Below are 57,085 nucleotides of genomic sequence, written 5' to 3' on the forward strand. Positions count from 1 at the left end.
CTGTGTTTATCATCAACCGGGCATTGATTTGTTATTGGATGTAATTCCGCACAAAAATGTGTTATTTGCATCTGAAATGATTGGTGCGGTGCGTGATATTGATCCACGCACAGGATTCTATTTTGACGATACCAAACGTTATATTGAAGCAAGCCAATTAAGCACAGAACAAAAACATCAAATTTATGAAGGCAATGCTCGTCGCGTTTTCCCACGTTTAGATGCACAACTCAAAGCAAAAGGATTATAGGTGAAAAAAATGACAGAATTAGCGATTAATCAATTAGGCGTAGTGAAACGCCATATTCAACGAGCCGACAAAAGCGCGGTGGAAAAATTAGCCAAATTTGGTGTGGCTACCATTCATGAAGCGATGGGACGAATTGGCTTAATGAAACCCTATATCCGCCCTATTTATCCCCATGCCAAACTTTGTGGTACAGCGGTTACTGCATTATTGCAACCAGGGGACAACTGGATGTTGCATGTTGCGGCGGAACAAATTCAACAGGGCGACATTGTGGTGGCGGGCTGTACAGCAGATTCTACCGATGGTTTTTTTGGCGAATTACTTGCCACATCATTTAGAGCGAGAGGGGCTAAAGGCTTGATTATTGATGGCGGTGTGCGTGATGTCGCAGAACTGGAAAAAATGGATTTTCCTGTATTTAGTAAAGCTATTCATTCCAAAGGGACGATTAAAGCTACCTTAGGATCGGTGAATGTGCCAGTGATTTGTGCAGGCATGGTAGTTTATCCGGGCGATGTGGTGGTTGCCGATGCGGATGGTGTCGTGGTGGTGCCTGCTGCGAAAGCCTTAGAAGTGGCAGAAGCAGCCCAAAAACGCGAAGATAACGAAGCAGGCAAACGTCAACAATTTGAAGCAGGCGTATTAGGTTTGGATTTATACAAAATGCGTGAAAAATTAGCCAATGCAGGTTTGCAATATATTGATTAAAAGGGAGAAATAACATGAAATTTGAAGTAACACCGGGTTGGCTGCCTTTTTACCCTAATCCATCAAAACCTAAATTAACCTTACCCAAAGGGGCAGTTGATGCTCATTGCCATGTGTTTGGACCGGGTGAACAATTTCCTTATGCACTAGAACGTAAATACACACCCTGTGATGCGTCCAAAGATCAACTCTTTGCTCTGCGTGATTTACTTGGCTTTGAACGCAATGTGATTGTGCAAGCCACTTGCCATGGTGCCGATAATCGTGCTTTGGTAGATGCACTTGAACATTCTCATGGCAAAGCAAGGGGTGTGGCTACGGTGCGTGCGGATGTCAGTCAAGAAGAATTACAACGCCTACACAAAGCTGGGGTGCGTGGGGTACGTTTTAATTTTGTAAAACGTCTAGTGGATACTGCACCAACGGAAACCTTAATGACCATTGCAAATAAAATTACTCCGTTAGGTTGGCATATTGTGATCTATTTTGAAGCGCAGGATCTGGCGGAATATTGGGATTTCTTCACTCAATTACCTACTACCGTGGTAGTAGATCATATGGGTAGACCGGATGTCAGCAAACCAGTAGACGGCGAAGAATTTAACTTGTTTGTTAAATTAATGGCAGAACACCCTAATTTTTGGAGCAAAGTTTCCTGCCCTGAACGGTTAAGTGTGACCGGTCCAAAAGCCTTAAATGGCGAACAACATGCTTACACCGATGTGGTGCCTTTTGCTCAGCGTTTAATTCAGCTGTTCCCTGATAGGGTTTTATTTGGCACCGATTGGCCACACCCCAATTTAAAAGATCATATGCCAGATGATGGGTTATTGGTGGATTATATTGCTCAAATAGCCACCACAGAGCAACAACGGCAACGCCTGCTGGTGGATAACCCAATGCGATTATATTGGGCTGATGAACAGGAATAAGACAAAAGTGCGGTGAAAAATACTAAATAAATTTGATATTTTTTCACCGCACTTTAATAAGGAATATCACATGAGTAAAAAAGCCTTTTATCAAGAACTGTATTTTCAAGTATTACTTGGCATTTTAGCTGGCATTGCGTTAGGTTACTTTATCCCTGATGTAGCCGTCACCCTTAAACCCTTAGGCGATGCATTTATCAAACTGATTGCCATGATTATTGGTCCGATTATTTTCTGTACTATCGTGGTGGGTATTGCGGGCATGAAAGATATGAATGAACTCGGTAAAGTAGGCGGAAAAGCCTTAATTTATTTCTTTGTTATGTCCTTTATTGCTTTAGTGATTGGTTTATTATGGGGTCATCTTATTCAACCAGGAGCGGGTTTTAATATAGATCCTGCCACACTGGATACCAGTAGTTTAAGCAAATATACGGAAAGTGCTAAAAATGTGAATCTCGCTGATTTTGCCATGAATATTATTCCTTCTACCTTTGTAGGCGCATTTTCTTCAGGTAATGTATTGGCTATTTTATTAGTTTCCATTTTATTTGGTTACTCTTTATCCGTTATTGGTGATAAAGGAAAACCTGTTTACACCTTCATTGAAAGTATTTCTAAAGTATTTTTCCATAATGTTCATTTAATTTCAAAACTCTCTTCTATCGGGGCATTTGGGGCAATCACTTATACCGTGGGAGCTTATGGCTTAGAATCCTTATTACCATTAGCCAAATTAGTCTTTGGTTTTTATGCCTTATTAGTTGTGTTTGTTATTGTGGTTTATGGCATTATTGCCAAAATTTGTGGTGTTAATTTATTTGCCTATCTCAGTTTTATTAAAGAAGAATTGCTGATTATTCTTGGTACAGGTTCTTCTTCCGTAGTTTTGCCACATATCATGGAAAAACTGGAAAAACTCGGTTGTCCAAAATCCGTCATTTCTTTAGTAGTGCCATCAGGTTATTCCTTTAATTTAAATGGAACCAATCTCTATATGACCATGGCAATTATTTTTATTGCTCAAGCCACTAATATGGAACTTTCCTTTACTGATCAATTTATTTTATTAATTGTGGCAATGCTAACATCTAAAGGTGCAGCAGGTGTGAGTGGAGCAGCGTTTGTGATGTTAACCAGTACATTGATTGTACTTCCCGTTGTTCCGGTGGCTGGCATGGTTTTAATTTTGGGTATCCACCGTTTTGTAGGTACGGGATTAGCTATAGTTAATCTTATTGGACAAGGTGTTGCAACTATGGTGGTTTCTGTTTGGAATAAACAATTTAATAGAGAAATGATGAAACAAACGCTTACGGCGAAAAATTAATCTAAGGAGATTATAATGAAAAGTAAAATTTGGAAACTTATTTTAATGGCAGCATTCCCCGTTATTTTCTGGTTTACTCCCCCACCAGATGGATTAACAGTGGAAGCATGGCGTTTATTGGGTTTTTATCTGTTAGCGATAGTTGGGTTAATTCTTCGCCCTTTTTCCGAACCTTTAGTGTTACTCAGTGCGGTGGCTTTTGCAGGCATTTTTTTAAATAACACCAAGGACTTATTAGTGGGTTATTCCAACACCACGATTTGGTTGGTTTTTTCTGCCTTTGCAATCAGTACCGCCTTTGTTAAAACCGGATTAGGCAAACGCATTGCTTATGTGATGATTCGTTCTTTTGGTAGCACGACCTTACGTTTGGGTTATGTCACCGCTTTTCTTGATTTTATTATTTCACCCGTCACGCCATCTAATACCGCACGTAGTGGTGGCATTGTTTTTCCCATTATCCATTCCGTGGCAAAAGCCTTAGGATCAGAACCGGGTGAAACCGCCAAAAAAGCGGGGAGTTATTTAATTATCAACACCTACTATACCATGAAAGTCACCAGTTTTATGTTTATTACTGCCATGGCACCTAATTTACTCACCGCCGATTTTATGAATAAAATTTTGGGTACGAATTTAAATTGGGGGAATTGGGCGGCAGGATTGGTTGTGCCGGGGTTGATTTTATTATTAATTTATCCTTTTATTGGTTATTATCTGGATAAACCTGAAATAAAACGGATTAATAACAAAGAAATTGCCCGTCAAGGTTTAGCGGAATTAGGCGTTATGCAACCTACGGAAAAATTGCTGATCGCGATTTTTATCTTAGCACTAGTGGGTTGGGCTGCACCGTCTTTACTGAGCTTAATTGGCATTAAATTTACTTTAAATGCCACCGCCGTTGCATTGGTGGCAATGGTATTAGCCTTTTTATTTGGCGTGATTGGTTGGGGCGATATGTTAGCCAATAAAGCCGCTTGGAATACCTTAATCTGGTTCGGTGGTATTATAGGTATGGCAACCGCACTGGATAAAGCAAAAATTTTTGATTGGTTGGCACACACAATCAGTACCAATGTGAGTTTTACATACAGCCCATTTACTGTGTTATGTATCCTTGGTTTTCTGAGTATTGTTGTTCGTTACTTTTTCGCTTCCGCCAGTTCTTATGTGGTTGCTATGTTGCCCGTATTTTTAACCATAGGTAAAGCCGCTGGAGCTGATCCAATGGCATTAGCCTTACTACTTGCTGGTACAAATTCCTTTGGCGGATTGGTCACGCACTACGGTGCCGGTGTTGCTCCAATTTTATTTGGTGCTGGTTATAACAGTGTCACCAAATGGTGGATAAACGGTGCTATTATGGCATTCATTGGATTTATTGTATTTATTACTTTAGGTTATGCTTGGTGGGATTTAATCGGCTTGTTGCAATCTTAATGTAAAAAAGTGCGGTGTTTTTCACCGCACTTTTCTCATCATATTTAATTTTAAATCATTAAAGCTTGGCAGCTAACATGGCTTCCAATTTCTCAATATCTGCCGCAAATTTGCGGATACCTTCGGCAAGTTTTTCAACTGCCATTGGATCAGCGTTGTGTTGCCAGTAGAAATCCGCTTCTTTCAATGGTTCTGGGCGAGCTTTGACTTCACCTTTATAGTCTAATTTACGCGCTAAAGGTGCGGTGCTTTCTTGTAGCTCTTTTAATAATGGTGGTGCAATGGTTAGTCGGTCGCAACCTGCCAGCTCAGTGATTTCGCCTACATTACGGAAACTCGCACCCATTACCACAGTTTTATAGCCATATTGTTTGTAGTAGTTGTAAATTTCAGTGACAGAAACCACACCTGGATCTTCCGCTGGTGCGTATTCTTTTTTGTCAGAATTAGCTTTGTACCAGTCAAGAATACGACCAACAAACGGTGAAATTAAGTAAACGCCTGCTTCGGCACAAGCACGAGCTTGCGCTTGGGAGAATAATAAGGTGAGGTTACAGTTGATGTTTTCTTTTTCTAAAATTTCCGCCGCACGGATACCTTGCCACGTGGAAGCGATTTTGATCAAAATACGATCATTGGCAATACCTGCTTCGTTGTAAAGACGAATTAATTTGCGTGCTTTTTCAACGGTCGCTTCGGTATCATAAGAAAGACGAGCATCGACTTCAGTAGAAATACGTCCCGGTACCAGTTTTAAAATTTCTAAACCGATATTTACCGCTAATTTGTCTTCGGCATCAATTAATTGTTGTGCTTTGTCATTGCTTTGTTGTTTTGCATAAGCAATGGCTTCATCAATTAATGGCGCATATTGTGGCAGTGCAGAAGCACTTAAAATTAATGATGGATTGGTCGTGGCATCCTGTGGTTTGTAAAGTTTCATAGCTTCGATATCGCCGGTGTCTGCTACTACTACAGTTACATTTTTTAAAGCGTCTAATTGCGTTGTCATAATTTACCTCTGATTGATATTACTTACTCTGTTCAATTATCCATGATAAGTTGATTAAATACCAGTTAAACGATTAAAAACTGTGATCCAGATCACGGTTTTATAATGGAATTTATATGGTGAACTAAACTATAATACATTAAATGTAATATGAAAATATAAAAGCAACGATATAAACAATAGGTAATAGAAAAAAATGATTCCCTTTCTTGGTATAACAGGTTATAGCGGCAGTGGTAAAACCACGTTATTAGAAAAATTATTGCCAAAATTAACCGCACTTGGTTTGAAAGTGGCGGTGATTAAGCATAGTCACCATAATGCTCAAGTGGATAAACCGGGGAAAGATAGTTGGCGAATGAAAGAAGCGGGAGCCAGTCAGGTGATTATAGCTTGTGATCAACGTTGGGCGTTAATGACTGAAACCATTGAACCAGTCTGTTTTGATTATTTAGTACAACAATTTGATCCGCAATTAACAGATTTAGTGTTAATTGAAGGTTTTAAACAAGAAGCTATCCCTAAAATTCTACTGCATAGAAAAGAGATGATTAAGCCTTTAGCAGAACAGGATCAACAGGTTATAGCCGTTGCTACGGATTATCCGATTGAAATCGATAAACCACAGTTAGACATTAATAATATTGATCAAATAGCCGAATTTATTTGGCATTATTTACGGAAAGATTAAAATGGAAAAGGCTGTTTCACCTCGATCACTCGCTTGGATTGCTGCCACCGCTTTTTTTATGCAAGCCTTGGATACCACCATACTCAATACGGCTTTACCCACCATTGCTACAGACTTACATCAATCACCATTACAAATGCAATTAGCGGTAATTAGTTATGCCTTGACGGTGGCATTATTTATTCCTATCAGCGGTTGGTTAGCGGATAAATACGGTACCTTGAATATTTTTCGCTTTGCAGTAACAATGTTTGTATTGGGATCGGTCAGTTGTGCTTTCTCAATGTCCTTAGAAATGCTGATTTTTTCTCGTATTTTACAAGGCTTTGGCGGTGCCATGATGATGCCTGTGGCTCGTCTTGCGATTATTCGTACAGTACCTAAAAATGAGCTATTGCCAATTTGGAATTTAATGGCTATGGCAGGATTAACTGGTCCGATTATAGGTCCTATTTTAGGCGGTTGGTTGGTAACTTACGCTTCTTGGCACTGGATTTTTTTGATTAATATTCCTATTGGTTTAGTGGGAATTTTACTTTCTAGCTTTTTTATGCCTAATGTCAAAAATCAATTAAGTAAATTTGATTGGCAAGGGTTTTTGTTATTTGCAAGCGGTTTAGTTTGTGTTACGTTAGGATTGGATTTAATCAGTGAAACTTTTGTGGAAAAATGGCAAGCGAGTAGTGTTTTAGGTGTGGGGTGCTTATTTTTATTGGCTTATTATTTTTATGCTAAAGGCAAAAGTGAAGTGTTAATTCCATTAAGTTTATTTCAAGTTCGTACCTATAATCTCGGCTCATGGTCAAATTTATTTATTCGTCTATGCGGTTCAGGTATCCCATTTTTGTTACCATTAATGTTGCAAGTCTCTTTTCAATACAGTGCGGATTACGCCGGTTATATGGTGACCCCCATTGCTATTAGCTCATTAATTAGCAAGCCATTTATTCGCCCTTTATTAAAATGGCTAGGCTACCGCAAATTATTAATGATCAATTCTTTATGTATGGCGGTTGCCGTTGGTTTAATGTGCCTTTTAACCATCAATACTCCATTATGGGCTTATATTAGCTTATTATTCATTTATGGCATGATTTTATCTATTATGTTTACATCGGTGAATACGTTAACGGTTTCAGAATTAGATCACCATAATGCTAGTGCAGGTTCAACCATGTTAAGTGTGATTCAACAAGTCGGTATTGGTTTAGGTATTGCAGTTTCTGCTATTGCATTAAATTTTTACCGCAGTTTTGTCGCGCCAGAAATGTTACAACAAGCATTTAGTTATACCTTTTTAACCAGTTCTATTTTTGGTGTTATTTTATTTTTTATAGTGGCAAAATTGGATAAATCCGACGGGGAAAATTTACATTAAGTAGGCTTATATGAATGATGAAAATGAAATCGTTAAATTGGATTTTAGTCCATTAATAAATGCAATTGAACGACTAAAAGAAGGTTTAATTCGTTATCAAACCGACATCAGCGATATTCAAATTCGTGATGGTTTAATCCAACGTTTTGAATTTACTTATGAATTAAGTCACAAAATGCTCAAACGTTATTTAGCCCAAATATCTCCAAATCCTGAGCAATATGACAGTATGTCTTTTCAGGATCTTATTCGCTCAGGTAATGAAAAAGGGTTATTACTTGGTGAGTGGAAAGATTGGAAAACCTATAGAGATGCGTTTAAGAACAAGTCATACTTATGATGAAGATGTCGCATTAAATGTGGTAGAGGGTATTCCACAATTTTTGCAATAAGCGATTTATTTAGTAGAACAATTAACAAAGGAATAAATACGATTTAACGCCGTATTTCTAATATCATCACATTCAAATAAAATTTCATGTTTTGCTCGCTCAATTTTCACTAATTTGCCTTGCGGTAAAAGTGTGATGAATTTAGCGATATTTTTATTGTCCACAATTTTTTCTTTTTCCGCTTGTAGTACTAAAACCGGAATTTCAATACGCGGCAAAATTTTAGGTAAGCGTTTAATCGCTTGTAAACATAAATGTACCCAACGGAAAGTGGGTCCACCGAGATGAATTTGTTTAAATTTCCGGTTAATACGGTTCATCCATTTCATACGAGTTTTACAAAAACTTAATTCATTATTTCTCAAATCAGCAGGTTGATAAACGGTTTTACCAAATACATAACGTTCGCCAAATCCTAGCACCATCATTAGATTTAATAATATTTCATCACGTAACGGGTTTTTTAACGCAATAGCAAAGAAAGGCGAAGAAAAAACCGCACTTTTTATATGGTGATCATAGTTAGCTAAATAATAACTTGAGATTAAGCAGCCTAAAGAATGAGCTACAATATGTTGGCTTTGATAATCATAAAGTGCGGTGCTTTTTTCGATAATTTTTGCCATATCATCGCTGTAAAAACGAAATTCATCTAAATGCCCTTTGTCAGGATCTTTTAATAAACGCTGTGAGTAACCTTGTCCTCGGTGATCAAATAATAGCACATCATAACCTTGATGATAAAAGTCATAAGCGAGTTCTGTCCATTTTAAAATACTTTCAGCCCGTCCATTGACGAGAATAATCAGTTTTCGTTGGGCTGGATTTTGGTGGGTAAAATGACGATAGGCTAGCTGACAATGTCTTTTTCCAGCAATATATTGAATCGGAAATTGTTGAGCAAAAGGATAAAGTTCAGTTAACGCAAATTGACAAAAATGGGGTTCTCTTTGCATAGTTTTTATAAACACGTGGGGGCGAATATCGCCCCAAAAGTAATCATATTAAACCAACTGTTTCAAAATACGGCGTACAGGCTCTGCTGCACCCCATAATAATTGGTCGCCCACGGTGAATGCCGCCAAATATTCAGGGCCCATGGCAAGTTTACGCAAACGCCCTACTGGCACGCTTAATGTACCTGTCACTTTCGCAGGGGTTAATTCACGCAAGGTGGTTTCTTTGTCGTTTGGAATGACTTTCACCCATTCATTATGGCTTGCTAAAATTTGCTCAATTTCGCTTAATGGCAAGTCTTTTTTCAGTTTAATGGTGAACGCTTGGCTGTGGCAACGCAATGCCCCGATACGCACGCATAAACCGTCCACAGGAATTGGGTTGTCGCTTAAGCCTAAAATTTTATTGGTTTCTGCATAACCTTTCCATTCTTCCTTGGTTTGTCCTGTTTCTGGTAACAGTTTGTCAATCCATGGAATTAAGCTACCGCCCAAGGCTGCCCCAAAGTTGTCTGTTGGAAAATCGTCTGCGCGCATTTTCGCGGTCACTTTACGTTCAATGTCTAAAATAGAGGAAGCAGGATCGGCAAGTTCGGCTTTCACGCTGTCTTCTAATTGACCCATTTGTACAAGCAACTCACGCATATTTTTCGCCCCGGCACCAGAAGCGGCTTGATAGGTGGCGACCGAAATCCATTCCACTAAATCTTTTTCAAACAAGCCACCAATCGCCATTAACATTAGGCTTACGGTACAGTTACCGCCCACGAAAGTTTTAATGCCTTTTTTCAAGCCGTCAGTGATGACATGTTGGTTCACAGGGTCTAATACGATAATCGCATCATCTTGCATACGTAATGCAGATGCTGCATCCACCCAGTAACCGTCCCAACCGGTGGCTTTTAATTTTGGATAGACTTCATTGGTGTAATCACCGCCTTGACAGGTGACGATAATATCTAATTTTTTAAGTTCATCAATATCAAAGGCATTTTTCAATTCACCTGCATCTTTACCCGCAAACACAGGGGCTTTTTGCCCTGCTTGGGAAGTGGTGAAGAACACAGGGTTAAGATTGGCAAAATCGTTTTCCTGAACCATACGATCCATTAATACCGAGCCAACCATACCACGCCAACCGATAAAACCGACATTTTTCATATTTGCATTTCCTTTAAGTTATGTTGTGTTTGAAGTTTATAAAATTACAGATAAGCCTGATAAAATCAAGTGTTTTTCTAAAAAAAATCCTAAATTTAGCGTTAAATATTATTTTTTCTGAATTTGAAAGGTTTTCACCGCACAAAATAAACCAAACACGCTGAATAACATCAACAAAATAAAGGCTTGCTGTGAACCGAGCATGGTACCTTGGGTTAAATCTATTTTTTGCTGTTGATTCGCTACAATGCTGGCGACAACTGATGTACCTGTCGCCCCAGCTAACTGTTGTAAAGTGTTAATCACCCCTATTCTATCTAATAATTTCCCGCTAAAGGGTGCAATAAATGCCCCAACTAAACAGCCGGGTAATAATAAAAATCCGGCAATAAAGGCACTGGAATGGGTGGCAATTTGTGCATAATTTGGAATTAAATACCCTAATGCCAACACGTTAAATTGAATAGATAAAATAAACAATAAACTTAATACAAAAGGTTTATACTGGAAAACGGCAAGATGAATTAACGGATTTTTGCCTTGTTTGGCTTTGAGCACAAAACCACTTAACGCAACCAAACTCAACACCAGCAAGCCAAGCACAAGCGGATCGAACCAGCCATAATGAGCGGTTTTTTCGGTGGCAAAAATAAAACTAGCAAAAGAAACCGCAAGCAAAAAATAACCGATAAAATCAAACCGCACTTTTTCAGGCGAATTGGTGGGGCTAATCGCAAAAATGCCTGCCGCTAACGCTAAAAACAGCAATGGTAACAGCAAGAAAAACACCATTCGCCAGCCATAAAAATCAATTACTACACCGCCCAAAACCGGACCAACCGCCGGTGCCATTGCCACAATTAAGGTAGCAATACCCATTAACATGCCTATTTTTTGTTTGGGGGCTTGGGTGATAATAATGTTAAACATCAACGGCAAGGCAATGCCTGTCGCCCCACCTTGAATTAACCGTGCGATTAATAAATAAGCAAATTGTGTACTCAATCCTGCATAAATAGTTGCCCCGATAAACAAGGCAATAGCAAAGAGAAACAGATCTTTGGCACTAAACCGTTTTTTTAAAAAAGACGATAACGGCACGACTAACGCGAGCATTAATAAATACCCAGTGGTGAGCCATTGTACCGTAGAAGTTCCCACATCAAATTCTTTCATTAACGTTGGGAATGTCACATTCATTGCGGTTTCACTCACAATGCCCGAAAATGCCATTATGCCTGTGGCAAAAATGGAGAGTAGTAATTTAGAGCTAATTGTATTGGTTTGTGTCATTTTTTATCCCCTTAACGAGTATAATTATAACCCCGATATTGTTCTAAATGATCACTTTCTGGTCGTTCTAATAAAAATTCACCGTATACACAAAAATCGGCATAAAGGCAAACGCCGTGGAGTGATAGCCGTTGATTGAACCTTGCCAGCCATTTGGACGTAATCCTGCATCGGTCGGTTGATTGGTAATTTCCATATATTCTTTGGTAAAGGTTTCTGTATAAGCCAAGCCCCGTGGTACATTATATCTCTCTGCCATCGCAGATACCGATTTTTTATTGATTGCCCTTTATTACCGCGAATTTACGCAATAATATCTCTTGTTAAAACTAGAATTAGACATTAACGCCAATGAATTTGACGTGATGGATCGGGGACAAAATGTGGTTATCAGAATGGGTAATCTGCCTAATTCTAAGCTTAATTAGCCGATTATTATATAAATCTTCTTGTTATTTTTATACTTCCCCTAAATATCTTGCAAGACAAGGTACTCCGACTGATTTAATGCAACTTTTGCAACATCAATGTTTATGGCTCAAACCCCTTTATCCTTATTGTTGGACGGTTTTTAGCGGTAAAAATGAGCAAAAAGTCCATATTCAAAATCCGATTATCACTAACAGTTCGGGCATGATAGCTCGTCTTGCAGCTGAAGAGGTCGGGATTGCGTTGTTACCTGAATTAATTTGTCGTCACTATGTTAAAAATGGGGAATTAGTACAAATCATACCTGATTGGCACAGCAAACCAATTCCGGTGTATGCGGTGACCACCACAAGGCTATTGACTACCAAAACAAAATGCGTTATTGATTTTTTAATGGGGGAAATTAAGGGGATAACCCTACCGAGTGATTAACACTCTGTAGGGTTATTTTTGGCAATGTTTCTATTTTGTATTGATATTGTAGGGGCGTATTGCATACGCCCTTTAATGTACACCTAAATTTTAAAGCATTTTTGCTTTGGGTTAGGGCGTATGCAATACGCCCCTACAATGACATCTCAAATATCATCAACACAGAAACGGAACATCGGCTTGTTTTTTATTATTTCCCGAGCATTTTTATATGCCGTGTTGCCGCAATCCACGCCGATGCATAACCCACAATCGAGCAAATAATCAACAAGAACGCAAATTCTGCCAAGCCTAAACCGTTTAGCTCAAATTGCACAGCAAAAATATCCGTCACATAACGCACTGCACTGGTGAAATAACCAATCACAAAGCTACTGAAAATACAAGCGACTAATGCGCCTAAAAAGCCGTAGATAATACCTGTATAAAGGAAAGGGCGTAGTACAAATTGATCGGTGGCACCGAGTAGTTTCATGACTTGAATATTCGCTTTGCTACTATATACATCGGAACGAATACTGTTACCGATCACTAAAAATACCGCTAATGTCATCAATACTGCACTAAAAATAGCCACATGAGCAATCAGCCAAGTAATTGCGGTCAGCTTTTCCAGCCAGTCATTATCCATTCTGACTTCTTCTATCCCTTTGATTTTCATCAGATTATTATGCAAATCCTGACGTTTTTCGGAACCTTGAAATTCAGCCGTTGGGTGAATCATCACTACCGCAGGTAATGGATTATCGTCCAAAATATCCAATTCTTCATTAAACCCTGACCACGCTTTAAACTCTTTTAAGCTTTCCTGACGTGACATATAATTAAGGCTTTGCACGCCATTTTGTTCACGGATTTTTTCCACCACCTTATTGGCATCATCAGCATTCAGGTTTTTATGTAAATAGACGGTTAATTCTGTTTCAGGATAGAATTTAGTGGTGGCTAAGTGGGTGTTTTTCCAAAGTAAAAAACTCACCGTAGGAATAGTTAATGACACAGCTATCACCAAAATCGTCAATAATGTGCCGTATTTTCTCAAGCAGAGATCCGCCCACACATTGCGTAAAACATAATTCATTTGCACCCAAAACGGAGCTTTTTGTATTGAACTCATAAAATTTCCTTTTTTACTCTGAGGCATTGCCCCCGTTGCTATGCAACGTTGAAATTGCTACGGAATTTTTCACCGAACTTTAACGCAAATAACCTTGTTCTAATACAAGGCAAGGTTTTGGTTTTTGTTGAATTAAGCCAATATTATGGGTCGCAATTAACACCGTCATACCCATGCGATTAAATTCTTCAAATAAGCTAAAAATATCAAAAGAAAGCGCGTTGTCGAGATTACCTGTTGGCTCATCAGCTAATAATAATTGCGGTTTATGTATCACTGCGCGGGCAATATCCACACGCTGTTGTTCACCACCTGACAAATGTAATGGCTGATGAGCTGCACGATTATAAAGTCCTACTACGTCTAACATGGCTAACGCTCGTTCTCGGGCAGTTTTGGGGTGCATGCCTGCAATAATTAATGGTAAAGCTACATTATCCACAATAGAACGATCGGGCAAAAGACGATAATCTTGATGCACCATACCAATTTGACGGCGTAAAAATGGCAATTCATAGGCAGACAGGCGAGTGATGTCGTGTCCATTAAACCAAATTTGTCCACCGTTAGCTCGTTCCATTCCCATAATAAGTTTTAACAAGGTACTTTTACCAGCCCCTGAATGCCCGGTTAAATAGGTCATACTACCTACAGGTAAATGAAAGTTAAGCCCTTGCAAAGCAGGTTGTTTACTGCCTAAATAGGCTTTGCTGACATTTTGAAAATGTATCATTTTTTATCCTTTCCGATTAATCTTCTTGTACCTATTTGATGGGTAACTATTCTTCATGGCTAAATAACGCATCAATAAATTCATTGGCATTAAACGTCCGTAAATCTTCAATTTTTTCACCGACACCAATATAGCGAATCGGCAAATTAAATTGATCGGCAATAGCAAAAATTACGCCACCTTTGGCAGTACCATCTAATTTGGTTAAGCAAATGCCGGTCAATCCCACAGCTTCATTAAACAATTTTGCCTGACTAATGGCATTCTGACCGGTGCCAGCATCAAGTGTCAGCATAATTTCATGTGGTGCGGTTTCGTCATATTTTTTCATCACTCGCACGATTTTTTTCAACTCGTCCATCAAATTATTTTTATTTTGCAACCGTCCAGCGGTGTCTGCAATCAGAATATCAATATTTTTCGCTGCCGCTGATTGCATGGCATCAAAAATCACTGATGCTGAATCAGACCCCGTGCTTTGAGCCACCACAGGAATATGATTACGTTCGCCCCACACTTGTAACTGTTCGACAGCTGCGGCACGGAATGTATCACCTGCGGCTAACATCACCGATTTGCCTTGTTGTTGGAACTGACGAGCGAGTTTACCAATGGTCGTGGTTTTTCCCACTCCGTTTACCCCCACCATTAAAATCACATAAGGTTTTTTGGCTTCGTCAATGTGCAAAGGTTGCGCCACAGGATTAAGAATCTCCGCCATTTCTTGTTTTAATTGTTGATAGAGTAAATCTGCATTTTTTAACTGTTGACGAGAGGCGTGTAATTCTAAATTTTTAATAATTTTACTGGTAGTCGGTACGCCAATATCAGCGATTAATAGCTGTTCTTCTAGTTCTTCAAACAGTTCATCGTCAATTTTCTTTCCTAAAAAGAAAGCGCGAAAACCTGATCCTATATTTTGTTTGGTTTTGACTAAACCCTTAATTAAACGGCTAAAAAATCCGCCTTCAGTGGGTTTTTCTTGGGTAATAGATAGTTCGGCAATAGCTGGTTCAACAAATTTTTCTTTTGTCGTTTCTTGTTTGAGAATTTCATCATTCACTATTTCAGAAACAGGTTCAATTTCCACCGCAGTTTTTTTGACATCTTCCTTTTGAACAGAAATTTCTGCTACAATCTGCTCGGTTTTCACTGGTTCAAGTACGGTTTCATTTTGTTCAGAAATCAACGTTGTTTCTGATTGAACAAAGTTTTCCACCACATCAAGCATATCTTCGCTTAGGGTGTCACTAACTTGTTCAATGCTTTGATCAATTTTTTCGTTCACGGCTTCAATTTTTTCTTCAATAATATCAACGATATTTTCAGATTTGTTGCCACTTGTTTGCTCAATAATTTCTACAGTTTCTTGTTGTTGTTCATCAGCATTTTCCTGCTGTTTTTTACCTAAACCCAACCATGACCAAAAACCGCCTTTTTTTTTCTCATCTGTCATAAATTCTCTCAATATCTGTTAAAATGCTAGGAAATTCGCATAGTTTATCATTTTTTATCTATATCTGTATGAAAAAATATACAAAACCTACCTCTCAACAAACAAAAGGCGAAGTTCGCATTATTGCCGGTCGTTGGCGAGGGCGAAAATTGCCAGTATTAAATTCACAAGGCTTACGCCCCACAGGGGATCGAGTGAAAGAAACGCTGTTTAATTGGTTAATGCCTTATATTGAGGATAGTTGTTGTTTAGATTGTTTTGCTGGCAGTGGTTCACTTGGTTTTGAAAGTCTATCAAGGGGAGCAAAACAGGTAACATTTGTGGAATTAGATAAAACTGTAATTAATCAATTAAAACAGAATTTAATTAGTTTAAAATGTGATGAAAAACAAGCAGATGTAATTAATCAAAATAGCCTTGAATGGTTAAAAAAAGCGCAAAAAACACCGCGCTTTGATGTGATTTTTCTTGATCCACCGTTTCATTTTGGGTTGGTTGAACAAACCATAGCATTATTAGCACAAAATAATTGGCTAGAACAAGACGCACTAATCTATATAGAAACAGAAAAAGATAAACCGTTAAATATTCCTGAAAATTGGGTTTTATTGAAACAAAAAATCACCGGTCAGGTTTGTTATCGTTTATATCAAAAAATGAATTAAAAATAAAAGGAATACTTATGTTATACCAAGCCGTATTCAGCGATATTGATGGCACATTATTAAATAGCCAACATCAAATTACCCCACGCACCGAACAGGCAATTAAAGCCATTGTCAAACAAGGCATTCCGTTTATTCCGGTTTCTGCCCGACCACCTTATGCGATTACGCCTTACACTGAGCAATTACAAACTCAGCAAGGGATGATTTGTTATAGTGGCGCATTAATTTTAGATAAAAATTTAACCGCACTTTATAGTGTGCTTATTGAGCAAAATGATCTTACTTTGCTTAATCAAATTTTAGCGGATTACGCCGATTTATCTATTAATCATTATGCTGGGTTAAACTGGTTTAGCAACGATTTAAGTAATCTTTGGACGTTACAAGAAAGCCAAATCACCGGCTTACAGGCTCAAATTGTGCCAACAGATTTAACAGACGTGCATAAAATTTTAGTGATGGGTAATGCCACTAATATTCAACAATTAGAACAAAAACTCAAACAAAATCTACCGCACTTGAGTATTCACCGCTCTAAACCTGAATACCTTGAAATTATGAATAAAGCTGCCACCAAAGCCAAAGCTATTCAATTTATGGAAAAATTATTGAACATCAATGCCGAGCAAGTGATTGCTTTTGGCGATAATTTTAATGATTTGGATATGTTGCAATATGCAGGCTTAAGTGTCGCAATGGATAATGCACCTGATGAAATTAAACAAGTGGCAAAACGGGTAACAGCCAGCAACAATGAAGATGGTATTGCGTTGGTGTTGGAAAGGGAGTTTTTACTCATTTAAGTGTTGATTTACATAGGATTTTAATTCAGTAATTTCCAATTTCGTTTTATCGGATAATACGTTGTTATCTCGTTATATTTTAATTTAGCAGAGATTTTTTCCTTAAAACATCAAATTTTGTCGCAAAAATGCTAGTCATTTGCTCGTCTTATTTCAATAATGCTTGGGTTATCAAACAACAGGATAATCTGCATTATGTCCAATCATCATTTTACAGTATTAAGCGTCAAACAAGTTTTACTGGCGATTGTGGGTATTTATACGACACAAACTATTATTACTTCACTTACCACACAAGCCTTGCCAACGTTATGGCGTGATGCAGGGGTATCGTTACAATTTATTGGGTTGACGGCTTTATTGTGGATTCCTTGGGGATTGCGTTTTCTGTGGTCACCGTTGATGGAACGTTGGCGGTTACCTGAAAACCAGCTGATACGACGATCTCGTGGTTTGATTCTGACAGGACAATGGTTGATTGTTAGCTTATTTTTGTTGATAAGTTTATTAGTCTGGTGGGGAATATTGGAATTATCGCAAAGTGCGGTGGTTTTTTTGACGATTTTACTGTTTACCGCTTTGGTAGCGGCGACAACAGATATTGCTAGTGATGGCTTTACTGTTGAGCAACTTGCTGAGCAGCAACGTGGTTGGGGTAATACGGCACAAGTAGGCAGTAGTTATCTTGGTGCGATGTTAGGTAGTGGCGGTTTTTTATTGATTTGTGTGCATTGGGATTTGGCGACGGCGTTTTTATTGTTGGCATTGATTATTTTATTGTTGAGTGTACCGATGTTTTTGTTGCGAGAACCGCCACGTTCATCTACGGCTATTCTAACTCATCGCCCTAGTCTGAAATATGCTTGGTCTCGTGCGACAATACGGATAAGTTTGGTATTGATGTTATTATCAAGCGTAGGCATTCGTTTGACCTTGGGTATGTTTGGTCCTTTTTTGATTGATAAAGGGGCGAGTTTGTCTGATGTGGGTTGGTTGTTTGGTTCACTAAATATAACAGTCGGTTTTATGGGTGCAATATTGGGTGGAATATTGGTGCAGACAAAACCATCTTGGCAAGCGGTGATCATTGCCTTAGCGATTGAATTGGTTGTGCTGTTTGCTTTAACTTTATTGGCTGATTCGGTGTCTTTAAGCATTTTAATGTTTTTAATTAGCTTGATGTTTGCTGTGTTTAGCGTGCTTTGGGTAGCGTTATATTCGGTGTTGATGAGTGTGGCTTCACCTTTGCAATCAGGTGTGGATTTTACTTTGTTTCAAAGTGCCGATGCATTATTAGCCGTGTTAGCAGGCTTGTTGGCAGGTAGTTTGGCTCAATATTTGGGTTACACCGCTTGTTTTGGTTTAGCAGCGGTTTCGGTAGTTGTGGCAATTGGGGCAATTATTTATCAAACTAAACGAGTTGCTTAGGCGATACGCCAATATGTTCACGAAATACACGGCTAAAATGACTTAAATGGGAAAAACCAACCATTGTGGCAGTATCGGTTACCGATACGCCTTGTTGTAGCAAGATGACGGCGGCCTGAATGCGTGTGTGGATTAAAAAGGCATAAACCGATTTGCCATACAAGGCTTTAAAGCCTGTTTGTAAGCGTTTTTCATTTAAACCAACCCTTGCCGCTAAATCGGCAACACACCAATCTTGAGCGTATTCTTTCTCTAATAAATAACGGGCTTGCATCAGACGTTTACGATCGCAGGGAACAGGTAAGCTAATTGTTTGTTGGCAAATATTTTCTTGTAAAAACAAGGCGATCAATTCCAAAATCTTGGCTCGACAATATAAATTTCCAATCACTTGATGTGGTGCTGTTTGCTGAAAAGATGTCAATAATTCGCTAATTCTACTTTGTAACGATAGGGAAATGGGGACGCAAGTCATCAAGGCATCAAGATGTTGTTGCTCGCCTGAATGACCGAAAATAGTGTGACTTTGCTGGCGTAATAGGCTCATCTCTACCCCGATTAAGCTCTCAATCGCAGATTTAGGAATATGGATATTTAACATACGAAAATCATGGTTTTGCTGGCTAACAAATTCATTCCAACCTTGGGTATGTTGATTACTGAGCATGAACACTGCTGAGCCAGCGTTTACATGGTAAGTTCCCCCATCATGAAATCCTGTTCGCATTTCGCCTGCTAATAAAAAACATAAATTCAAGGCTGCTTCACCTTCAGATTGAAATAACCACGGATGGCGAGATGAAGCATTGACGCTATGCAAAGTAAGATCGCGACAAGGGGAATAAATGTTTAAGCTCTGCTGCCAATCTTGTGGAATAGCTTGCAAAATGTGTTCAGGCAGCTTGGTTGGCTGTAACAGCAATGGTTTATTAAGATGGTGCATAATTTTTTCCTGAAAACATCAAGTTTTGTCTGAAAACTGTTAGTCAGCGTTTGTATTTCTCGCCACAATTCGCTTTATCTTAACACAAATAATTCGCATTTGATATGGTGAGTGCCATGTGGTCAATTCTTAACCCTGTGAAAAAACAAATTTACTTGGCTATTTTTTTAGCGGGTTTGGCTGTGTTCGCCAATTTATTGGTATTAGCAAGTTTGGCGTGGTCTGTGCAAGCCTTGTTATCTCACCCTGAGCAAATGCCTTATGCCTTGTTAAGTATTGCCTTATTAAGCACAGTGTGTGCTTATGTTTTACGGATAACGGCGTTTAACCAATCCCATTACGCTTCTTTTCGTTTAGAAAACCACTTACGCAAGCAATTAGCCGAACACTTGGCAAAAGTGCCGTTAGGTTATGTGGAAAACATGGGTTCTGGCAGTCTAGCAAAAATTTTAATGCAAGATGTCAAAGCCTTGCATATTTTTGTGGCAGACAGCACCCCACTGTATGCACGAGCCTATGTTTCTCCTGTTTTAACCTTTATGTTGTTGTGGTGGCTGGATTGGCGACTTAGTTTGGCAACCGTAGCAGTGTTATGTTTGGGCTTGTGGTTGGTGTTTAATGCTTTTTCAAGCAGTCAAGCCTTGATGCAACAATACAATCAAGCGAGTGAAAATGTATCCAAAGCAGTGGTGGAATATGTGCAAGCCATGCCTGTGGTGCGTTCATTTAGTACAGCGGAAAAATCTTTTGAACGTTATCAACATGCTTTAAACCGCTATAAACAAGTGGTGTTGCATTGGTATCGGCGTACGGGAATTTTGGCAAGACTGGCACAACTGATAGTGAGCCCTTTACCCACCTTAACCACTTTATTGTGGCTAGGTGTTTGGCTGCTTAATCAAGAAAGTTTAAACTTGCATCATTATCTGATGGTGTTGTTAATTAGTGCAGGAATGACGGAATCTTTGCTTCCTTTATCGTCGTTAAAACATTTAATCGGTAAAACCGAGATGAGTGTAAAACGTATTCAAGAAGTGCTAGCTGAACCTATATTGCCAATGACAACACAACCAAAATATCCACAAGACAATAGCGTGGTATTTGATCAGGTGGATTTTCGCTATCAGCAACACAGCCCTTTGGTTTTACAGCAAGTGAGTTTTACTTTAAAACCTAATGGTATTACGGCGATTGTTGGTGCATCGGGAGCGGGTAAAAGTACTGTTGCCAAATTAATTCCCCGTTTTTGGGACGTAACATCAGGTTCAATTCGCATTGGTGGTGTTGATGTACGTCATCTGAGCCAAGAAACCTTAATGCAGCAAGTGGCATTTGTGTTGCAAGATAATTTTCTCTTTTCAGGCAGCATTGCCGACAATATTCGCTTAGGTATGCCGAATGTGTCTGAACAAGAGATTATGCAGGCAGCCAAAGCCGCTCAAGCCCACTCATTTATTATGCAACTACCGCAAGCTTATGCGACGCCAGTGGGTGAACGTGGGGCGTTTTTATCAGGTGGACAACGCCAACGCATTACTATCGCTCGTGCTATTTTGCAAAATAAGCCCATTTTAATTTTAGATGAAGCCACGGCGTTTACCGATCCCAATAATGAAATCGCCTTGGCACAAGCCTTGTCCGCGTTAATTAAAGGCAAAACGGTGTTAATGATTGCTCATCGTTTAAACAGTATTTGTACGGCGGATCAGATTTTAGTGTTTGAAAAAGGCTACCTGAAAGAACAAGGGCAGCATCAAGATTTACTGGCGCAACATGGTATTTATGCCCATTTATGGCAGCAACAACAGCAAGTGGAAAATTGGCTTATTACGGGGGAAAATCATGGATAAACATAATACCAACATCCCCCCTTTGCGATTAATTTGGCAACAGTTGCTATGCAGTGCCGGCAGTCAAGCTCAACGCTTAAAGCAGAGTTTGCTCGCTTTACTGCTGGTGGCAATTTTGCAAGGTATTGCCTTAGGTCTATTACTGCCATTGTTGCAAACCTTGATACCGCAAGCAAATTGGGGGCAGGCTTTAGCTTATTTAATCGCGATTACCTTGTTAGCTTTGCTGAGCTTAGGCTTGCATTGGTGGGCATTAGGCTTTGATTATCAAGGCCATATGATTGAAAGCACCCATCAACTACGCACTCAATTAGGCGAACAGTTACGCCTAATCCCACTGGCACAATTACAAGATAAACGCACTGGCGAAATTCAAGCCAATTTACTGGGTAGTGTTGATGAAAATTTGCAGTATCTGATCACTGTTGCCAATCTGATTAGTCAAGCGTTAATTACGCCGATAACGGTCGCCTTGATAACGCTTTATTTTGATTGGCGAATGGGTTTGTTGTTCATGCTCACGCTGGCATTGCTACTGCCCTTATATCGGTGGTATAGCACGCATTATACGGGCGAGATGAAAGCATTAAGTGATACAGAACAACAATGCTCTGCCGATATTTTGGAATATGTACAAGGCTTAGCGGTGTTGCGTTCAAGTGCTTATGTGGGTACGCAATATCAGCAATTACAACAGCGTTTGCAACAATTAGAAGCCTTACAAATTAAAGAATGAAAACAAGGGGTTAAACCTAATCTTATTCTTGCCAGCAGTATGGAATTAGCGTTATTACTGGTATTGATAATCGGGGTTTATTGGGTTTATCAAGGTAGTTTATCGGTCGCCTTACTGGCAGCCTTGGTGCTGATATTGATACGGTTTTCCGAGCAATTGGCAAATCTGATTTTATTTAGCAAAGTGATTGAGCTAATGCAAGTGGCGTTAAACCGTATTCACGATTTTTTAGCCATTCAGCCCTTAGCTATTGCCACGCCTAATCAGCAACCGCAACAGTTTGATGTTCGCTTTGAGCAAGTCAGTTTTGGCTATACCAAGCAGTCTGTGACACTGAATAACATCAATGTTCAGTTTAAACAACATAGTCTAAATGCAATTGTTGGCGAGTCAGGCTCTGGCAAAACCAGCCTAATTCGCTTGTTAATGCGGTATGCTGATCCGCAACAAGGGCGGATTTTGATTGGTGGTGTAGATATTCGCCATATCCCTAATGAGCAGCTTAACCGCTTATTTTCCGTGGTGTTTCAAGATGTTTATTTGTTTGACGACAGCATTCTCAACAATATCCGCTTAGCAAAACCAACAGCAACAGAGCAGGAAGTGGAACAAGTCGCCAAAATGGCAAATTGTCATCAATTTATCACCGCACTTGCACAAGGCTATCACACTCAAGTAGGCGAAATTGGTTCGCAATTATCAGGTGGTGAACGGCAACGCATCAGCATTGCCCGAGCCATATTAAAAGATGCCCCGATTGTGATTTTAGATGAAGCCACGGCGTCCTTAGACAGTGAAAACCAATTAGCGATACAACAAGCCATCAATCGTTTAGTGCAACATAAAACCGTGATTGTGATTACTCATCGTTTATCTAGCATCAGCACCGCTGATCAAATTTTAGTGATAAATCAAGGGCAAATCATCGAACAAGGCACACATTCATCACTTTTGGCTCGGCAGGGTGCTTATTGCCAAATGTGGCAAAACCAACAGCAAGCCAAACATTGGCGGATTTAGTTTTTTATATCATTCTTTAGGAGAGAAACCATGCGTAACTGCAACCTTAACCCCTTAACCTTATGGGTGCTTAGTGCTTTGGCAACAGGCAGTGTTTATGCTCAAGAGCAGCAACCACAAGATGTTACCGAACTGCCACCCATTGTGGTGCAAGCCAGTAAATCCGACTTGCAGTTGGATAAAATTAACAGTGCGGTCAGTGTGGCATTGCAAGACGACTTGCACCATGCACACATCAATAACAGCGAAGAATTAAGTAAAGTCTTTCCAGAGCTGTATTTTTCCCACAGTGCCACCTTTTTATTCCCAATTATGACGGTGCGTGGGGTCACATCGGCACAAGATTTTTATAATCCCGCTTTAACGGTGTATGTGGATGGCGTACCGCAAATTTCTACCTTTGCTGCTCAATCCTTATTGAATGTGGAACAAGTGGAGTTACTCAAAGGCCCACAAGGTACGCTATACGGTAAATCCGCTCAGGGTGGGATATTAAATATCGTTAGTCAAAAACCAGATGCTACACCGCAATTTGCTGTACAAGCTGGCGTTTCCAGTCGTCATGGTTATCAACTGAGAGCGGAAGGATCTGGGGAACTGATCAAAGACTGGTTATATGGTTCAGCAACGATTGTGAATAGCGATGCTAACGGCGATATTTCTAGCCAAACAATGGGTAGAAAAGACTTAAATGGTATGCGTAACACCGCTGGCAACGTGAAATTGCGTCTTGCCCCAACAGGTAAACCGTGGGAAATCAATCTTTCCGCAGGACGTGATTGCACCACCGCCGATCAAGAGATTTACACCTTATTTGATGATTATCATCATCGCCAAGGTGTTGTGCGAGCGGATTTGCCAACCCAATATCAAGATTTTTATCAAAAACGTTGTGCCAATAGCGTGGCACTTAACGGACAATATGATTTTGATATTTGGCGGTTAAATGTGATTGCTAGTGATCAGCATGTGCATACCACACGCCGTTGGCCTTTGGACGCTTATTTCCCTGTGCAATCAGAACAGTGGAAACAAAACACCCAAGAAATCCGTTTAGCCACCAGAGAAACAGATGAACAACGCCCTTGGGATGCGGTATTCGGATTGTATCGCCAACAGGTAAAAATGGATCGCCAATATTTATTTGATATGGTGTTACCGTCTCTATATCGTTTAACCGATTCCACTTCACACAATAAAACAGAAACCTTAGCAGCCTACGGCAATCTCACTTGGCATATTACGCCACAAGCTGATATTGAAGCGGGGGCACGTTTTAGCCAAGATAAAGCCAATACCCATTTTTACGGTGCAAATTGGGCTGGCACATTTCAAGGGCAAGAGAACCGAAAACAAAATACATGGTTGGGTCATGTTGCCACAGGCTACCAATTTACGCCCAATTTACGTGCCTATGCCACCGTCAGTCAAGGTTATAAACCTTTGGGTTACAATCTTGCCCCGTCCACAATTGATGATGCCGCAGGTTTTGGGCGTGAACGTTCAATCAGTTATGAAACAGGTTTACGCTATACAGCTAATAATGTGCGTGCTAATCTTGCTGTTTATCGTATCAACACCAAAGATATTCAGCTTTATGGCGATGGCAATCAAGGTAATCAAACCCTAAGAAATGTCGGTGATGCTCGCTCTACTGGAGTTGAATTAAACACCGAATGGGATATTAACCACGCATTGAGCGTGGGTGCAGGTGGTTTTATCAACAAAGCCACATTCCGCCGTTTTGAAGATTCCAGTGCTTGCACAGGTTGCCAAGGCAATAAAGTCCCACTTACCCCGAAATACGGTTTAACCCTTTCTGCCAAAGGCAGATTTTATTGGAATAACGTGTTAATCAGCCCACAAGTCAGCTTACGCAGAGTGGGGACTCACTATTTTGATGTTGCCAATAAACTACGCCAAGATGCTTACAATTTACTTGATGCTAATATCGCCATTGCGTTCAATCCGCATATTGAGTTAATGTTATACGGACAAAATCTCACCAATAAAGCGTATAGAACCTATGGATTTACCTTTGCTGGTACAGATTATGCACAAGTGGCAACAGGCAGAACTTTGGGGGTAAATATGACTTTACGCTATTAAATTATCTATCTTTTAGGGAGCAGATCAGAGTTGGTGGATTATGTGCAAAAAGAGAAAAAGATAGGTCAAAAAAATTCTGTTTTTATTGATGAAATTCAAGAGATTAACGATTTTGAACAGGCTTTGCGTTCTTTATTATTAGACGATGAACTGGATCTTTATTGCACGGGTAGCAACGCCCATTTGCTGTCGCAAGATATTGCAGGGGCATTAAGTGGGCGAGCGATTGAAATCAACGTCCATTCGCTTTCCTACGCTGAATTTTTGCAATTTATGCAGTTGGACGACAGCGATAAATCCCTATCGTTATTTTTAAAATACGGCGGTTTGCCTTATTTAAAAGATTTGCCCTTGCAAGATAATATCGTTTTTGAATATTTACGCAATATTTATTCCACTATTGCGGTGCGAGATATTGTCAATCGCTACGCTTTGCGAAATGTGGGATTTTTAGAGCAACTCACGCAATTTTTGGCAAGTAATATCGGTAATTTATTTTCAGCCAAAAAAATAAGCGATTTTTTAAAATCACAACGCATTTCTGCCAACTCAACCCAAGTGCAAAATTATGCTGAATATCTCGCTAACGCCTTTTTAATCCATAAAGTGCCACGCTATGATATTGAAGGAAAACGCATTTTTGAAATTGGTGAAAAATATTATTTTGAAGATTTGGGCTTGCGTAATGCCTTAATCGGTTATCGTGTGCAAGATCGGGGCAAATTATTAGAAAACTGCATTTTCAATCATCTGCAAATCGCAGGGTTTGATGTCAAAATTGGTGGATTAGGCACGCAAGAAATTGATTTTGTCGCTGAAAAAAATGGCGAACGCATTTATGTTCAAGCAGCTCTTACTATTAACGAAGAAAAAACGCTAGAACGAGAGTTCGGCAATTTACTAAAAATTCAGGATAATTATCCGAAATATGTGGTAACCATGGATGAGTTTGATGGCAATAGTGAACAAGGTATTATTTGTTTAAGTTTAAGACAGTTTTTGGCGTACTTGGATAATTATGAGTAAATGGCAAGCAGGGATTGAATGATTTGAGTAGAAAGCATTTGATAATCCTTAAACTGGGGTTTGGGATATTTTGCGATATTTTGGGGGATTAGGCAAGCGTAATAAATAGTCAGGTAACATAAAACTAGGCAAACAAAAACCGCACATTTAGCGAATTAGGCAAATGTGCGGTTGTTTTTTTACTTGGAGTTGCAAAAACGCTAAGCGTGATGATAAACATATGCCGTATTTTTCCCCACACCGACCTTGCTGATTTTGCCTTGTTTGAGCAAATTCGCAAGGGTGCGTTCTACGGTGATTTTACTAATATCAGGATAACGCAATAAAATATCTTGTTTGCTAATTTTGCCTAAGCTTTGTTGCAGTAGATATTCAATGCGTTCGGCTTTGGATAATTTACCGATTTGCACCGTAGAAACACGGCTTTCAAAATCTCTATAAGCCTTTAAAATAATCCCCAAATAATAGCGGATAAAGGGCTTGTAATCGTTCTTTTCTTCGTGCCAGCTTTGTGAGCTTTGTTGCAAAACTTCATAATAAGATTCTTTGCTTTTTTCAATTAACAATTCAAGACTAATATATTTTCCCACGATAAAATCCGCACGATATAATAGCAATAAAGTTAATAAACGGCTCATTCGCCCATTGCCATCGTTAAAGGGGTGAATGCAGAGAAAATCCAAAATAAACAATCCGCTTAATAATAAAGGATCGTAAATATCGTCTTTTACAGCTTGATTATAAGCGGTGCATAAATCTTGTATGGCTTGCGGTGTTTCAAAAGCAGAAAGCGGTTTAAAACGAATAACAGATGAACCATCTTCTTTTATTTCGGCAATGCTATTATCTTGATTTTTATACTGTCCGCCCATTCTTTCGTTCGTGAAAGAATAGAGTAATTGATGCAGTTGCAAAATATAATTTTGGCTAATGCCGATATATTCATAATTTTCGTGAATGGTGTTTAATACTTCACGATAGCCGACAATTTCCTGCTCACTACGATTTGTCGGTTCGGTTTTTTCTGCCATCAATTCAGCTAAGCGTTTATCGCTGGTAAAAATCCCTTCAATTTGGTTTGATGCTTTGGTACTTTGAATTTTGGCAACATTTAATAAGGAAGCTAAAATATCAGGGTTCGCTTCAATAAATAAATCTTGCTTGCCACGATGTTCACGAATACCGCTGAGCAATTTTACAATATCAGGGGTTAATAACTCTTGGGGTTTGTGTTGATAATCAAATGTTCGCATTTTCTACCTCATTTGTGATTTTTATACGTCATTTTAGCATTGTTTGATGTATAAAGTAAGGTTATGATGTAGAAAATAGGGCTTGAATGGGGATTTTGGAAACTGCGGTGATTTTTCTATGTGTTTTTACAACTCAATCGCCTAACTCAAAATCCCCCAATTCCGCTTCCAATTGCCCCACGGTTGGCAAACTGCTTTGCAAGTTTTCAGGTAAATGACGTACTAACTCATATTCCGCCACGCCAATCGGTTTATCAATGCCCGATAAAGCATATTCTGCCACCAAGCGATTTTGCGTACGGCACAGCAACAAGCCAATAGTCGGATTATCATCGTCTGCTTTAAGTTGTGCATCAACGGCGGCTAAATAGAAATTTAATTGCCCCGCGTGTTCGGGCTTAAATGCCGTGGCTTTTAGCTCTACCACAACATAGCTTTTTAGGCGAGTATGATAAAACAGCAAATCAATAAAAAATTCATCACCATTGACTTCTAGGCGATATTGTCGCCCAATATAGGCAAATCCGCTACCCAGTTCAAGTAAAAAACGGGTAACGTGACGCACTAAGGCATCTTCAATTTCACGCTCCTGAGCATCTTCGCCCAAGCCTAAAAAATCAAATAGATAGGGGTCTTTTAAGGTTTCTTGGGCTAAGGTAGAATAAATATCAGGCAAGCGTTGGTGCAAATTATTTTTAATCTGCACTTCCAAAGTGGTACGAGACCAATGCTCGCTCAAGGCTTTTTGTACATAAAACAAACGTTCATCAGCCGATTTTAAGCGAGTAATGATTAAAACATTATGTCCCCAAGGCAATTGTCCAACAGCTTGTTGGACAAATTCAAAATCTGTCCACGTTTCGGCAAAAGCTCGCATATACATCAAGTTTGCTCGTGAAAACCCTTTCATATCAGGAAAGGCTTCTCGTAAATCACGTCCTAAGCGGTCAATGACTTTGCTGCCCCAGCCTTGCTGTGCTTGACGCTCTAAAATCTCACGCCCAATTTGCCAATACAAACAAACCAGTTCGGTATTAACTGCCAACACCGCTTTATGCCGTGCTTGGGCGACTCGTTGTTTAATTTCGGCAAGCCATTGGGTGTAATCGCTGGGTAAGGTGTTGTTATCCATATTATTTTCAACTGTATGATGCCAAAAGGAAATGGTATGTAAACACATTATAAGGCGAATAATTTAAGCAAGTCAATTAACTACTACCCCACCAACCCCTGCTCCTTTAACGCTGCCTGAACGCCCTTATCCTGCTCCACTCGAATAAAATAGTCGTCCAAAATGGCGATGTTTTGGCTAAGCGTCCAGTCGCCATCGGTCAACAGTGGCACTGTGCCTTGTGGATTGAGTGCCAAAAAGGCAGGCGATTTTTGCTCGCCACGTTCCAATCGCACCGCTTCAAAATCAGCCTTTGTCCAGTGCAAGGCAACGTGTGGAACGAGTGGGCAAGCCCCTTGTAGGTAGTAGAGTTTTAGCATGATGCGTCTCCTTGCGGTTAGGTATAATATAGCACAATTGTGGCAAAATCACAGGTTACAAAAGTTTGTGTGGCATTGGACATAGCATTTCCCCTAGGGTTTGAAGTATAATGAGCGGTATAGTGAAACATCAGCAAGATAGTCAGTAAACCGAACGGTATATATGGAATACACTAATCGGTATACTTTGGCAAGGGGAATTATGGATTTACGGCAAAAAATCATTGCAACCGCCTTTAACTTGTTTTATGAACAGGGGTTTCATGCTTGTGGGGTGGAGTTGTTGGCAAGTCAGGCTGGCACGACCAAACGCACGCTCTACGCCCATTTTGGCAGTAAAGACGGCTTGATTGCTGCCGTTTTGGATTATCGCCACGAGCAGTTTTTCGCCCTTGTGGAGCAGGCTTTGCAAGGGGTGAGCGGTGCATACAGCGAAACGGCGTATCTGGATTTTATCCGTGCGTGGACACACTCGCCCGAGTTTCACGGCTGTTTATTTATCAATGCCTGTGCCGAGTTTTCCGACCCTAACTCGCCATTTTATCAACAAGCTAGCCAGCACAAACGCCAAGTGCGAGAATTGTTGTATCAGCATTTTGTGGCTGATAATAGTATAGACGCACAGCAAGCGAAAATAGCAGCGGATAGGGCTTTTATTTTTGGCGAAGGGCTGATTGTGGCTGTCCAGACGGGGCAGGGGGAGTTGGTGGGATATTTTGGACAGGCTGAACATTGAGACTATTAGGCAAATAAACAATAACACTGCGGTCATCAATAAAGCAAAAATAGAAGTCGTCTTTAATTTTTGATTCAATTGCATAATACGTAGCGTATCCCTTACCCTCCAGCTGGTTCTAATCCGATTATCGTGATGCTTGGCGGTGTAGGCTGGTCATTTTTATGGTTTCCAAGCTTGTTTGGGGGAGATTGTTTTGGTGCTGGTTGCCTTGCTATACAACAACTTGGCACAAAGTAAGCGTTATCCAAATTATTGGATTTAGATAGATGCTTTATTTTTCTAAATATTTTGTGACATACTCCCTTAACGCTGCAATTTCCAGTTTCGCTTTATCGGATAACACTTTGTTATCCCGCAATATTTGTGCGGAACGCGCATCAATATAGCGTAAATAATCAGGGTTTTGGGTTTGCTCAAATTGCTGTTTAGCGAAATACATTTCCCGAAAATCTTTATTGGCTTGGGAAAGTAATATTTTTTGTCCGAGCAACACAAACACCGCAAATCCCAATACAATCACTGAACCATAACCGTTGGTTGGGTAATGCAAAATACCTGCCAAAATAAAAAGTGCGGTGATAAATTTGGAAGAATTTTTGATGTAGGTTTCAGATGGTGGTGATTGCAGTAATTGTTTAATATTCATAATAGTCCATTGATCAAATTGCGGTAAAAAATCACCGCAAATTGATTATGCTCATTCAAATCAGGCCCCCATCTGAACCGCCTTTGCGACTTGGCATTTTTAGCTAAATTTTGCCTGTCTGAGCGAAGCGAGTTCAAAATTTAGCGTAAAGAAAATGCCAAACGAGCAAAGAACAGCGGTGAAGCTGGGGTGTGTTTTCTTTGTTACTTTCTTTTGCACAAGCAAAAGAAAGTAAGAAAATCACGCTAAGATACCAAAATGATACCCCAAAATCCCCACCCCAAACAAGGCAAAGATGATATACATCGCATTAATTTTACGGCGTAATAACGCCATACAAATAAAGGTCAACACTAGTGCGGCTAAGCCCGGTAAAAGATCGTTTAGCACGCTTTGCACGGTGGTCACCACTTCTTCACCTGCTTGGTTGGTGTAGCGTGACAACTCTAATGGAATATTAATACTGGTCCATTTTGATACCAGCGATCCCATCACAAAGAGACCGAGAATAGATGCTCCTTGGGTCACTTTTTGTAAACGACCGCCTCCCATATCGCCGACGATTTCTGTTCCTTTTTGATAACCATATTTGAATCCATACCAACGGGTTGCTGCACGAGCAAGATTGATTAATACGAAGAATAATAATGGACCCAGTAAGCTACCACTAATAGCTAAACCCGCCCCAAGAGCTGCAAGCACTGGACGTAATGTTCCCCAGAAAATTGGATCGCCCACACCAGCTAAAGGTCCCATCAGACCCACTTTCACACCACTAATGGCGGCATCATCAATTTCTGCACCATTGGCACGTTCTTGTTCCATAGCAGCAGTCACGCCCATAATAGCGGAACCCACCCAAGGTTGGGTGTTAAAAAATTCAAGGTGGCGTTTTAAGGCGGCAGCTTGATCATCTTTGTTGCTATAAAGGCGTTTAATCGCTGGGATCATCGACACACAAAAGCCCATGGATTGCATCCGTTCAAAGTTGAACGATCCTAGTAAAAAGGTAGAACGCCAGTAAGTTGCTCGAATATCTGCTGGGGTTAATTGTTTTTTCTCAGACATGTTAAAATTCCTTCTTATAGACCTTCAAGTTCATCGTCGGCAAGCTCTCTTTTGTTGTTGCTTGCAACCGCTTGTGATTGGTTAAATTGTGGGTTGAGCTGAATATAAATTAACGCTAAACACGCCCCTAAGAAACCCAATCCTACTAAATTGTAATTGGAGAAAGAAGCAATCACAAAACCGATAAAGAAGAATGGCATTAATGCTCCCGCTCTCATCATATTGATTACCATTGCATAACCGACCACCACGATAAAGCCACCGGCAATTTGCAAACCACGAGTTACCACTTCAGGAATTGCATCTAAAGCAGCGGTTACGGTATCAGTGCCTGCCACTAAGGCGACCGCTAACGTGGGAATCGCCACCCGTAATGCTTGTAAGGAAAGCCCAGTGAAGTGACAAAGTTCAATCCCGCGGAAGTTGGCTTTTTCGGCATAATCATCCGCTTTATGCTGTAAGAAAATGGTTAAGGTTCGTACGAAAATAGTTAACACTTGTCCAGCCGCAGCGACAGGAATGGCAATGGCAATTGCTGTGCCTTTATCTTGCCCTCCTTTAATCACCAGAATGGCAGCAATCACTGATGCTAAAGCAGCATCAGGTGCCATAGCGGCGCCTACATTCATCCAACCGAGGGCTAACATTTCCAATGTCCCCCCTACGATTACGCCTGTTTGTAAATCACCTAATACCCAACCAATAAGTGTACAGGCTACTAATGGGCGGTGGGTTTGACGTTCGTCTAATACGGATCCCATACCGCACACTGCAGCAACCAGGGTCACTAAAATAATTTCAATTGTAGTCATAATATTTCCTTAGAATTGAAGTGCATTTAATTTTGCTTTGGTAATCTCGACTTTTGAGCTAGTAGCAACCTGTTGCATGGTCAACTCTACCCCTAAATCGATCAATTTTTTGAAAGCCTCTACATCTGCTTTGCTGACGGTTACTGCTTCTGAAAGCTGTTTATTACCGTCTTTGTAAGTCATTCCACCTACATTGACTTTGTTAATTTTCACTCCCCCTTCAATTAAACGTACAATATCAGCAGGATTAGTAACTAACCATAAAATATTTTTTCCAGTGTATTTGGGGTTGTGATACACCTTAATGGCTTTTTCCACCGGAATCACATAGCCTTTTAAGCCTGATGGCACAATTTGTAGTAACAATTCACGGCGTAAATCATCTTTCGCCACCTCATCATTAACAGCAAAAATCGCTTCACACTTCACTGCTTTCGCCCAAGATGTTGCCACTTGACCATGAATTAAACGGCTATCAATTCGCAACAAGGAAATATTTAAATTACCATTGAGATGAGTTGATGGTTTTTCGGTTTGAATGGGAGTGGGATTGGTCGATTTGACTGGTATTGCTTTCGCTTCAGGGTTGCGGAAAGATTTTACTGCTTGCACACCGACTTCTTTTGCCGTTTCTACCAATTCTGCAAGAGAACAGCTGTCTTTCGCATCAAGACATTCGAGCAACATTGGCAAACTAATGCCTGTCACAATATCAGTATGAGGTCGTTCTGTTGCCAGCCGAGCTGCGGCGTTATAAGGACTACCCCCGAATAAATCCACTAGGAATAAAACGGGTTCATTTTCTGGTAAATTGGCAATAATGGCTTGATATTTTACCATTAAATCATCACCTCCTTCACCGGGGAGGAAAGTAACAACATGGGTATTTTCATCTTCACCGAAAACCATTGCCGCTGAGTTGACGATTTCTGCAGAAAATTTACCGTGTGTTGCAACGATAAGATGAGTCATTTTCAGATCTCCATAGGTTATTAAATAATTTTAAGCTGTAACGTTTCAGCTTGAGCATAATTTACACGTAATGATGTTTTTTGCAACAAATATATTTAGAAAAAGTGTGAACTAGATCACAAATTTAATAAAAAAACGACATTTCTTAAAAATATGAAGAGAGATAATTAAATATATTTATATTTTTATAGAAGAAATTTAGAAAATAATAGTTACTAACTAAATTTCCTCACTTGGCGCACGCCCAAAATACCGTTTATATTCCCGACTAAACTGGCTTGGACTTTCATAACCCACGTTATAGGCAATTTGGGAAATTGGGGCGGAGTGTTGTTGAATTTGGTGTTGCGCTTCAGTCAGACGCAGATTTTTTTGATATTGCAATGGACTTTGTTGGGTAATATGACGGAAATGTTGATAAAAGCCAGATATGCTCATACCGCACAAGCTGGCAAGCTGGGCAATATCCAACGGTTCGCTAAAATGCTGATTGAGCCAAGCCGTGGCTTTACTAATTCGTTCGGCGTGGCTACCCTGACGGCATAATTCACACAGTTTATCGCCTTGTGGACTAGTGAGTAGATAGTAGTAAATTTCCTGCAAATACAAAGGGGCGAGTATGGTAATTTTTTGTTCAAAATTAGGGGCATAGAGCAACGTAAGCAGCCGTTCTAAGGCGTTAATCAGTTCTTGATTAGGATTAAATAAGGTCAGAAAATCTTGTGGCTGAATGCTATTATTTATTGGATTGTGCAAGTTTAATTGACTGGCAATACGAGCAACCATAACCAAATCAAACTGCAAGGACAGAGCAAAATACGGCTTATTTGGCGTAGCGTGATCGACCGTCATGGTTACAGGCGTATTCACAGGGCAAAGGCTCATATTATCTTGATTAAAGCGACAGCATTCGTTACCGATACATAGCTGGCGTTCGCCCATTAACATCATGCACAAACTCGGCTGTTGGCGAAAACCGTTCATCATCTGCGGACTGTCTAAATGGTGCAAAAATAAACCATCTATCGGTGTTTGCCAAATGCTGTTTTTGGGACAAATGGCAAGTAAGGCTTGGGTGATTTGAGCTGAGATCATTTTGGGTTCTCTTATTTAAAAATTGTAGAATTGGGCAAATATCAAGTCAAGCGAATAATACCTACACCAACGAATACTGTCACTAAGCCGACAAGTTGCCCGATGATTAATGGCTTTTTAGATGCACCAAACCAGCCGAATTGATCCACGCATACGCTGCCGAGCAACATACCAAACAAGCCAAATAGCACGGTTTGCCCAGTACCGATATGGGGGACGAGTAAGGTGTTAGATGCCACAAATAACGCCCCCATCACGCCGCCGCACCATGCCCACAATGGTAGTTTAACGTGACGTAATTGACGGAAATTTCCCCATTCTTGGAGGTTTTTTAGGCTAATCCATGCCCCTAATGCTAATAGTGAAGCGATAAGCGAAACCAGTGTTGCTTGCAAGGGCGAGCCTAATAATTGCCCTAATTGTCCATTGATTGCCGATTGACTTGCCACTGACATGCCTGCCAATATGCCAAACAGTCGCCACAACCACAATCCCTGAGCTTGTATTTGGCTGAATACGCCAGTTTTTAAGGCTGGTAAAGCGATCACCGCAAAACTACCAACCAGTACCAGTAATGTCCCACACATTCGGCTGAATGCTAAGGCGTATTCTTGGCTGCCAAACCACGCAAAATGGTCTATCAACAAGCCCATCAACACTTGCCCCAAGATAATCATCAGCGAAGTTTGCACACCACCAAGGTGAGGGAAAAGGATAATCGTGGTAGTTAAACCGACCACACCAAACACACCGCCCAGCCACACCCAAAACGGAGTATTTGTTGGAATATGCAAGCCTAAGCCATCATTGCCGAGTAGCAAGGCAAAAATAATCAAACACGCCACACCAAACGATACCATTGAAGCCAATAAAGGCGAATGTAGGACAGTGCGTAAACGTGTATTAAACACGGTTTGCAAGGCAATGCCAAAGCCTGCCGAGATACCAAGAAGAATGTAGAGCATGGTTATCCTTATGGGGGAATTTGCATGGGAATATTGTGCACTATTTTAGCGAATTAGGCAAGATGGGTTGCGATATTTACAGTGCTGACTATTGTGTTTACATACACCCTCCTATAATCTGCCCGAAAATTTACCCAGTCTATGGCGAAACGGAAAGAAATTTTTGTTAAACTAGCGTTGCATTGATTATTTATAAAATCCCAAACAAAGTACATCAATAGGAATTTATTATGCAGCAATACAAAAGCCTACACCTTGTTCACCCCGATTACCTTGCCCCTATTCACGAGATCAACAACTTGGTCGAAACCAAGGGCTTGGCTGGCTTGGAAGAAATGTTTTCCAGTTTAGGCGAAGCTCATTGCGATGAACGTTGGCAAGCCCCAGCACAAGGCTCGCAACCTGCGGTGGATTTATGTGTATATAAGCCTAAAAACGCCAGAGGCAAACTGCCTGTGATTTATTACTGCCACGGTGGCGGTTATTTGGCAGGCAATGCAATGATGTATGCCGATATGTTTACTGATTTGGCAGAATGCCATAAAGCAGCAGTAGTGAGCGTGGAATATCGCCTTGCCCCACAAGCCCCATTTCCTGCCGATTTAAATGACGCATATCACGGTTTGGCGTATATTCATCAGCAGGCTGCTGAGTTCGGTTTGGATACAGATAAGCTGATTTTAATGGGCGAGAGTGCAGGAGGTGGCTTGACGGCACGGTTGGCATTATTGGTTCGTGACAAAGGCGAGTTTCACCCTGTTGGGCAGGTGTTGATTTATCCGATGTTGGACTGTCGCAGTGGCACGGAAAATTCACCCTATCATCAAGAATATGTGGGCGAATTTTTGTGGACGCACGAACTGAACCGTTTGGGTTGGGATACCTTGCGTGGCGGACAAGAACTTGACGAACAACAACTCGGCTATTTTTCGCCTAGCCTTGCCAAAAACTTAACTGGATTACCAAAAACTTTTATGATAGTAGGCAGCCTAGATTTGTTTGTAAACGAAGATATAGATTATGCTAACCGTCTTATTCAAGCTGGCGTGCCGACTGATTTGTTGATGTTAAACGGTTGTATTCACGCTTTTGACGCGTTAAACCCAACAGCCGAGCCGACACTGCGCTATATGGAAGCTCGCACTCGTGCGATTAATGAGATGTTGGCAAGGTAAGGGATACGCTGCCTGAAAAAATACACCAAAAAAGCCCGCACTTTGTCGGATTAGGCAAATATGTGGTTCTCTACTTACTACCACTAATCTATATATTCAATTTAAGAGGAATAATAAAATAATTTTAGTAACCTGTGCCAACGGCAAAGTTGGCAAACAAATTGTTCAAAACCTTAAAAATAAAGGTTTAAAAATCCGAGCAATGGACGTGAATGAAAAAGTTCACGATTTAGTTAAACTTTATGACGTTGATGAAGCGGTTGTGGGCGATATTAACAATCCAAAAGATGTCGCTGCTGCACTGCAAGGCATTGAAAGCGTATTGTATATTCCCACATCAGGCTTACATAATGAAACTCATAGTGCGAAAGTGGTGATTGATCAAGCGGTTGTTGCTAAGGTTAAAAAATTTGTCATGATGAGTGCTATGCACCCAAACATGAGTACCTTATTACAACACACCGCCAAATTAAAAGCGGAAGAATATTTGGTTTATAAAGGGCTGACAGACAATCTCAATTACACGATTTTGCAACCACAACATTATTGTCATAATTTTGATATTGATTTAGTGGAAAAACTGGGAGCATATCACTGTTTTTACAATAAAAACACCAAATTGGCAGTGGTTGATGTTGATGATGTGGCAGACGCGGCATATTGCGTGCTAACCCAAGACATACACCAAAATGCAACCTATGAATTATCAGGTTCAAGCTATCTTAGCTCACAGGAAAAAACGGATATTTATAATAAATTGACTGGTAAAAATATTCCTTGTATTGAAGTGGGTATTGAAGATTTTATTAAACAAATCCACGTTACTGATACTTATACCCAAGATGCGTTAAGAGCCGTTTCCTATACTTATGGTACTTTTGGTATCGCAGGCAATCCGAATGTACTGCAATGGATTACAGGTAAAAAAGCCACGACATTTGAAGAATATCTACAAAAGCAGTTGGCAAAAAAAGCAATCCTAGAACAGGCGTAGCAATGAAATTTTTAAGCAACCATTGGTATGATTTAACTGTATCAAATGGATTCGTAGCTTGAGAAATTAGTTTAATACTGAGGTTACCATGACTTTTGATATTCCTTTTTATCATTGGGCGTGGGTGTAGCACGGTACAGGTTTTGGCTTTGCCTTGATTGCTACCTTAAAAGGGTAAACCTTACTGGTCAGTAGTGGATAATTGTTGATAGCTGGGGTGGCATTGGTACATTGGCATTAAAATGACTGAGTAAGTTTTTTCAGGCAGCTTGAAAAAACACAAAAAACCTAATGGTCAATGGCAACAACAAGGCAGTAGTTTACCTTAATCGCTTATTTACTGATATTTATTTTATATTATGCCGAAAATGTGCTGCATGCTGTGCATAGCTCTTGGTTGGAGAGTGCGGTTTTTATTGTTAGCTTTAGATTTTGTAAAAGAAGAAGTTGGGGGAGCATGGCGTGGTTGTGTGGTTTTTTGCGGAGAAAATTGTAGGATTAGGCAAAAACACTAGTGAAACAGGCTAACGTAAATTCTCTATACTCTCTATAATATACCCATTCCAAAGCGGAATAGAATATTCACATCAATGGGTAACATACCCTTTAATCATCGGAGCAACATTATGAAAATTTTTTACAGCACCAGTGCCACAGCAGTTGGCGGTCGTTCAGGTCATACACAATTAGATGATGGTTCACTTGGTTTTGATTTGGTGTCATTCCAAGACAAAGATAAAACAGGCGTAAATCCTGAACAGCTTTTTGCTATGGGTTATGCTGCTTGCTTTGACAGTGCGATGAATTTAGTATCTGGACAATTAGGCATCAAACCGACATCAGCAAAAAGCAAAGTGGGCGTAGGCATTGGTCAAAAACCGGATGGCACATTCTCACTAGATATTGATATTACCATTGAAGTGGGAGGTATTAACGAACAACAAGCTCGGGAACTTATTGAACGCACGCACCAAGTTTGTCCTTATTCTAATGCTATTCGTGGCAATGTAGAAACGCGTTTACATGTGAATTTGATTCAATCTTTCGATCTCTAATGAAATATCTACAAGTTAAGCAAACGGTGTGGTTTTGTTAATGGTAAAATATTAACAAATTACACCGCACTTTTATGTTCTAAATCCAATCGAATGAGGAGACACCTATGCTTAATCTTTCAATATTAAATCTCGTTCCCTTACGCCAAGGGCAAAATTTTGTGCAATCTGTTGATGCCATGACTCGTCTTGCTCAACTGGCGGAAAGGTTGAACTTTCGCCGTTATTGGATTGCAGAACACCATAATATGCCAAATATGGCGAGCAGTTCTACTCAATTACTGATTCAGCATACGTTGGCAAATACTCAGAATATTATTGTGGGAGCGGGAGGCGTGATGTTGCCTAATCACAGCCCATTACAGGTGGCTGAGCAATATGGCACCTTAAGCCAGCTTTATCCTAATCGAGTCGAAATTGGTTTAGGACGTGCGCCGGGCACAGATATGCGAACTGCCGCTGCGTTAAGACGAGGCAATATTAACCCTGATTTTGCTCAAGATATAGCCGAACTTCGCCGTTATTTTAGTGAAGAAAGTCGCAATGATAGCGTGAAGGCCTATATGGCAATCGGGCAAGATGTGCCGATAATTATTTTAGGATCCAGCCCTGAATCTGCTTATTTAGCCGCGGAACTTGGTTTACCGTATGCCTTTGCTTCACACTTTGCACCACGTTTTTTAGAAATGGCAGTAGAGATTTATCGCCGTGAGTTCAAGCCATCAGTGGTGCTTGCTAAACCTTATGTGATTGTGGGGGCGAATGCCATTGTAGCAGAGACCGACCAAAAAGCGGAAAGTTTAGCGACCAGTCAAACCAAGCTATTTTACGGTATTGTGTCAGGCAATATGCAACAATTGCAACCACCTTTTGCATCTGAGCAAGACTTTTGGCAGGCCCATCAATCGCCATTTATAGGGCAAGAACAACAAGCGGTCAAATCCATGACTTCCTGTTCCTTTATCGGTAGCCCTAATAGCGTCAAACAGCAGTTGCAGAATTTCCGCAAGCAAGTGGAATTTGATGAGTTAATGGCGGTGAGTTATATTTTTGATGAGAAGTTACAACATCGCAGTTATGAAATGCTGGCGGAAGTGGTGAAAACATTGTAAATGTAGGGACGGTACCTGTGTATCCGCCCAAAAAATACAAATAAAATGCAATTTGCGAAATAATGAGAAATTTGACCGCACTTTTCTTTTAGAAAATTAGGCAAATAAAAGACCGCCTATTTTTCAATGTGCGGCCATTTTTTCGTGCTTTTTGCAAATTAGGCTTGCGTGAAAATTACGTCATCAGCCAAACGTGATTTTGGCAATTTAGCATTAAAATCATCTGCTGCACGGTAGCCGAAAGATACCACAGCAACGGCTTGATAGCCTTTTTCTGTTAAGCCAAATTCTGTATCTAAAGCAGCCAAATCCACACCTTCCATCGGTACGCTGTCAATACCTAACGCCGCAGCGGTCATTAAGGTGAAACCTAAATTTAAATAGGTTTGACGGGCGAACCATTCTTGTTCATCTTTTAAATCGTTGCGGTGAATGCCTAAAAATAAACGGCGGACGTTGTCGCCTGTTTGTTTATCTTCCACTTTGGCATAGCGACCGTCTTTATCTTCTTGCTCTAAAATGGCGTTTAAAAACTCATCAGATGCGTGAACACGGCTAGCAAACACCACAACGTGCGATGCATCTAACACTTTGTTGGTGTTGAAAGGGTAGTTAGTGAAGGCTTTAGCGATGCGTGCTTTGCCTGCATCATCACTGCCTATCACAAAATGCCACGGTTGAATATTCACGCTTGACGGGCTTTGACGTAACGCATCTTGAATATTCTCCCAGTCTCCTGCCGAGATTTTACGGCTGGCATCAAAGGCTTTGGTTGAATAACGTTGTGCGGTAAAAACTGAAGTATTCATAAAATGTTTCCTATCATTAAAAATAAATGGTTGTCTATTATAGTGTATTTAAGGGATTGTATCTGCCTATTTCTACCATTATTTGTAAATATATGGTCATTTTTTAGTCAATTTGTAAATTATACTTGCCAACCCTGCCATTGCAACTCTGCAACTTTGGTAAATTCTTGTACGTTATGGATTTGTCAACGCTATACTAACTTTGTTATAGTAAAGTCAGTTTCATTCGATAAGGAGCATTTATGAATAACATTAATAAAGATCAACTCAACCCCGAAATTTTCAAACTCTACAACGACTACGCCCACAGTCGTATGACAAAGCGTGAATTTTTAAATAAATTGTCGGTATATGCAGTAGGTGGCTTAACTGTAGCCAATCTTATCAACTTTCTGTTACCCAATTATGCCATGGCGATCCAAGTGCCAGAGAGCGACAATCGCCTAAAAGTACAAACCATCCAATACGATTCACCGCAAGGTGGTGGCAAGATTTCGGCACAATTGGCAATGCCTAGTAATATTCAGGGTAAGTTGGGTGCGGTTGTGGTCGTGCACGAAAACCGTGGGTTAAATCCTTATATCGCTGATGTGGGGAGACGTGCTGCTCTGGCAGGGTTTATTACCCTTGCTCCCGATGCCTTATCACCATTGGGAGGTTATCCGGGCGATGATGACAAGGGTAGGGAAATGCAAGCCAGCCGAGACCGTGATGAAATGTTGAGAGATTTTCTTGCCGCTATTACTTATTTACAGCAACACCCGCAAAGCAACGGTAAAGTAGGTATCGTTGGTTTTTGTTTTGGAGGTTGGGTGTCCAATATGGCGGCTGCCGAAGTGCCTAACTTAGCTGCTGCCGTGCCGTATTATGGTCGTCAAGCACCATTAGAAGTGGTGCCACAGATTAATGCTCCTTTGCTGTTGCATTTTGCCGAGCATGACGACGGCGTAAACAGTGGCTGGTCAGATTATGAACAAGCCTTACAGCAACACAATAAACGCTATCTGGCGTATCATTATGCAGGCACTAACCATGGCTTTCATAATGATTCTACTCCACGTTTTGACAAAGCAGCAGCGGAATTATCGTGGCAACGTACCTTAGCGTTTTTGGGTGAACATCTGCGTTAAGTTTGAAAAAAAACGGTGAAAAAATGACCGCACTTTTTAAGAAGTACGGTCATATGATCTATTTACCAGAGCATGTTCATAAACCTACGTAATCCAGCTTTTAAACTCAATGGTTAAATGTCAGGGGTAGATTGCCTCTTTTCAAAAAAACACTAAAAAACTGATCGACCAATAGATATATTCATTACCTAATATCCATATGTAAATATTGTTTAAAACATACATTAGGAAAAAACATTAACATATTCAATCAACTAGATAAACTCCAAGATCCACGTCGTTATAACCAAAAACACCATTTTTTAGACATTATTTTTTAGTGGTAAGTGCTGTCATCTCTGGTACGAGTGGTTGGGCAGATATAAAAATGTTTGGCGAGACGCATTTTGATTGGTTGCGAAAACATCGTAAATTTGAATATTGGGATTCCTGTGGATGATACCGTTGCACGAATTATTAAAAAAGTTGACTCGAAATGGATGAATGATGTTTTTATAAATCTAATCAATGAGATAAGAGAATTTAATGGGCGAGAGTTGATTGCTATTGATGGCAAAACATTGTGTCATAGTTTTGAAAAAGATGTGATGAGTGCCTTTCATAGTGTGACGGTTTGGAATCTCAAGGGCTTGTGTTGTCGCAAAAACGCTCAACTGGTAATAAAAATGAGCAAGCGACAGTATTGGAAATGAAAAAGAAGAAAAAATATATTATATCAGCAAATTAGGTGATGATGAGAGAGAGTTTTATTCCATTAACGCATAAGATAAAATTATTATTTCTTTATAAATAGCGGATGGTTATTATAAACTGCATTACATTCCAAAGAGAATTGAAATCTACAAATGGAATTTATAAATAACCATATAACGTATAAGGATTATAAATATGAAGTATTTAATTAAAAAAATATCTTATTTTTTTCTAATTATTTTAACAGCAATGACATTTTTATTTGGTTGTGATAATAAGTCTGCTGATAATGAAGTCAAAAATAAAAAAATAATTGTTGCAGTCAATGCAAAAACTAAACCTTATAATTATCTTAATGAAGCGGGAGAATTGACTGGGTATGAAATTGAAATGGTCAATGAAATAGCACATCGGCTAGGTTATGATGTGGATTATCAGATAACGGAATTTGAATCAATGTTTGCTGGTCTTGATAGTCGTCGTTATGATGTTATTGTGGGGAATATTTCTAAAAAACCAGAAAGAGAAGAAAAATATTTATTTAGTCGTCAGCCATATTTTAAAAATAAAATTGTTCTGATTACCGCAAAACATAACCAAGATATTCGTTCCATTGATGATCTTGGTGGTAAAAGAGTTCCTGCAGGTGCAGGACGTGCAAATGCTCTTTTTATGCAAAGTTACAATGAAAAAAATCCGAATAATCAAATTGATATTCAATATACTGATGCGGATGCAAGCTCAATACTCGTTGATCTTCATAATGGTCGTTATGATGCCAGTGTATATAATCAAACTTATGTTATCAATGTGCAAAAGGAATATGGTTATGAATTTAATATTTATTCTATTCCAAATGCGGACGAAATTGAAATTCCTGAAGCTTGGTTTTTATTTAACAAATCTTCTCAAGATTTAGAGAGTGAATTTAATTCAGCTTTAGTTGATATTAAAAAAGATGGCACATTATCATCATTAAGTGTGAAATATTTTGGGAATGATTATGTTCCCCAATAAATATACCAATATTGTGGTTATTCTAACCTTTGTTAGTATAGTGTAATGCTTTTCATTATTTGAAATGGACTGTTTATGGAAAATCTCTTCAAGCCAAGTGAAATTATTAATGCAATTAAACAAATTATTCCCAGTATTCCAATTACACTGGAGATAGCAGTTATAGCTACAATTTTAGGTCTTTTAGGTGGGTTTATTTTAGCACTAATACGGATAAATAAAATTCCTATTCTTTATTCTTTTTCAGTGACTTATATCTCTTTCATGAGAGGTACTCCACTGTTAGTGCAAATATTTCTATCTTACTATGGTATTCCAATTTTACTTAACATGATTAATTTATATTGGGGTACACATTTTAATATTAATCGAATCCCCAGTATTATTTTTGTTTATGTGGCATTTTCACTTAATGAAGCGGCATATCTTGCTGAGACTATTAGATCTGCTATCCTATCAGTAGATAAAAAAGACATTGAAGCAGCGCATTCAATTGGAATGACCAAAAGCCAAATTATGAGAAGAATAATCTTACCACAAGCTATGATTGTGGCAATTCCTAATCTAGGCAATATTATAATTAGTTTGATAAAATCCACTTCTCTTGCTTTTACAATTGGTGTTATGGATATGATGGGGAGAGCTAAAGCCGTTTCTGGTAATAGTATGCGTTTCTTTGAAGCTTACATTGGTTTGGCTTTGCTTTATTGGTTAATATGTATTGTAATTGAATTTTTGATTCATAAATTAGAACACCGATTTAATTTTCTTAAAAAAGAGATAAATGCAAATGATCAGATTATCAAATATTAAAAAATCCTTTGGGGAAAACCAAGTATTACATGGCGTAAATTTAAGCGTAGACACTGGGGAAGTGGTATCTATTATTGGTGCTTCAGGTTCAGGTAAATCTACTTTTTTACGCACAATAAATTTTTTAGAAAAAGCAGATAGTGGGAGTATTACCATTGATGATTTAACTATTGATGTAGAAAAAGTAAATGATAAAGAAATTGTCAATCTTTGTAAGAAAACGGCTATGGTATTTCAATCATATAATCTTTTTCGTCATCGTACAGCACTTGAAAATGTTATGGAAGCATTAATTATTGTGCAAAAAAAATCTAAACATGAAGCTAGAGATATAGCAATAGCTGAGTTAGAAAGAGTTGGGTTACTAGATAGAATAAATTATTACCCCCATCAATTATCTGGTGGGCAGCAACAACGAGTAGGAATTGCTCGAGCACTAGCTATCAATCCTAAAGTTATGTTATTTGATGAACCAACAAGTGCGCTTGATCCTGAAATGGTTGGTGGCATTTTAGATATTATTCGTTCTATTGCGGAACAAGGTAGAACGATGATTGTCGTAACACATGAAATGAATTTTGCCCAAGAAGTATCGGATAAAGTGGCTTTTTTTGCAGCGGGCAATATTGTTGAAATAGAGAGAACAAAGGAGTTCTTTACTTCACCTAAAAAAGTCCTCACTCATCAATTTTTACGACATATGAAAGCTTCATAAAATATGGTTAAAAGGAAAATAAGATGCGCTTTATAGTTTGTGGTGATGCCCTTTTTTCTAGTAGGAATCTAGCTAAAAGACTCGAACCAAAATTAATTAAATTGCTTAAAGAAGCTGATGGCTGTTTTGTAAATGCTGAATTTTGCACGCCTAAATATGATACACCGCCGGCGGCAGGTCGTGGTTATATCACCTCTGTTCAAGCACAAACATTGGATGAGTTTGTAGATTTGAACTTATTAATGGTTGGATTTGTTAATAATCATACCGGCGATTATGGTTGGCAAGGTGTTGTAGACACGATTGAGTCGGCAGTAGAGAGAAAACTTATTCCTTGTGGGGTGGGGAGAAGTTTAGGGGAAGCGAGACTTGCTAAATTTTTAGATACTATTGACGGAAGAGTTGGAATCGTTGCTGCAGGAAGTACACGTTCTGAAGTTTTTGCTGCCAGTGATGCTGGTGCAGGGGTGGTAGCTCGTCCAGGTTCAAATCCTTTACGTTGGAAAAGAACTTATGTATTAGAATCACCATTATTTGATGAGCTTGAGAAAATTGATCGAGTTCTTGGTACTCGCATAAGTATGGATGATGGATTGAAAGTAGAAACATATGCCCCACAAGGAAAAGATAATTTTAAATTTGGTTCTTTATTTGAAGGTGCTTTAGACATTGAACGTGGTGTCATTTCAGGTGTTAAAACAAGTGTTCATGAGAAAGACGCTGAAGAAATTTTAAAGAGTATTCAGGATGCGTCAAAACGTGCAGATTTAACCATATTTAGTTTACATACTCACGAGGGGGTAAACGAAAATTGGTATAGTCCATACGTTCCAGAATTTATTGAAGATATTGCTCATCGTGCAATTGATAATGGTGCTAATGTTGTTGTTATGCATGGAGCACATTTTTTACGGGGAATTGAAGTATATAAAAATAGCCCTATTTTTTATAATTTAGGTTCTATATTCATGGAATTTGAAGCAGGAGAATCTATTATAACGCCAGAAATGTATGAATCTTATGGATTTTCCCCCAATAGTCGACCTTCAGAACTGCATACTCGTAGAGCTAAGGATATTCATGGTAATTTCATCGGATTTAATGCTGAAAGACGTTTTTCTGAAAATTGTCTTTTACAACTAGATTTTGAAAATGGTCAATTAACTTGGTCTCTTTTACCCATAGATTTGCAACTTAATGCTTCTCGAACACTAGATCGTGGTATTCCTAAAACGGTATCACATACCATAGGCCATGAGATTGCACAAAATTTAACAAAATATAGTCTACATTATAATACAAAACTGGTATATGATGAGAATGATGGGTATATTCACCCCGTGTTTGATAACAACAACCCGCCTGTTTGAGTTAGGTTGGAAATGGCTTCTACGTTTGTGCCTTATATACTGCTTCCAAGGGTAGTATTTTGTGTACGAACAGATAATTTCATCATGGCTACCGCACATCTTGTACATTATTTAAACACCAGTCGAACCAACAACTTCTCACGGAAATCATTTGGCCAACTTGCCATTTTCAGATTACCTCGCAAACTCTCTCGCATCATCACCTAATTTGCTGATATAATATATTTTTTCTTCTTTTTCATTTCCAATACTGTCGCTTGCTCATTTTTATTACCAGTTGAGCGTTTTTGCGACAACACAAGCCCTTGAGATTCCAAACCGTCACACTATGAAAGGCACTCATCACATCTTTTTCAAAACTATGACACAATGTTTTGCCATCAATAGCAATCAACTCTCGCCCATTAAATTCTCTTATCTCATTGATTAGATTTATAAAAACATCATTCATCCATTTCGAGTCAACTTTTTTAATAATTCGTGCAACGGTATCATCCACAGGAATCCCAATATTCAAATTTACGATGTTTTCGCAACCAATCAAAATGCGTCTCGCCAAACATTTTTATATCTGCCCAACCACTCGTACCAGAGATGACAGCACTTACCACTAAAAAATAATGTCTAAAAAATGGTGTTTTTGGTTATAACGACGTGGATCTTGGGGTTTATCTAGTTGATTGAATATGTTAATGTTTTTTCCTAATGTATGTTTTAAACAATATTTACATATGGATATTAGGTAATGAATATATCTATTGGTCGATCAGTTTTTTAGTGTTTTTTTGAATTGGTTAAAAAAGAGGCGATCTGCCTCTGGGCTAAATGTCAATTAGTTCGGCTGGAAACGCTATTGGGAATATAATATTTAACTTCACTTTCTTTCCTTTCTTGGTATTTTTAAACTGGTGAACCTCGTGCACTTGGCGTTTTTCGCCACTCATCGACTTGCTTTCTGTTAATAAACGAATAGGATGTTTAGAATCAAATTGTGTATCAAAATCATTGCAGTCTAATCGTGCAAAACTATGGTGAATTTTAGTCTTAATTTTGATAGTACTTATAGAATTAGGCAAAATTTATATTAATTTAGGTTAACCATTATTGCTATTCTAGCGTTATAATACGATTATTATTTAAACAAAAGGAAAGTAAAATGACTTATATCGTAAAAGGTTTCGCAGCTATGTCTGCGGATACGCCACTTGTTCCCTTTAATGTACCACGCCGTGCTTTGCGTACGGACGATGTGCAAATTGATATTCTTTACACTGGTGTGTGCCATTCCGATTTACATATGGCTCGTAACGATTGGGGCGTGTCGCAATTTCCTGTTGTGCCGGGGCATGAAATTGTAGGGCGTGTAAAAGCCGTTGGTTCGGCGGTGACTAAATTCAAAGTGGGTGACTTAGTTGGTGTAGGTTGTTTGGTGGATTCTTGCCGTAGTTGTTATCATTGCCAACATGATTTAGAACAGTATTGCGAACAGGGTTCAACGCAAACTTATGGCGACGTAGATCGCCACGATCATACACCAACTTACGGCGGCTATTCTAAAGAAATTGTAGTGAGTGATGCGTTCGTGTTAAGCGTGCCTGAAAATTTAGATACAAAAGCTGTGCCGCCAGTATTATGTGCTGGGATTACTACTTGGTCGCCATTGCGTCATTGGAACGTGGGTAAAGGCTCAAAAGTGGCTGTTGTAGGTTTGGGTGGTTTAGGACACATGGCAATTAAACTCGCTAAAGCATTGGGTGCAGAAGTGACATTATTCACTCGTTCACCCGCCAAATCACAAGATGCTTTGCGTTTAGGGGCAAGCCAAATTATTGTTTCTACTGATGAAGCACAAATGAAATCGGTTTATAATCAGTTTGATTTAATTATTGATACGGTGCCATATAGCCATGATGTTAGTCCTTATATGCCAACCTTAGCCATTGATGGTACCTTGGTTTTTGTCGGGTTGATTGGAAAACACCCTGACTTTTCTACGGTACCTTTGGTGCTTGGAAGACGATCTATTGCAGGTTCTGCTATTGGTGGGATTGCTGAAACCCAAGAATTATTGGATTTCTGTGGTAAGCATAATATCGTGTCGGACGTAGAAATGATTAATATGGCAGACATCAATACGGCTTATGAGCGTATGCTAAAAAGCGATGTGAAATACCGCTTTGTGATTGATATTGCAAATACATTATAAATTCTTGGAAAAAACAACCGCACTTTTTGATCTGCTATCTGAAAGTTAGATGAATACTAACTGAATAAGACGCAGATCATTTTGCCAAGTGCGGTGCTTTTCCGCTAATATTTACGCTTTAGTCTTTTGGTAAAATATAAAGCGAAACTAACAGTCCACCCCAAATAATGCCTAGGGCGACAATCATCATAATAATGGCACTGGTACTCATCTTATTCCCCTTTTTCTACGCGGTGTTCTGCTAAAACTTCATCTTTCCATTTTAAGCGAGAGAGTAAAATAGAAACGACAACTAAGGCAATTGCCATTCCCCAACCAAAGGTATTGACAAACCAGCTTGGATAGCCTTCATAACCCTCACTAAATACTTTGGCACCTTCACTTAATAACATAAAGGCTAAAATACCTGTCGTGATAACGATACATAAACGCCATACAAAACCCACTTTGAATGATGAGGTTTCATTTAAATGATTACCTAATACACTTAGTTTCTCGTTAGCTACAATCGCAATTAATGACACAAATGCCACTGCAACAATACCAAAGTAGTTGACGAATTTATCCATTACATCAAGCATTGGTAAACCTGTTGTTGTACCAAATAAGAATACTGAAACCACCATCATAGGTAAGCCTACTAAGAAAGTAACTTTAGAGCGGCGAATACGAAGTTTATCTTGTACAGCGGAAATAATGACCTCAATCACCGAAATAAACGAGGTTAATGCAGCAAAGGTCAGTGAACCAAAGAATAACACGCCAAGCACTTGACCAAATGGTGCTTCATTAATAATAGTTGGGAATGCAAAGAAAGCTAAACCGATACCACCTTTTGCTACTTCACTCACTTCCTGACCACCCGCGGTTGCCATAAAACCAAGTGCAGCAAAGACTCCGATCCCGGCTAATACTTCAAAACTAGAGTTAGCAAAACCTACCACTAAACCTGAACCGGTTAAATCAGAATCTTTTTTCAAGTAAGAGGCGTAGGTGATCATAATCCCGAAACAGATAGATAATGAGAAGAAGATTTGTCCGTAAGCAGCAATCCATACGCTTGGATCAGAGAGTTTTGACCAATCTGGCGTAAATAACGCATCCAACCCTTTGGCAGCACCCGGTAGGAATAAAGATGAAATCACCAAAATAAGGAACATAACCACTAGTAATGGCATTAAAATAGAAGAACTTTTAGCGATCCCTTTTTGTACACCTAAGGCTAAAACTGCTAGGGCAATAATCCAAACGGCAATTAATGGACCAACGACCATGCCAACAAATTCAAAGCTAACGCCTTGAGCAATATCGCCCATTTTTAAGAATTCACCCACGAAGAAATCAACGGGTTTATCCCCCCATGCTTTGGTGAAAGAAAAGTAGGTATAGGTTGCCGCCCAGCCAAGCACTACCGCATAGTAAATACCAATAATCACATTGACCATCACTTGCCACCAACCGAACGTTTCAAAATGTTTGCTGAAACGACGATAAGACAATGGGGCACCACCACGATGACGATGCCCGATAGCATAGTCTAAAAATAATAATGGAATACCTGCGGTTAATAATGCGATCAAATAAGGTATAATAAATGCACCGCCTCCATTTTCATAGGTTGTGTAAGGAAAACGCCAAATGTTTCCCAAACCAACCGCTGAACCAATGGCAGCAAGAATGAACGCTCTGCGTCCAGAAAAAGTTTCACGTGTAGAATGACTCATTCTACCCCCTTGTAATAATGTGAATTAAACAGTAGATCCGAAAATATAAACGAAAATGCTGTTTAGTCAATAAAAAATAGATAAAAATTTGAAAAAACAATAAATCTAATCTTAAAAGTAGGTGTTTTATGCTAGATAATATTTATATTACTCATGGTTATACTGCGAATTCACAAAAACATTGGTTTGCTTGGTTAAAAGTGCGGTTAGAAAATCAAAAAATTGTTACACAAATTTTTGATATGCCAAATTCTAGTCAACCCGATCCACAGGAATGGTTAACATTTCATCAAAAAAATATTCACCAACTCGATCAAAATAGTTATTTTATCGGGCATAGTTTAGGTTGTATTGCGACCTTACGTTTTTTACAACAAGCAAAAATAAAAATTGGCGGGGTGATTTTAGTGTCTGGTTTTGCGGAAAAATTGCCGAATTTGCCTGAATTGGATGGGTTTAATGAAACTCGCTTAGATTTCACCGCACTTATTGATCAAATTCCGCAACGTGTGGTGATTGCATCGGACGATGATGATGTAGTAAATGTACAATTTACTCGCCATTTAGCTCAAAATCTGCGAGCGAATTATATTGAAGTTTCTGGTTATCAACATTTTCTAGATAGACAAGGGGTGACGGAATTACCTTTGCTGTATGATGAAGTGTTGAAAATGATACATCATTAATAGGATAGGAATAAACTCATGACAGCATCTAAAACCGACTTAAGAATTATTCGCAGCCATAAACTTATTCGCCAAGGTTTAATAGAGTTGCTTAACCAAAAAAGCTATCACGATATCAACGTACAAGATATTTTAGATGCTGCTATGGTGAATCGTTCTACCTTTTACACCTATTATTCAGGCAAAGATGATCTTGTGGGGCAGATGATTTTGGATTTAAAAACCGAGATAAAACAATTAATTGAACAACGCCAACAAGCAGAGAATTTAGAACATTTTTTTGAAATCGCGATGCCTAAATGGTACGAACTTCGTCATCTTTTATTAGCCTTATGGAAAGTGTATACCCCACGCCATCATCTGTTTGATGATATGGTGAAAATGTTTCAACAATCTTTTATCCAATTAGCCCAAGGAAAAAGTGTGAGTGAACAAGATTTACCATTGCAATCACTGTTATTTGCCCATTCATTTTTAACCGCTATCCGCTTTTTCTTTGAAAAAGATGAAAAACCGAATGCGAAAAAAATTATGACCTTATGGCAGAATACACTAGATATTGCAAGCGAGAAAAAAGGGTAAAAAACACCGCACTTTGGCATAAATAACGGATCTGCCCCATTTACAAATTTTCCCTTATCTTTTTTTAGTGCTATTACATCAAATACTTTCAAAAGTTTCAAGTATGATTAAAATTTTTATTTAGGAAATTCAATAAATTAGATATTTTTAGCTGGCACTTCGTGCACTCCGACTAGAAGATAAATTAGATTTGTATTGCGTAGGCAGCAATGCTCATTTATTATTACAACGATATATAGGGGAAAGGGAGTTAAGCGATTGAAGGGATGAATATGGCAAAATTTGATAAATAATTCGGCATGAGAGTAAAAAAGGACTCTCTCATGGTGGGGAGGTCTTTAGCGATCGTACCAACGCTGATTTCAATGCCTGATGGTCAAAATAACGCTTAACCGATGAAGAAATTTTCTCACAAGGGTAGCTTGAACTTTGGGTTCAAAAGATGAGCACATTTTTATTCATTAATAAGGGAAATAACATGACTAATTTTATTAAAACCCGTGCGGCGGTTGCCTACGCTCCAAACCAACCTTTAGTAATTGAAGAACTTGATTTAATGCCTCCGCAAATAGGTGAAGTGCTAGTGAAATTAGTGGCGACAGGCGTGTGCCATACAGATGCTTACACTTTATCAGGCAAAGATTCGGAAGGTGTGTTTCCGTGTGTGCTTGGTCACGAAGGTGCTGGCATTGTGCAAGCGGTGGGCGAAGGTGTAACGGATTTTAAGGTAGGTGATCATGTTATTCCTCTTTATACCGCCGAATGTGGTCAGTGCAAATTCTGCAAGTCAGGTAAAACCAATTTATGTTCAGCTGTACGTGAAACGCAGGGCAAGGGCCTAATGCCAGACGGCACAGTACGCTTTTTCAAAGATGGTCAGCCGATTTTCCACTATATGGGTACATCGACTTTCTCGGAATACACAGTGGTTTCGCAATATTCGTTGGCTAAAATTCAAGAAGATGCACCACTCAATGAAGTGTGCTTACTTGGCTGTGGTGTAACCACTGGTATTGGGGCAGTGACTAAAACGGTAAAGGTGAAAGAGGGCGATACGGTAGCGATTTTCGGTTTAGGGGGTATTGGCTTGGCCGCTATTATCGGGGCACGTATGTCTAAAGCAGGACGAATTATAGCCATTGATATTAACCCTGAAAAATTTGCCAAAGCCAAAGAATCGGGGGCTACCGATTGCATCAATCCCAATGATTTTGATAAACCTATTCAAGAGGTGATTATTGAAATGACCGATGGTGGTGTGGATTATTCCTTTGAATGTGTCGGCAATGTGGATTTAATGCGTTCGGCACTGGAATGCTGCCATAAAGGTTGGGGCGAAAGCGTGATTATCGGCGTGGCACCAGCGGGGGCGGAAATTCGTACGCGTCCATTCCAATTGGTTACTGGGCGTGTATGGCGTGGTTCGGCATTTGGTGGTTTTAAAGGCCGCAGTGAATTACCGGGGTTAATCAGTCGCTATCAACAAGGTGAGTTTAAGTTGAGCGATTTTATTACCCACACCATGCCACTGGAAGATATCAATAAAGCCTTTGATTTAATGCACGAAGGCAAATCCATTCGCACAGTGATTCATTTTTAAGGAAACATCATGGAATTGATTAGCGAAAATCGTTGTTTTGGCGGTAGTCATCGCCGTTATCGCCATTTTTCAAAAGCCAATCAATGCGAAATGGTGTTTGCGATTTATTTGCCACCACAAGCCTTAGTTGGTGAAAAAGTGCCGGTATTGTATTGGTTGTCGGGTTTAACTTGTACCGATGAAAATTTCGCCACCAAAGCAGGCGCACAACGCTATGCTGCAAAACACAGTGTTGCCTTAGTGATGCCCGATACTTCACCGCGTGGCGAAAACGTAGCAAATGATGAACGCTATAATTTAGGGCAAGGAGCAGGCTTTTATGTGAATGCAACCAGTGAACCTTGGGCGAGTCATTATCAAATGTATGATTATGTCGTGAACGAATTGCCAGTCCTGATTGAGCAGCATTTTCCAGTAAACAACATGAAAAGTATTGCAGGGCATAGTATGGGAGGACACGGGGCATTGCAAATTGCCTTGAAAAATCCTGAGCGTTATCGCAGTGTGTCCGCGTTTGCACCGATTGTAAATCCAAGCCAAACTCCTTGGGGGCAAACAGCATTTCATGCATATTTAGGTGAAAATCCTAAGGAATGGGCAAATTACGACAGCACAGAATTATTACGCCAAGTCAGCCATGCTATTCCAATTCGTATTGACCAAGGCTTGAGCGATGACTTCTACCCTGTGGAACTACAACCTGAGAAATTTATTGAGATTGCCGAACAAAAAGGTTTCTTTTTAGCATATTTTATGCACGCAGGCTACGATCATAGTTACTATTTTGTAAGTAGTTTTATTGGTGAGCATATTGCGTTTCATGCTCAATATTTGAAATAGAATTTAAGCCAGCTTGCACTGGCTTTTTTATCAAATATGTGCTTAATTTTTTAGGGCAAAGAATAACCTGCCCCAAAGTGCGGTGCATTTAGTTACAAACGATTAAATAATGACTAAACCACCATCACGCTGGATTTGCCCACTGACAGCTAAATTAATCAATAACAGCCCCGCACTTTCTAACAATCTAGCACGTTGTAATTTACCTGCATCCACTAATTTGGCACCACTGTTTGCTAACGCCGCAAAAATGGCTTGTTTAGCCTCTTGACTGTCACTTGCAAAGAGTAAACTGGCTGGATTGCCTTTTACTTGGCAAGTTGCCAAAGAGTCAGAAAAGTTGATATTAAACCCTTTTACTACTTGGCTTTGTAGTAATTTCCCCGCCAAAATTTCTGCATTGGATGTGCCTTGTGGTACCAGCAATTCATCAAGATTAGCAAAGCTAATTGGGTTGGTAATATCAATCACGATTTTGCCAGCAAAATGTTTGCCGTGGGTTTCTACTAACGGGGCAAGATCAGGGAATTTCACCGCTAATACCACGATGTTGCCGAGTTCATGCCCATCATAGTCCCGTCCGATAATATCAATCTCGTTGCCACAACGTGCAAAGAGTTTGGCGATTTGTGAACCAATCATGCCACGTCCGCCGAAAATACTAATTTTTGCCATTTTTTGCTCCTGTTTTAACCAAAAGATAAGTTTATTGTAAGGCGTGGTATGCGTGAATACAAGCGACAAAAAGAGATAAATAAGTAGGTAAAGCATACGAAAACAAGGGGAGTGTTGTTTTTGTGCTATTTATACCAATAACACCGCCATTAACCCACTCGCCTCTACTTTTAACCCTAAAATCAGCAATACTACATAGACTAAATTTCTAAAAAATAAGGTACTTAATTTAGGGCGAATATAAACGCCCATAAATAAAAACACGATAGAAATGAGCATAATTAGACATAGCATTACATATTGCGTGCTAAATAAATAACTTAATTCTTGGTGTAATAAACTAATTTGTAACAATTTGCTCAATAAATAACAAATATTACTCACTTTGACGATTTCATCTTTATTATCGCTACGATTGAGTAAATACATCATTAAAATCGGCGACATAGCATTGGTACTACTACCGACTAAACCTGCGATAAAACCGAATATAATTTGATTGTAGTGCGTATTTTTGACATTAAAGGGTTGAATTGATGTATATTGACTTAATAAACCTGTGATAGCGTAATATAAAGTTACCACTGCCATGACTAAATATAAAAAGGCATCCGACACAATCAGCAATAATTTTACCCCTAAAATACTGCCTATCACGCTAAATAAAATTAAACGCCAATAATATTGGCAATACGCCCATAATGTTAATTTTTGCGTTTTCGGTTTTACCCATAATACGAGTAAGCTCATCATGGCACAAGGAATAGCAAGCATGACAATCGCATGTGATAAGGGCATATGCAATGATAAGGCGACTGTACCTATCATCGGAAAGCCCATGCCTGTAATACCGTGCAAAATGCTGGCTAAAATAATGGCAATATACAGCATCGCTATTTCCTGGGGGATTGATGGTGAGAGATATCAATATATTATCATTGTATTTCCAAGCAGAACAAGCCAAAAATAAATCAGCAAAACTGCGGTGCAAATTTTGCCTATTTTGGCAAGATAAGCGCAAAAAAAATACCGCACATTTGGATGATGTACAAATGTAAGGTGTTTTTTTGAGAGGCTGGCAAATTATTGGGGGTTCTTAATTTCTTTCACTCTATCTGCCGCATAACCCCAAATACGATCTTCACGATATGGGTATGGACTGTTGCGGTCTTTGAGTAGCATAATTGGAATAACCCATAATACACATAGTGATGCAAAACCGCCAATAATACCGATAACGTAATCTGTACTGGTGACTAAGTTATGGCTTTCAATATACCAAATATAATAAATCATTACTGGAATATTGAGTAGAAAGATTGAGCCGAATCCCGGATTGTACCAACGACGTAATTTATATGAAGTTACCCCATGATTAGTGACTTGCAAGCAGGCTTGTAATACTTGGATTAAGCCGTACCAAATGCAATCAGGGAAAATAATTGCAATGATATAGAATGTATAGCAAAGGAATACATTGTTGATCATCACTAAATTGGCATTAGTGGGATAACGGTTAAAATCATTACCGTGGTTGCCTAATAACACGATATTAAAAATGCTAGGGAAACCACCCGGATAAGCATATTCTTCAAATTGGTGTACTAACATTGCCATCCAACTTAAAGTTAAAATCACTTGGATTTCGCTTAGTTGATTGTGTCCCCAAAGGGCGAGATAGTAGGCAAGCAAAATAAATAGCACCATACCTACGTTATACCAGTTATGACGATACCAATTCATCATTGTAAACTCCTTATTTTGTTTCTGTTGCTTCAACAATTAATACTCGAGATGTGCTACTGTCTTTGCGACTTTTATTGATTTTTTGATAGAAATCTGAGTGATACCAGGCTTGAGCTTGTTCTGCATTTTCAAATTCAATAATGCTGACTACGCCATTTGAATCACCTTCAAGCATTTCTGGCTTGGTGGCTTTTAGCACTACTTTACCGCCATAAGGTTTAAGCGAATCCATAAAACCTGCACGATATTCTTGCATTCCTGCTTGGTTCGTAACATTTACTTCACCAATCACATAAGCAGGGGCAGCTAATACTGATCCAGTGAAAAGTGCGGTAAAAATTATGGAAATTAATTTAATAAATTTCATCGTTGTCTCCTTGTTAATAGAAAATTATGCTTTCTCTTTGGCAAGTTGTTCCATTGCCATTCTCGCCCAGTTACGCCATTCAATCGCTAAGTGCCATTTATGCCCTTCAATCATTTCTTGATCTACGCCTTTTGGCATAAATACGCCAAGTAACACTTCGCAACCGGTGTCAGTATTGCGGAACTGGTGGAATGCTGCCACGGCAGTTGAATGATCACCCTCAATCACAGGGCAAGAAATGTAATTTACGTACGGATATTTTGCTTCATCACGAATCGCTTTTGCTTGTGCTGGAGCATTTTCAATACTTGGGTAGAATTTGCCGATTAAATTCACTGGCTTATCCCAACAGCCCACGGTTTCAATAATACGGCGATTGCCACCCTCGGTATCTTTAATCATGTAATGCTCAGGGTTCGCTTTCCAGTTGGTTTGCTCG

At 39.4% G+C, this 57,085-nt stretch carries 59 protein-coding genes and 1 pseudogene (2 of these 60 cut by a window edge); 33 read left to right on the plus strand and 27 right to left on the minus strand.

The window, feature by feature from the left end; translation table 11 throughout:
- The 5 genes from E0709_RS00860 to E0709_RS00880 form a co-directional block, all read left to right on the plus strand.
- On the plus strand, window positions 1-250 hold the end of the coding sequence (locus tag E0709_RS00860; RefSeq protein ID WP_132299615.1) for an amidohydrolase family protein. It extends 782 nt beyond the left edge of the window; the window shows 250 of its 1,032 coding nt (coding positions 783-1,032); its start codon lies beyond the left edge, outside the window; its stop codon occupies window positions 248-250.
- A gap of 9 nt (window positions 251-259) precedes the next feature.
- Entirely contained in the window at window positions 260-958 is a 699-nt protein-coding gene (gene ligK, locus E0709_RS00865) for a 4-carboxy-4-hydroxy-2-oxoadipate aldolase/oxaloacetate decarboxylase (protein WP_132299617.1), read from the plus strand.
- A 14-nt stretch (window positions 959-972) separates the two neighbouring features.
- Window positions 973-1,890, plus strand: coding sequence for an amidohydrolase family protein (locus E0709_RS00870; protein WP_132299619.1), 918 nt, complete (start codon window positions 973-975; stop codon window positions 1,888-1,890).
- A gap of 70 nt (window positions 1,891-1,960) precedes the next feature.
- Entirely contained in the window at window positions 1,961-3,220 is a 1,260-nt protein-coding gene (gene dctA, locus E0709_RS00875; protein ID WP_132299621.1) for a C4-dicarboxylate transporter DctA, read from the plus strand.
- A 12-nt stretch (window positions 3,221-3,232) separates the two neighbouring features.
- Entirely contained in the window at window positions 3,233-4,663 is a 1,431-nt protein-coding gene (locus E0709_RS00880; protein ID WP_207905214.1) for an anion permease, read from the plus strand.
- 58 nt (window positions 4,664-4,721) lie between these two features.
- Here the strand turns inward: E0709_RS00880 and tal are convergent, their stop codons facing one another.
- A complete protein-coding gene (gene tal / locus E0709_RS00885; RefSeq protein WP_132299625.1) occupies window positions 4,722-5,675 on the minus strand; it encodes a transaldolase in 954 nt (317 codons plus the stop codon).
- A gap of 196 nt (window positions 5,676-5,871) precedes the next feature.
- On the opposite strand from tal, the gene mobB reads away from it, so the two are divergent.
- From mobB to E0709_RS00900, 3 genes and pseudogenes are all read left to right on the plus strand, one after another.
- Window positions 5,872-6,366 (plus strand): molybdopterin-guanine dinucleotide biosynthesis protein B, encoded by a 495-nt coding sequence (gene mobB / locus E0709_RS00890; protein ID WP_132299627.1) that lies wholly within the window; start codon window positions 5,872-5,874, stop codon window positions 6,364-6,366.
- A 1-nt stretch (window position 6,367) separates the two neighbouring features.
- Entirely contained in the window at window positions 6,368-7,744 is a 1,377-nt protein-coding gene (locus E0709_RS00895; protein WP_132299629.1) for a DHA2 family efflux MFS transporter permease subunit, read from the plus strand.
- Between the two features lie 10 nt (window positions 7,745-7,754).
- Window positions 7,755-8,136: pseudogene (locus E0709_RS00900) on the plus strand (HI0074 family nucleotidyltransferase substrate-binding subunit).
- Between the two features lie 5 nt (window positions 8,137-8,141).
- Here the strand turns inward: E0709_RS00900 and E0709_RS00905 are convergent.
- The 4 genes from E0709_RS00905 to E0709_RS00920 form a co-directional block, all read right to left on the minus strand.
- Entirely contained in the window at window positions 8,142-9,092 is a 951-nt protein-coding gene (locus E0709_RS00905) for an alpha/beta fold hydrolase (protein ID WP_132299631.1), read from the minus strand.
- A 48-nt stretch (window positions 9,093-9,140) separates the two neighbouring features.
- Complete coding sequence (gene asd, locus E0709_RS00910; protein ID WP_132299633.1) at window positions 9,141-10,253, minus strand: aspartate-semialdehyde dehydrogenase; 1,113 nt, start codon at window positions 10,251-10,253, stop codon at window positions 9,141-9,143.
- A 108-nt stretch (window positions 10,254-10,361) separates the two neighbouring features.
- Window positions 10,362-11,546 carry an MFS transporter gene (locus E0709_RS00915; protein WP_132299635.1) on the minus strand — a complete coding sequence of 395 codons (1,185 nt, stop codon included), beginning with the start codon at window positions 11,544-11,546 and terminating at the stop codon, window positions 10,362-10,364.
- A 67-nt stretch (window positions 11,547-11,613) separates the two neighbouring features.
- Window positions 11,614-11,805, minus strand: coding sequence for a hypothetical protein (locus E0709_RS00920; RefSeq protein ID WP_132299637.1), 192 nt, complete (start codon window positions 11,803-11,805; stop codon window positions 11,614-11,616).
- A 122-nt stretch (window positions 11,806-11,927) separates the two neighbouring features.
- Between E0709_RS00920 and E0709_RS00925 the strand changes: the two genes are divergently transcribed.
- Window positions 11,928-12,407 (plus strand): LysR substrate-binding domain-containing protein, encoded by a 480-nt coding sequence (locus E0709_RS00925; protein WP_132299639.1) that lies wholly within the window; start codon window positions 11,928-11,930, stop codon window positions 12,405-12,407.
- Between the two features lie 190 nt (window positions 12,408-12,597).
- Here the strand turns inward: E0709_RS00925 and ftsX are convergent, their stop codons facing one another.
- The 3 genes from ftsX to ftsY form a co-directional block, all read right to left on the minus strand.
- Window positions 12,598-13,524, minus strand: a complete 927-nt coding sequence (gene ftsX, locus E0709_RS00930; RefSeq protein WP_132299641.1) for a permease-like cell division protein FtsX — start codon at window positions 13,522-13,524, stop codon at window positions 12,598-12,600.
- A 79-nt stretch (window positions 13,525-13,603) separates the two neighbouring features.
- Window positions 13,604-14,257 carry a cell division ATP-binding protein FtsE gene (gene ftsE, locus E0709_RS00935; RefSeq protein WP_132299643.1) on the minus strand — a complete coding sequence of 218 codons (654 nt, stop codon included), beginning with the start codon at window positions 14,255-14,257 and terminating at the stop codon, window positions 13,604-13,606.
- A 46-nt stretch (window positions 14,258-14,303) separates the two neighbouring features.
- Window positions 14,304-15,713 carry a signal recognition particle-docking protein FtsY gene (ftsY, locus tag E0709_RS00940; RefSeq protein WP_132299645.1) on the minus strand — a complete coding sequence of 470 codons (1,410 nt, stop codon included), beginning with the start codon at window positions 15,711-15,713 and terminating at the stop codon, window positions 14,304-14,306.
- 68 nt (window positions 15,714-15,781) lie between these two features.
- Between ftsY and rsmD the strand changes: the two genes are divergently transcribed.
- The 3 genes from rsmD to E0709_RS00955 all read left to right on the plus strand — a co-directional run bounded on the left by rsmD (window position 15,782) and on the right by E0709_RS00955 (window position 18,612).
- Entirely contained in the window at window positions 15,782-16,378 is a 597-nt protein-coding gene (gene rsmD / locus E0709_RS00945; RefSeq protein WP_132299647.1) for a 16S rRNA (guanine(966)-N(2))-methyltransferase RsmD, read from the plus strand.
- 17 nt (window positions 16,379-16,395) lie between these two features.
- On the plus strand, window positions 16,396-17,184 hold the full coding sequence (locus E0709_RS00950) for a Cof-type HAD-IIB family hydrolase (RefSeq protein WP_132299649.1): 789 nt from the start codon (window positions 16,396-16,398) through the stop codon (window positions 17,182-17,184).
- Window positions 17,185-17,379: 195 nt separating this feature from the next.
- Window positions 17,380-18,612, plus strand: coding sequence for an MFS transporter (locus E0709_RS00955; protein WP_165867189.1), 1,233 nt, complete (start codon window positions 17,380-17,382; stop codon window positions 18,610-18,612).
- Here the strand turns inward: E0709_RS00955 and E0709_RS00960 are convergent.
- Window positions 18,596-19,555, minus strand: coding sequence for a helix-turn-helix transcriptional regulator (locus E0709_RS00960; RefSeq protein ID WP_132299653.1), 960 nt, complete (start codon window positions 19,553-19,555; stop codon window positions 18,596-18,598). The genes E0709_RS00955 and E0709_RS00960 overlap by 17 nt on opposite strands.
- Before the next feature lie 116 nt (window positions 19,556-19,671).
- Here E0709_RS00960 and E0709_RS00965 point away from each other — a divergent pair, with 116 nt between their 5' ends.
- Genes E0709_RS00965 through E0709_RS00980 form a run of 5 tightly spaced genes read left to right on the plus strand, consistent with a single transcriptional unit; the run spans window position 19,672 to window position 26,296 of the window.
- Window positions 19,672-21,405, plus strand: coding sequence for an ABC transporter ATP-binding protein (locus tag E0709_RS00965; RefSeq protein ID WP_207905202.1), 1,734 nt, complete (start codon window positions 19,672-19,674; stop codon window positions 21,403-21,405).
- Window positions 21,398-22,141, plus strand: coding sequence for an ABC transporter transmembrane domain-containing protein (locus E0709_RS12365; protein WP_207905203.1), 744 nt, complete (start codon window positions 21,398-21,400; stop codon window positions 22,139-22,141). The genes E0709_RS00965 and E0709_RS12365 overlap by 8 nt, the downstream gene beginning before the upstream one ends.
- Before the next feature lie 39 nt (window positions 22,142-22,180).
- Complete coding sequence (locus tag E0709_RS12370; protein WP_207905204.1) at window positions 22,181-23,161, plus strand: ABC transporter ATP-binding protein; 981 nt, start codon at window positions 22,181-22,183, stop codon at window positions 23,159-23,161.
- Between the two features lie 30 nt (window positions 23,162-23,191).
- Window positions 23,192-25,270, plus strand: a complete 2,079-nt coding sequence (locus tag E0709_RS00975; protein WP_132299657.1) for a TonB-dependent receptor — start codon at window positions 23,192-23,194, stop codon at window positions 25,268-25,270.
- A gap of 42 nt (window positions 25,271-25,312) precedes the next feature.
- Window positions 25,313-26,296: an ATP-binding protein gene (locus E0709_RS00980; protein ID WP_391540683.1), complete on the plus strand. Its 984-nt coding sequence runs from the start codon at window positions 25,313-25,315 to the stop codon at window positions 26,294-26,296.
- Between the two features lie 200 nt (window positions 26,297-26,496).
- Here the strand turns inward: E0709_RS00980 and E0709_RS00985 are convergent, their stop codons facing one another.
- The 3 genes from E0709_RS00985 to E0709_RS00995 form a co-directional block, all read right to left on the minus strand.
- On the minus strand, window positions 26,497-27,549 hold the full coding sequence (locus E0709_RS00985) for a Fic family protein (RefSeq protein WP_132299659.1): 1,053 nt from the start codon (window positions 27,547-27,549) through the stop codon (window positions 26,497-26,499).
- Window positions 27,550-27,682: 133 nt separating this feature from the next.
- Complete coding sequence (locus E0709_RS00990) at window positions 27,683-28,681, minus strand: PDDEXK nuclease domain-containing protein (RefSeq protein WP_132299661.1); 999 nt, start codon at window positions 28,679-28,681, stop codon at window positions 27,683-27,685.
- Window positions 28,682-28,764: 83 nt separating this feature from the next.
- Complete coding sequence (locus E0709_RS00995; RefSeq protein ID WP_132299663.1) at window positions 28,765-29,040, minus strand: glutathione S-transferase N-terminal domain-containing protein; 276 nt, start codon at window positions 29,038-29,040, stop codon at window positions 28,765-28,767.
- 202 nt (window positions 29,041-29,242) lie between these two features.
- Between E0709_RS00995 and E0709_RS01000 the strand changes: the two genes are divergently transcribed.
- The gene (locus E0709_RS01000) at window positions 29,243-29,776 is read left to right on the plus strand and encodes a TetR/AcrR family transcriptional regulator (protein ID WP_132299665.1); all 534 of its coding nucleotides are present in this window, start codon (window positions 29,243-29,245) and stop codon (window positions 29,774-29,776) included.
- A 274-nt stretch (window positions 29,777-30,050) separates the two neighbouring features.
- Here the strand turns inward: E0709_RS01000 and E0709_RS01010 are convergent, their stop codons facing one another.
- From E0709_RS01010 to E0709_RS01035, 6 genes are all read right to left on the minus strand, one after another.
- Window positions 30,051-30,425: a hypothetical protein gene (locus E0709_RS01010; protein WP_132299667.1), complete on the minus strand. Its 375-nt coding sequence runs from the start codon at window positions 30,423-30,425 to the stop codon at window positions 30,051-30,053.
- A 240-nt stretch (window positions 30,426-30,665) separates the two neighbouring features.
- Window positions 30,666-31,493 carry a PTS mannose transporter subunit IID gene (gene manZ, locus E0709_RS01015; RefSeq protein WP_132299669.1) on the minus strand — a complete coding sequence of 276 codons (828 nt, stop codon included), beginning with the start codon at window positions 31,491-31,493 and terminating at the stop codon, window positions 30,666-30,668.
- A gap of 14 nt (window positions 31,494-31,507) precedes the next feature.
- Window positions 31,508-32,305 (minus strand): PTS mannose/fructose/sorbose transporter subunit IIC, encoded by a 798-nt coding sequence (locus tag E0709_RS01020; protein ID WP_132299671.1) that lies wholly within the window; start codon window positions 32,303-32,305, stop codon window positions 31,508-31,510.
- Between the two features lie 9 nt (window positions 32,306-32,314).
- Entirely contained in the window at window positions 32,315-33,277 is a 963-nt protein-coding gene (locus E0709_RS01025) for a mannose/fructose/sorbose PTS transporter subunit IIB (RefSeq protein ID WP_132299673.1), read from the minus strand.
- A gap of 219 nt (window positions 33,278-33,496) precedes the next feature.
- Window positions 33,497-34,372: an AraC family transcriptional regulator gene (locus E0709_RS01030; protein WP_132299675.1), complete on the minus strand. Its 876-nt coding sequence runs from the start codon at window positions 34,370-34,372 to the stop codon at window positions 33,497-33,499.
- Between the two features lie 41 nt (window positions 34,373-34,413).
- Complete coding sequence (locus E0709_RS01035; protein ID WP_132299677.1) at window positions 34,414-35,337, minus strand: DMT family transporter; 924 nt, start codon at window positions 35,335-35,337, stop codon at window positions 34,414-34,416.
- 230 nt (window positions 35,338-35,567) lie between these two features.
- On the opposite strand from E0709_RS01035, the gene E0709_RS01040 reads away from it, so the two are divergent.
- The 4 genes from E0709_RS01040 to E0709_RS01055 all read left to right on the plus strand — a co-directional run bounded on the left by E0709_RS01040 (window position 35,568) and on the right by E0709_RS01055 (window position 39,673).
- On the plus strand, window positions 35,568-36,512 hold the full coding sequence (locus E0709_RS01040; RefSeq protein WP_132299679.1) for an alpha/beta hydrolase: 945 nt from the start codon (window positions 35,568-35,570) through the stop codon (window positions 36,510-36,512).
- A gap of 121 nt (window positions 36,513-36,633) precedes the next feature.
- Complete coding sequence (locus tag E0709_RS01045) at window positions 36,634-37,506, plus strand: NAD(P)H-binding protein (protein WP_279387411.1); 873 nt, start codon at window positions 36,634-36,636, stop codon at window positions 37,504-37,506.
- A 626-nt stretch (window positions 37,507-38,132) separates the two neighbouring features.
- Window positions 38,133-38,561: an organic hydroperoxide resistance protein gene (locus tag E0709_RS01050; RefSeq protein ID WP_132299683.1), complete on the plus strand. Its 429-nt coding sequence runs from the start codon at window positions 38,133-38,135 to the stop codon at window positions 38,559-38,561.
- A gap of 107 nt (window positions 38,562-38,668) precedes the next feature.
- Entirely contained in the window at window positions 38,669-39,673 is a 1,005-nt protein-coding gene (locus E0709_RS01055) for an LLM class flavin-dependent oxidoreductase (RefSeq protein WP_132299685.1), read from the plus strand.
- A gap of 158 nt (window positions 39,674-39,831) precedes the next feature.
- Here the strand turns inward: E0709_RS01055 and nfsB are convergent, their stop codons facing one another.
- Window positions 39,832-40,482, minus strand: coding sequence for an oxygen-insensitive NAD(P)H nitroreductase (gene nfsB / locus E0709_RS01060; protein WP_132299687.1), 651 nt, complete (start codon window positions 40,480-40,482; stop codon window positions 39,832-39,834).
- 242 nt (window positions 40,483-40,724) lie between these two features.
- Between nfsB and E0709_RS01065 the strand changes: the two genes are divergently transcribed.
- The 6 genes from E0709_RS01065 (at window position 40,725) to E0709_RS01090 (ending at window position 46,220) form a co-directional block, all read left to right on the plus strand.
- The gene (locus tag E0709_RS01065) at window positions 40,725-41,612 is read left to right on the plus strand and encodes a dienelactone hydrolase family protein (protein ID WP_132299689.1); all 888 of its coding nucleotides are present in this window, start codon (window positions 40,725-40,727) and stop codon (window positions 41,610-41,612) included.
- Between the two features lie 431 nt (window positions 41,613-42,043).
- Entirely contained in the window at window positions 42,044-42,304 is a 261-nt protein-coding gene (locus tag E0709_RS01070) for a hypothetical protein (protein WP_132299699.1), read from the plus strand.
- Between the two features lie 196 nt (window positions 42,305-42,500).
- Entirely contained in the window at window positions 42,501-43,322 is an 822-nt protein-coding gene (locus E0709_RS01075) for a transporter substrate-binding domain-containing protein (protein ID WP_132299693.1), read from the plus strand.
- 75 nt (window positions 43,323-43,397) lie between these two features.
- Window positions 43,398-44,135: an amino acid ABC transporter permease gene (locus E0709_RS01080; RefSeq protein ID WP_132299695.1), complete on the plus strand. Its 738-nt coding sequence runs from the start codon at window positions 43,398-43,400 to the stop codon at window positions 44,133-44,135.
- Entirely contained in the window at window positions 44,113-44,850 is a 738-nt protein-coding gene (locus tag E0709_RS01085) for an amino acid ABC transporter ATP-binding protein (protein WP_132300272.1), read from the plus strand. The genes E0709_RS01080 and E0709_RS01085 overlap by 23 nt, the downstream gene beginning before the upstream one ends.
- 23 nt (window positions 44,851-44,873) lie before the next feature.
- Window positions 44,874-46,220, plus strand: a complete 1,347-nt coding sequence (locus E0709_RS01090; protein WP_132299697.1) for a CapA family protein — start codon at window positions 44,874-44,876, stop codon at window positions 46,218-46,220.
- Between the two features lie 238 nt (window positions 46,221-46,458).
- Here E0709_RS01090 and E0709_RS01095 read toward each other — a convergent pair whose 3' ends face one another.
- Window positions 46,459-46,719, minus strand: a complete 261-nt coding sequence (locus E0709_RS01095; RefSeq protein ID WP_132299699.1) for a hypothetical protein — start codon at window positions 46,717-46,719, stop codon at window positions 46,459-46,461.
- Window positions 46,720-47,376: 657 nt separating this feature from the next.
- Between E0709_RS01095 and E0709_RS01100 the strand changes: the two genes are divergently transcribed.
- On the plus strand, window positions 47,377-48,426 hold the full coding sequence (locus E0709_RS01100; RefSeq protein ID WP_132299701.1) for an NAD(P)-dependent alcohol dehydrogenase: 1,050 nt from the start codon (window positions 47,377-47,379) through the stop codon (window positions 48,424-48,426).
- Between the two features lie 118 nt (window positions 48,427-48,544).
- On the opposite strand, the gene E0709_RS01105 is transcribed toward E0709_RS01100, so the two are convergent.
- Together E0709_RS01105 and E0709_RS01110 are read right to left on the minus strand one after the other, a co-directional pair.
- Window positions 48,545-48,637, minus strand: coding sequence for a methionine/alanine import family NSS transporter small subunit (locus E0709_RS01105; RefSeq protein ID WP_132299703.1), 93 nt, complete (start codon window positions 48,635-48,637; stop codon window positions 48,545-48,547).
- A gap of 1 nt (window position 48,638) precedes the next feature.
- Window positions 48,639-50,150, minus strand: coding sequence for a sodium-dependent transporter (locus E0709_RS01110; RefSeq protein WP_132299705.1), 1,512 nt, complete (start codon window positions 50,148-50,150; stop codon window positions 48,639-48,641).
- 128 nt (window positions 50,151-50,278) lie between these two features.
- Here E0709_RS01110 and E0709_RS01115 point away from each other — a divergent pair, with 128 nt between their 5' ends.
- The 4 genes from E0709_RS01115 to fghA all read left to right on the plus strand — a co-directional run bounded on the left by E0709_RS01115 (window position 50,279) and on the right by fghA (window position 53,858).
- On the plus strand, window positions 50,279-50,836 hold the full coding sequence (locus tag E0709_RS01115) for an RBBP9/YdeN family alpha/beta hydrolase (protein WP_132299707.1): 558 nt from the start codon (window positions 50,279-50,281) through the stop codon (window positions 50,834-50,836).
- Between the two features lie 18 nt (window positions 50,837-50,854).
- Window positions 50,855-51,418 carry a TetR/AcrR family transcriptional regulator gene (locus E0709_RS01120; protein ID WP_132299709.1) on the plus strand — a complete coding sequence of 188 codons (564 nt, stop codon included), beginning with the start codon at window positions 50,855-50,857 and terminating at the stop codon, window positions 51,416-51,418.
- Between the two features lie 478 nt (window positions 51,419-51,896).
- Window positions 51,897-53,018, plus strand: a complete 1,122-nt coding sequence (locus tag E0709_RS01130) for an S-(hydroxymethyl)glutathione dehydrogenase/class III alcohol dehydrogenase (RefSeq protein ID WP_132299711.1) — start codon at window positions 51,897-51,899, stop codon at window positions 53,016-53,018.
- Window positions 53,019-53,027: 9 nt separating this feature from the next.
- A complete protein-coding gene (gene fghA, locus E0709_RS01135) occupies window positions 53,028-53,858 on the plus strand; it encodes an S-formylglutathione hydrolase (RefSeq protein ID WP_132299713.1) in 831 nt (276 codons plus the stop codon).
- A 102-nt stretch (window positions 53,859-53,960) separates the two neighbouring features.
- On the opposite strand, the gene E0709_RS01140 is transcribed toward fghA, so the two are convergent.
- The 5 genes from E0709_RS01140 to E0709_RS01160 all read right to left on the minus strand — a co-directional run.
- Window positions 53,961-54,533 (minus strand): NADPH-dependent F420 reductase, encoded by a 573-nt coding sequence (locus E0709_RS01140; protein WP_132299715.1) that lies wholly within the window; start codon window positions 54,531-54,533, stop codon window positions 53,961-53,963.
- 129 nt (window positions 54,534-54,662) lie between these two features.
- Complete coding sequence (locus E0709_RS01145) at window positions 54,663-55,424, minus strand: sulfite exporter TauE/SafE family protein (RefSeq protein WP_132299717.1); 762 nt, start codon at window positions 55,422-55,424, stop codon at window positions 54,663-54,665.
- A 192-nt stretch (window positions 55,425-55,616) separates the two neighbouring features.
- Window positions 55,617-56,279, minus strand: coding sequence for an HXXEE domain-containing protein (locus E0709_RS01150; RefSeq protein WP_132299719.1), 663 nt, complete (start codon window positions 56,277-56,279; stop codon window positions 55,617-55,619).
- Window positions 56,280-56,289: 10 nt separating this feature from the next.
- Window positions 56,290-56,646: a DUF1330 domain-containing protein gene (locus E0709_RS01155; protein WP_132299721.1), complete on the minus strand. Its 357-nt coding sequence runs from the start codon at window positions 56,644-56,646 to the stop codon at window positions 56,290-56,292.
- Window positions 56,647-56,670: 24 nt separating this feature from the next.
- Window positions 56,671-57,085, minus strand: the 3' portion of a protein-coding gene (locus E0709_RS01160; protein WP_132299723.1) for a hypothetical protein. 278 nt of this gene lie beyond the right edge of the window; the window shows 415 of its 693 coding nt (coding positions 279-693); its start codon lies off the right edge, out of view; the stop codon is at window positions 56,671-56,673.

The sequence above is a fragment of the Lonepinella koalarum genome, from assembly GCF_004565475.1.
GTDB classification, from domain to species: Bacteria; Pseudomonadota; Gammaproteobacteria; order Enterobacterales; family Pasteurellaceae; genus Lonepinella; species Lonepinella koalarum.

What these genes read in the sequence shown, in the direction of transcription:
- ligK (WP_132299617.1), top strand. Translation starts at nt 260, where the DNA reads ATGACAGAATTAGCGATTAATCAATTAGGCGTAGTGAAACGCCATATT.
- E0709_RS00870 (WP_132299619.1), top strand. Translation starts at nt 973, where the DNA reads ATGAAATTTGAAGTAACACCGGGTTGGCTGCCTTTTTACCCTAATCCA.
- dctA (WP_132299621.1), top strand. Translation starts at nt 1,961, where the DNA reads ATGAGTAAAAAAGCCTTTTATCAAGAACTGTATTTTCAAGTATTACTT.
- tal (WP_132299625.1), bottom strand. Translation starts at nt 5,675, where the DNA reads ATGACAACGCAATTAGACGCTTTAAAAAATGTAACTGTAGTAGTAGCA.
- mobB (WP_132299627.1), top strand. Translation starts at nt 5,872, where the DNA reads ATGATTCCCTTTCTTGGTATAACAGGTTATAGCGGCAGTGGTAAAACC.
- E0709_RS00895 (WP_132299629.1), top strand. Translation starts at nt 6,368, where the DNA reads ATGGAAAAGGCTGTTTCACCTCGATCACTCGCTTGGATTGCTGCCACC.
- E0709_RS00905 (WP_132299631.1), bottom strand. Translation starts at nt 9,092, where the DNA reads ATGCAAAGAGAACCCCATTTTTGTCAATTTGCGTTAACTGAACTTTAT.
- asd (WP_132299633.1), bottom strand. Translation starts at nt 10,253, where the DNA reads ATGAAAAATGTCGGTTTTATCGGTTGGCGTGGTATGGTTGGCTCGGTA.
- E0709_RS00915 (WP_132299635.1), bottom strand. Translation starts at nt 11,546, where the DNA reads ATGACACAAACCAATACAATTAGCTCTAAATTACTACTCTCCATTTTT.
- E0709_RS00920 (WP_132299637.1), bottom strand. Translation starts at nt 11,805, where the DNA reads ATGGCAGAGAGATATAATGTACCACGGGGCTTGGCTTATACAGAAACC.
- E0709_RS00925 (WP_132299639.1), top strand. Translation starts at nt 11,928, where the DNA reads ATGTGGTTATCAGAATGGGTAATCTGCCTAATTCTAAGCTTAATTAGC.
- ftsX (WP_132299641.1), bottom strand. Translation starts at nt 13,524, where the DNA reads ATGAGTTCAATACAAAAAGCTCCGTTTTGGGTGCAAATGAATTATGTT.
- ftsE (WP_132299643.1), bottom strand. Translation starts at nt 14,257, where the DNA reads ATGATACATTTTCAAAATGTCAGCAAAGCCTATTTAGGCAGTAAACAA.
- ftsY (WP_132299645.1), bottom strand. Translation starts at nt 15,713, where the DNA reads ATGACAGATGAGAAAAAAAAAGGCGGTTTTTGGTCATGGTTGGGTTTA.
- rsmD (WP_132299647.1), top strand. Translation starts at nt 15,782, where the DNA reads ATGAAAAAATATACAAAACCTACCTCTCAACAAACAAAAGGCGAAGTT.
- E0709_RS00950 (WP_132299649.1), top strand. Translation starts at nt 16,396, where the DNA reads ATGTTATACCAAGCCGTATTCAGCGATATTGATGGCACATTATTAAAT.
- E0709_RS00955 (WP_165867189.1), top strand. Translation starts at nt 17,380, where the DNA reads ATGTCCAATCATCATTTTACAGTATTAAGCGTCAAACAAGTTTTACTG.
- E0709_RS00960 (WP_132299653.1), bottom strand. Translation starts at nt 19,555, where the DNA reads ATGCACCATCTTAATAAACCATTGCTGTTACAGCCAACCAAGCTGCCT.
- E0709_RS00965 (WP_207905202.1), top strand. Translation starts at nt 19,672, where the DNA reads ATGTGGTCAATTCTTAACCCTGTGAAAAAACAAATTTACTTGGCTATT.
- E0709_RS12365 (WP_207905203.1), top strand. Translation starts at nt 21,398, where the DNA reads ATGGATAAACATAATACCAACATCCCCCCTTTGCGATTAATTTGGCAA.
- E0709_RS12370 (WP_207905204.1), top strand. Translation starts at nt 22,181, where the DNA reads ATGGAATTAGCGTTATTACTGGTATTGATAATCGGGGTTTATTGGGTT.
- E0709_RS00975 (WP_132299657.1), top strand. Translation starts at nt 23,192, where the DNA reads ATGCGTAACTGCAACCTTAACCCCTTAACCTTATGGGTGCTTAGTGCT.
- E0709_RS00985 (WP_132299659.1), bottom strand. Translation starts at nt 27,549, where the DNA reads ATGCGAACATTTGATTATCAACACAAACCCCAAGAGTTATTAACCCCT.
- E0709_RS00990 (WP_132299661.1), bottom strand. Translation starts at nt 28,681, where the DNA reads ATGGATAACAACACCTTACCCAGCGATTACACCCAATGGCTTGCCGAA.
- E0709_RS00995 (WP_132299663.1), bottom strand. Translation starts at nt 29,040, where the DNA reads ATGCTAAAACTCTACTACCTACAAGGGGCTTGCCCACTCGTTCCACAC.
- E0709_RS01000 (WP_132299665.1), top strand. Translation starts at nt 29,243, where the DNA reads ATGGATTTACGGCAAAAAATCATTGCAACCGCCTTTAACTTGTTTTAT.
- E0709_RS01010 (WP_132299667.1), bottom strand. Translation starts at nt 30,425, where the DNA reads ATGAATATTAAACAATTACTGCAATCACCACCATCTGAAACCTACATC.
- manZ (WP_132299669.1), bottom strand. Translation starts at nt 31,493, where the DNA reads ATGTCTGAGAAAAAACAATTAACCCCAGCAGATATTCGAGCAACTTAC.
- E0709_RS01020 (WP_132299671.1), bottom strand. Translation starts at nt 32,305, where the DNA reads ATGACTACAATTGAAATTATTTTAGTGACCCTGGTTGCTGCAGTGTGC.
- E0709_RS01025 (WP_132299673.1), bottom strand. Translation starts at nt 33,277, where the DNA reads ATGACTCATCTTATCGTTGCAACACACGGTAAATTTTCTGCAGAAATC.
- E0709_RS01030 (WP_132299675.1), bottom strand. Translation starts at nt 34,372, where the DNA reads ATGATCTCAGCTCAAATCACCCAAGCCTTACTTGCCATTTGTCCCAAA.
- E0709_RS01035 (WP_132299677.1), bottom strand. Translation starts at nt 35,337, where the DNA reads ATGCTCTACATTCTTCTTGGTATCTCGGCAGGCTTTGGCATTGCCTTG.
- E0709_RS01040 (WP_132299679.1), top strand. Translation starts at nt 35,568, where the DNA reads ATGCAGCAATACAAAAGCCTACACCTTGTTCACCCCGATTACCTTGCC.
- E0709_RS01050 (WP_132299683.1), top strand. Translation starts at nt 38,133, where the DNA reads ATGAAAATTTTTTACAGCACCAGTGCCACAGCAGTTGGCGGTCGTTCA.
- E0709_RS01055 (WP_132299685.1), top strand. Translation starts at nt 38,669, where the DNA reads ATGCTTAATCTTTCAATATTAAATCTCGTTCCCTTACGCCAAGGGCAA.
- nfsB (WP_132299687.1), bottom strand. Translation starts at nt 40,482, where the DNA reads ATGAATACTTCAGTTTTTACCGCACAACGTTATTCAACCAAAGCCTTT.
- E0709_RS01065 (WP_132299689.1), top strand. Translation starts at nt 40,725, where the DNA reads ATGAATAACATTAATAAAGATCAACTCAACCCCGAAATTTTCAAACTC.
- E0709_RS01075 (WP_132299693.1), top strand. Translation starts at nt 42,501, where the DNA reads ATGAAGTATTTAATTAAAAAAATATCTTATTTTTTTCTAATTATTTTA.
- E0709_RS01080 (WP_132299695.1), top strand. Translation starts at nt 43,398, where the DNA reads ATGGAAAATCTCTTCAAGCCAAGTGAAATTATTAATGCAATTAAACAA.
- E0709_RS01085 (WP_132300272.1), top strand. Translation starts at nt 44,113, where the DNA reads ATGATCAGATTATCAAATATTAAAAAATCCTTTGGGGAAAACCAAGTA.
- E0709_RS01090 (WP_132299697.1), top strand. Translation starts at nt 44,874, where the DNA reads ATGCGCTTTATAGTTTGTGGTGATGCCCTTTTTTCTAGTAGGAATCTA.
- E0709_RS01100 (WP_132299701.1), top strand. Translation starts at nt 47,377, where the DNA reads ATGACTTATATCGTAAAAGGTTTCGCAGCTATGTCTGCGGATACGCCA.
- E0709_RS01105 (WP_132299703.1), bottom strand. Translation starts at nt 48,637, where the DNA reads ATGAGTACCAGTGCCATTATTATGATGATTGTCGCCCTAGGCATTATT.
- E0709_RS01110 (WP_132299705.1), bottom strand. Translation starts at nt 50,150, where the DNA reads ATGAGTCATTCTACACGTGAAACTTTTTCTGGACGCAGAGCGTTCATT.
- E0709_RS01115 (WP_132299707.1), top strand. Translation starts at nt 50,279, where the DNA reads ATGCTAGATAATATTTATATTACTCATGGTTATACTGCGAATTCACAA.
- E0709_RS01120 (WP_132299709.1), top strand. Translation starts at nt 50,855, where the DNA reads ATGACAGCATCTAAAACCGACTTAAGAATTATTCGCAGCCATAAACTT.
- E0709_RS01130 (WP_132299711.1), top strand. Translation starts at nt 51,897, where the DNA reads ATGACTAATTTTATTAAAACCCGTGCGGCGGTTGCCTACGCTCCAAAC.
- fghA (WP_132299713.1), top strand. Translation starts at nt 53,028, where the DNA reads ATGGAATTGATTAGCGAAAATCGTTGTTTTGGCGGTAGTCATCGCCGT.
- E0709_RS01140 (WP_132299715.1), bottom strand. Translation starts at nt 54,533, where the DNA reads ATGGCAAAAATTAGTATTTTCGGCGGACGTGGCATGATTGGTTCACAA.
- E0709_RS01145 (WP_132299717.1), bottom strand. Translation starts at nt 55,424, where the DNA reads ATGCTGTATATTGCCATTATTTTAGCCAGCATTTTGCACGGTATTACA.
- E0709_RS01150 (WP_132299719.1), bottom strand. Translation starts at nt 56,279, where the DNA reads ATGATGAATTGGTATCGTCATAACTGGTATAACGTAGGTATGGTGCTA.
- E0709_RS01155 (WP_132299721.1), bottom strand. Translation starts at nt 56,646, where the DNA reads ATGAAATTTATTAAATTAATTTCCATAATTTTTACCGCACTTTTCACT.